The organism is Rhizobium sp. UFLA01-1127, assembly GCF_059803845.1.
Genome location: NZ_JAUQTZ010000029.1, coordinates 1 through 57,231, shown reverse-complemented (window position 1 = coordinate 57,231; position 57,231 = coordinate 1). Strand labels below are relative to the sequence as shown.

Annotated in this window: 48 protein-coding genes and 1 pseudogene; 29 read left to right on the top strand and 20 right to left on the bottom strand. The window is 59.5% G+C overall.

All coding sequences use genetic code 11. The annotated features are described in order from the left end of the window. Positions 1 to 197 precede the first annotated feature (197 nt). Genes Q4Q11_RS09950 through Q4Q11_RS09940 form a run of 3 tightly spaced genes read left to right on the top strand, consistent with a single transcriptional unit; the run spans position 198 to position 3,016 of the window. The gene (locus Q4Q11_RS09950) at positions 198 to 1,214 is read left to right on the top strand and encodes an ABC transporter substrate-binding protein (protein WP_498569396.1); all 1,017 of its coding nucleotides are present in this window, start codon (positions 198 to 200) and stop codon (positions 1,212 to 1,214) included. A 3-nt stretch (positions 1,215 to 1,217) separates the two neighbouring features. Continuing rightward, on the top strand, positions 1,218 to 2,255 hold the full coding sequence (locus Q4Q11_RS09945) for a FecCD family ABC transporter permease (RefSeq protein WP_498569395.1): 1,038 nt from the start codon (positions 1,218 to 1,220) through the stop codon (positions 2,253 to 2,255). After that, positions 2,252 to 3,016, top strand: coding sequence for an ABC transporter ATP-binding protein (locus tag Q4Q11_RS09940; RefSeq protein WP_498569394.1), 765 nt, complete (start codon positions 2,252 to 2,254; stop codon positions 3,014 to 3,016). Before Q4Q11_RS09945 ends, Q4Q11_RS09940 begins: the two co-directional genes overlap by 4 nt. An 8-nt stretch (positions 3,017 to 3,024) precedes the next feature. Here the strand turns inward: Q4Q11_RS09940 and Q4Q11_RS09935 are convergent, their stop codons facing one another. Beyond that, positions 3,025 to 4,353: a peptidoglycan L,D-endopeptidase MepK gene (locus tag Q4Q11_RS09935; protein ID WP_498569393.1), complete on the bottom strand. Its 1,329-nt coding sequence runs from the start codon at positions 4,351 to 4,353 to the stop codon at positions 3,025 to 3,027. A gap of 433 nt (positions 4,354 to 4,786) precedes the next feature. Here Q4Q11_RS09935 and Q4Q11_RS09930 point away from each other — a divergent pair, with 433 nt between their 5' ends. The 11 genes from Q4Q11_RS09930 to Q4Q11_RS09880 all read left to right on the top strand — a co-directional run bounded on the left by Q4Q11_RS09930 (position 4,787) and on the right by Q4Q11_RS09880 (position 19,594). Beyond that, on the top strand, positions 4,787 to 7,354 hold the full coding sequence (locus Q4Q11_RS09930) for a LuxR C-terminal-related transcriptional regulator (RefSeq protein ID WP_498569392.1): 2,568 nt from the start codon (positions 4,787 to 4,789) through the stop codon (positions 7,352 to 7,354). 112 nt (positions 7,355 to 7,466) lie between these two features. After that, positions 7,467 to 9,146 (top strand): hydantoinase B/oxoprolinase family protein, encoded by a 1,680-nt coding sequence (locus Q4Q11_RS09925; RefSeq protein WP_498569391.1) that lies wholly within the window; start codon positions 7,467 to 7,469, stop codon positions 9,144 to 9,146. Next, positions 9,143 to 11,206 carry a hydantoinase/oxoprolinase family protein gene (locus Q4Q11_RS09920; protein WP_498569390.1) on the top strand — a complete coding sequence of 688 codons (2,064 nt, stop codon included), beginning with the start codon at positions 9,143 to 9,145 and terminating at the stop codon, positions 11,204 to 11,206. Before Q4Q11_RS09925 ends, Q4Q11_RS09920 begins: the two co-directional genes overlap by 4 nt. 1 nt (position 11,207) lies before the next feature. Then, positions 11,208 to 12,305, top strand: coding sequence for an ABC transporter ATP-binding protein (locus Q4Q11_RS09915; protein WP_498569389.1), 1,098 nt, complete (start codon positions 11,208 to 11,210; stop codon positions 12,303 to 12,305). A 49-nt stretch (positions 12,306 to 12,354) separates the two neighbouring features. Continuing rightward, the gene (locus Q4Q11_RS09910) at positions 12,355 to 13,527 is read left to right on the top strand and encodes a substrate-binding domain-containing protein (RefSeq protein WP_112513060.1); all 1,173 of its coding nucleotides are present in this window, start codon (positions 12,355 to 12,357) and stop codon (positions 13,525 to 13,527) included. A 92-nt stretch (positions 13,528 to 13,619) separates the two neighbouring features. Further along, on the top strand, positions 13,620 to 14,474 hold the full coding sequence (locus Q4Q11_RS09905; protein WP_113216897.1) for an ABC transporter permease: 855 nt from the start codon (positions 13,620 to 13,622) through the stop codon (positions 14,472 to 14,474). Beyond that, a complete protein-coding gene (locus tag Q4Q11_RS09900; RefSeq protein ID WP_498569388.1) occupies positions 14,471 to 15,271 on the top strand; it encodes an ABC transporter permease in 801 nt (266 codons plus the stop codon). Before Q4Q11_RS09905 ends, Q4Q11_RS09900 begins: the two co-directional genes overlap by 4 nt. A gap of 73 nt (positions 15,272 to 15,344) precedes the next feature. Continuing rightward, a complete protein-coding gene (locus tag Q4Q11_RS09895) occupies positions 15,345 to 15,554 on the top strand; it encodes a hypothetical protein (RefSeq protein ID WP_498569387.1) in 210 nt (69 codons plus the stop codon). A gap of 330 nt (positions 15,555 to 15,884) precedes the next feature. Beyond that, complete coding sequence (locus tag Q4Q11_RS09890) at positions 15,885 to 16,307, top strand: TadE/TadG family type IV pilus assembly protein (RefSeq protein ID WP_112513056.1); 423 nt, start codon at positions 15,885 to 15,887, stop codon at positions 16,305 to 16,307. Next, positions 16,307 to 18,040, top strand: coding sequence for a pilus assembly protein TadG-related protein (locus Q4Q11_RS09885; RefSeq protein WP_498569386.1), 1,734 nt, complete (start codon positions 16,307 to 16,309; stop codon positions 18,038 to 18,040). Before Q4Q11_RS09890 ends, Q4Q11_RS09885 begins: the two co-directional genes overlap by 1 nt. A 189-nt stretch (positions 18,041 to 18,229) precedes the next feature. Next, entirely contained in the window at positions 18,230 to 19,594 is a 1,365-nt protein-coding gene (locus Q4Q11_RS09880) for an amidase (RefSeq protein WP_498569385.1), read from the top strand. A gap of 129 nt (positions 19,595 to 19,723) precedes the next feature. On the opposite strand, the gene Q4Q11_RS09875 is transcribed toward Q4Q11_RS09880, so the two are convergent. The 3 genes from Q4Q11_RS09875 to Q4Q11_RS09865 are packed head-to-tail and all read right to left on the bottom strand — an operon-like array spanning position 19,724 to position 24,223. Further along, the gene (locus Q4Q11_RS09875; protein WP_498569384.1) at positions 19,724 to 20,914 is read right to left on the bottom strand and encodes an aromatic amino acid transaminase; all 1,191 of its coding nucleotides are present in this window, start codon (positions 20,912 to 20,914) and stop codon (positions 19,724 to 19,726) included. Positions 20,915 to 20,930: 16 nt separating this feature from the next. Next, positions 20,931 to 22,142 carry a dihydrolipoamide acetyltransferase family protein gene (locus Q4Q11_RS09870; RefSeq protein ID WP_498569383.1) on the bottom strand — a complete coding sequence of 404 codons (1,212 nt, stop codon included), beginning with the start codon at positions 22,140 to 22,142 and terminating at the stop codon, positions 20,931 to 20,933. A 2-nt stretch (positions 22,143 to 22,144) separates the two neighbouring features. After that, positions 22,145 to 24,223 (bottom strand): transketolase C-terminal domain-containing protein, encoded by a 2,079-nt coding sequence (locus Q4Q11_RS09865; RefSeq protein ID WP_498569382.1) that lies wholly within the window; start codon positions 24,221 to 24,223, stop codon positions 22,145 to 22,147. A gap of 119 nt (positions 24,224 to 24,342) precedes the next feature. On the opposite strand from Q4Q11_RS09865, the gene Q4Q11_RS09860 reads away from it, so the two are divergent. Continuing rightward, a complete protein-coding gene (locus Q4Q11_RS09860; protein ID WP_113214457.1) occupies positions 24,343 to 24,822 on the top strand; it encodes an Lrp/AsnC family transcriptional regulator in 480 nt (159 codons plus the stop codon). Positions 24,823 to 24,841: 19 nt separating this feature from the next. Here the strand turns inward: Q4Q11_RS09860 and Q4Q11_RS09855 are convergent. After that, a pseudogene (locus tag Q4Q11_RS09855) lies at positions 24,842 to 25,162 on the bottom strand (autoinducer binding domain-containing protein); the annotation flags it as partial. Between the two features lie 49 nt (positions 25,163 to 25,211). Here Q4Q11_RS09855 and Q4Q11_RS09850 point away from each other — a divergent pair. Then, the gene (locus Q4Q11_RS09850; protein ID WP_498569381.1) at positions 25,212 to 26,372 is read left to right on the top strand and encodes a glycosyltransferase; all 1,161 of its coding nucleotides are present in this window, start codon (positions 25,212 to 25,214) and stop codon (positions 26,370 to 26,372) included. 47 nt (positions 26,373 to 26,419) lie between these two features. On the opposite strand, the gene Q4Q11_RS09845 is transcribed toward Q4Q11_RS09850, so the two are convergent. From Q4Q11_RS09845 to Q4Q11_RS09835, 3 genes are all read right to left on the bottom strand, one after another. Further along, positions 26,420 to 27,352, bottom strand: coding sequence for a glycoside hydrolase family 16 protein (locus Q4Q11_RS09845; RefSeq protein ID WP_498569380.1), 933 nt, complete (start codon positions 27,350 to 27,352; stop codon positions 26,420 to 26,422). Between the two features lie 44 nt (positions 27,353 to 27,396). Continuing rightward, complete coding sequence (locus tag Q4Q11_RS09840; RefSeq protein WP_498569379.1) at positions 27,397 to 28,476, bottom strand: glycosyltransferase family 4 protein; 1,080 nt, start codon at positions 28,474 to 28,476, stop codon at positions 27,397 to 27,399. A 173-nt stretch (positions 28,477 to 28,649) separates the two neighbouring features. Next, entirely contained in the window at positions 28,650 to 29,990 is a 1,341-nt protein-coding gene (locus tag Q4Q11_RS09835; RefSeq protein WP_498569378.1) for an FAD-dependent oxidoreductase, read from the bottom strand. 306 nt (positions 29,991 to 30,296) lie between these two features. Here Q4Q11_RS09835 and Q4Q11_RS09830 point away from each other — a divergent pair, with 306 nt between their 5' ends. Together Q4Q11_RS09830 and Q4Q11_RS09825 are read left to right on the top strand one after the other, a co-directional pair. After that, complete coding sequence (locus tag Q4Q11_RS09830; RefSeq protein ID WP_498569377.1) at positions 30,297 to 32,264, top strand: hydrolase; 1,968 nt, start codon at positions 30,297 to 30,299, stop codon at positions 32,262 to 32,264. Positions 32,265 to 32,394: 130 nt separating this feature from the next. Continuing rightward, complete coding sequence (locus Q4Q11_RS09825; RefSeq protein WP_112509667.1) at positions 32,395 to 33,834, top strand: lipopolysaccharide biosynthesis protein; 1,440 nt, start codon at positions 32,395 to 32,397, stop codon at positions 33,832 to 33,834. 38 nt (positions 33,835 to 33,872) lie between these two features. Here the strand turns inward: Q4Q11_RS09825 and Q4Q11_RS09820 are convergent, their stop codons facing one another. From Q4Q11_RS09820 to Q4Q11_RS09795, 6 genes are all read right to left on the bottom strand, one after another. After that, entirely contained in the window at positions 33,873 to 34,874 is a 1,002-nt protein-coding gene (locus tag Q4Q11_RS09820) for a glycosyltransferase family 2 protein (RefSeq protein ID WP_113214450.1), read from the bottom strand. Positions 34,875 to 34,970: 96 nt separating this feature from the next. Beyond that, on the bottom strand, positions 34,971 to 36,692 hold the full coding sequence (locus Q4Q11_RS09815) for a Wzz/FepE/Etk N-terminal domain-containing protein (protein WP_498569376.1): 1,722 nt from the start codon (positions 36,690 to 36,692) through the stop codon (positions 34,971 to 34,973). Next, positions 36,689 to 38,728, bottom strand: coding sequence for a glycosyltransferase (locus tag Q4Q11_RS09810; protein ID WP_498569375.1), 2,040 nt, complete (start codon positions 38,726 to 38,728; stop codon positions 36,689 to 36,691). The genes Q4Q11_RS09815 and Q4Q11_RS09810 overlap by 4 nt, the downstream gene beginning before the upstream one ends. Continuing rightward, complete coding sequence (locus tag Q4Q11_RS09805) at positions 38,725 to 40,128, bottom strand: hypothetical protein (RefSeq protein WP_498569374.1); 1,404 nt, start codon at positions 40,126 to 40,128, stop codon at positions 38,725 to 38,727. The genes Q4Q11_RS09810 and Q4Q11_RS09805 overlap by 4 nt, the downstream gene beginning before the upstream one ends. 140 nt (positions 40,129 to 40,268) lie before the next feature. Further along, positions 40,269 to 40,961, bottom strand: a complete 693-nt coding sequence (locus tag Q4Q11_RS09800) for a class I SAM-dependent methyltransferase (protein ID WP_112509677.1) — start codon at positions 40,959 to 40,961, stop codon at positions 40,269 to 40,271. A gap of 161 nt (positions 40,962 to 41,122) precedes the next feature. Continuing rightward, positions 41,123 to 41,737: a sugar transferase gene (locus tag Q4Q11_RS09795; protein ID WP_498569373.1), complete on the bottom strand. Its 615-nt coding sequence runs from the start codon at positions 41,735 to 41,737 to the stop codon at positions 41,123 to 41,125. Between the two features lie 395 nt (positions 41,738 to 42,132). On the opposite strand from Q4Q11_RS09795, the gene Q4Q11_RS09790 reads away from it, so the two are divergent. From Q4Q11_RS09790 to Q4Q11_RS09775, 4 genes are all read left to right on the top strand, one after another. Further along, positions 42,133 to 43,266 (top strand): IS630 family transposase, encoded by a 1,134-nt coding sequence (locus Q4Q11_RS09790; RefSeq protein ID WP_498569372.1) that lies wholly within the window; start codon positions 42,133 to 42,135, stop codon positions 43,264 to 43,266. Positions 43,267 to 43,367: 101 nt separating this feature from the next. Next, complete coding sequence (locus tag Q4Q11_RS09785; RefSeq protein ID WP_498569397.1) at positions 43,368 to 44,441, top strand: glycosyltransferase; 1,074 nt, start codon at positions 43,368 to 43,370, stop codon at positions 44,439 to 44,441. Between the two features lie 106 nt (positions 44,442 to 44,547). Then, entirely contained in the window at positions 44,548 to 45,864 is a 1,317-nt protein-coding gene (locus Q4Q11_RS09780; protein WP_498569371.1) for a polysaccharide biosynthesis/export family protein, read from the top strand. Between the two features lie 336 nt (positions 45,865 to 46,200). Beyond that, on the top strand, positions 46,201 to 46,518 hold the full coding sequence (locus tag Q4Q11_RS09775; RefSeq protein ID WP_498569370.1) for a hypothetical protein: 318 nt from the start codon (positions 46,201 to 46,203) through the stop codon (positions 46,516 to 46,518). A gap of 61 nt (positions 46,519 to 46,579) precedes the next feature. Here Q4Q11_RS09775 and Q4Q11_RS09770 read toward each other — a convergent pair whose 3' ends face one another. Beyond that, a complete protein-coding gene (locus tag Q4Q11_RS09770) occupies positions 46,580 to 47,413 on the bottom strand; it encodes an FkbM family methyltransferase (protein WP_498569369.1) in 834 nt (277 codons plus the stop codon). A gap of 300 nt (positions 47,414 to 47,713) precedes the next feature. On the opposite strand from Q4Q11_RS09770, the gene Q4Q11_RS09765 reads away from it, so the two are divergent. The 3 genes from Q4Q11_RS09765 to Q4Q11_RS09755 all read left to right on the top strand — a co-directional run bounded on the left by Q4Q11_RS09765 (position 47,714) and on the right by Q4Q11_RS09755 (position 49,168). After that, positions 47,714 to 48,418, top strand: coding sequence for an MgtC/SapB family protein (locus Q4Q11_RS09765; RefSeq protein ID WP_498569368.1), 705 nt, complete (start codon positions 47,714 to 47,716; stop codon positions 48,416 to 48,418). A 76-nt stretch (positions 48,419 to 48,494) separates the two neighbouring features. Continuing rightward, positions 48,495 to 49,007: a BON domain-containing protein gene (locus tag Q4Q11_RS09760; protein WP_498569367.1), complete on the top strand. Its 513-nt coding sequence runs from the start codon at positions 48,495 to 48,497 to the stop codon at positions 49,005 to 49,007. A 14-nt stretch (positions 49,008 to 49,021) separates the two neighbouring features. Then, positions 49,022 to 49,168: a hypothetical protein gene (locus Q4Q11_RS09755; protein ID WP_498569366.1), complete on the top strand. Its 147-nt coding sequence runs from the start codon at positions 49,022 to 49,024 to the stop codon at positions 49,166 to 49,168. 8 nt (positions 49,169 to 49,176) lie between these two features. Here Q4Q11_RS09755 and Q4Q11_RS09750 read toward each other — a convergent pair whose 3' ends face one another. Together Q4Q11_RS09750 and Q4Q11_RS09745 are read right to left on the bottom strand one after the other, a co-directional pair. Next, the gene (locus tag Q4Q11_RS09750) at positions 49,177 to 49,461 is read right to left on the bottom strand and encodes a hypothetical protein (RefSeq protein WP_498569365.1); all 285 of its coding nucleotides are present in this window, start codon (positions 49,459 to 49,461) and stop codon (positions 49,177 to 49,179) included. Between the two features lie 76 nt (positions 49,462 to 49,537). Continuing rightward, positions 49,538 to 49,861, bottom strand: coding sequence for a hypothetical protein (locus Q4Q11_RS09745; protein WP_112509694.1), 324 nt, complete (start codon positions 49,859 to 49,861; stop codon positions 49,538 to 49,540). A 272-nt stretch (positions 49,862 to 50,133) separates the two neighbouring features. Here Q4Q11_RS09745 and Q4Q11_RS09740 point away from each other — a divergent pair, with 272 nt between their 5' ends. After that, the gene (locus tag Q4Q11_RS09740) at positions 50,134 to 50,472 is read left to right on the top strand and encodes a hypothetical protein (RefSeq protein ID WP_498569364.1); all 339 of its coding nucleotides are present in this window, start codon (positions 50,134 to 50,136) and stop codon (positions 50,470 to 50,472) included. 90 nt (positions 50,473 to 50,562) lie between these two features. Here Q4Q11_RS09740 and Q4Q11_RS09735 read toward each other — a convergent pair whose 3' ends face one another. After that, positions 50,563 to 50,823, bottom strand: a complete 261-nt coding sequence (locus Q4Q11_RS09735; protein WP_112509698.1) for a DUF2934 domain-containing protein — start codon at positions 50,821 to 50,823, stop codon at positions 50,563 to 50,565. A gap of 139 nt (positions 50,824 to 50,962) precedes the next feature. Between Q4Q11_RS09735 and Q4Q11_RS09730 the strand changes: the two genes are divergently transcribed. Next, positions 50,963 to 51,424 (top strand): YbhB/YbcL family Raf kinase inhibitor-like protein, encoded by a 462-nt coding sequence (locus tag Q4Q11_RS09730; protein WP_112509700.1) that lies wholly within the window; start codon positions 50,963 to 50,965, stop codon positions 51,422 to 51,424. 346 nt (positions 51,425 to 51,770) lie between these two features. On the opposite strand, the gene Q4Q11_RS09725 is transcribed toward Q4Q11_RS09730, so the two are convergent. Both Q4Q11_RS09725 and Q4Q11_RS09720 read right to left on the bottom strand, forming a co-directional pair. Continuing rightward, positions 51,771 to 54,146, bottom strand: a complete 2,376-nt coding sequence (locus Q4Q11_RS09725) for a phosphoketolase family protein (RefSeq protein WP_498569363.1) — start codon at positions 54,144 to 54,146, stop codon at positions 51,771 to 51,773. Between the two features lie 19 nt (positions 54,147 to 54,165). Continuing rightward, positions 54,166 to 55,338, bottom strand: a complete 1,173-nt coding sequence (locus Q4Q11_RS09720; RefSeq protein WP_498569362.1) for an acetate/propionate family kinase — start codon at positions 55,336 to 55,338, stop codon at positions 54,166 to 54,168. A 20-nt stretch (positions 55,339 to 55,358) separates the two neighbouring features. On the opposite strand from Q4Q11_RS09720, the gene Q4Q11_RS09715 reads away from it, so the two are divergent. Continuing rightward, positions 55,359 to 55,805: a hypothetical protein gene (locus Q4Q11_RS09715; RefSeq protein ID WP_498569361.1), complete on the top strand. Its 447-nt coding sequence runs from the start codon at positions 55,359 to 55,361 to the stop codon at positions 55,803 to 55,805. Positions 55,806 to 55,974: 169 nt separating this feature from the next. Next, a complete protein-coding gene (locus tag Q4Q11_RS09710) occupies positions 55,975 to 56,802 on the top strand; it encodes a GGDEF domain-containing protein (RefSeq protein WP_498569360.1) in 828 nt (275 codons plus the stop codon). Positions 56,803 to 57,231: the final 429 nt, after the last annotated feature.

The following is a 57,231-nucleotide window of genomic DNA, read 5'->3' as shown; positions in this document are numbered from 1 at the left end:
AAGCCAGGAGACCTGCCGTCGATCACGATCCAATCAGCCGGGCGGGGATGCCCGGAAGGGACAGAGAATGATTGACCTGAGCCTTCGACACGACCCGACCTCTATCGGCCTTGATTGGGATCTTCGCAACCGGCGGCGGCCTTTGTCTGCGCAATCGCGCTGACCCGCCCAGTTTCCTTGTCCTGTCGAGATCTTTCATGCGCCATTTTTTGACGACCGTTACATTTGCACTTGGGCTGACCGGGTTTGCCGCGACAAGCTTCGCCGCAACACAGTATCCCCTTATCATCAACAATTGCGGCCAGAAGGTTGCCTTCCAGAAAGCGCCTGCAAAGATCGTTTCGATCGGGCAGGGCATGACCGAAATCCTCTTCTCACTCGGTCTTGCCGACAAGATCGCCGGGACGGCCGTGTGGGTCGGCCCGGTCCTGCCGCAATATGCTGAAGCCAACAGCAAGATCCCGCGGCTTGCCGACAACGATCCGAGCTTCGAATCGGTTGTCGGCAAGGAACCGGATCTCGTCGCCGCCGAATTCGAATGGCATGTCGGCGCACAGGGCTCGGTCGGCAACCGCCAGCAGTTTTCCGAACTCGGCATCAATACCTACGTCGCTCCGACCGATTGCGTCGCCAAGGTCAATACCGATGGGGGCGACGGCGTCCGCAAGGAGCTTTTCACGATGGACCTGGTCTATCAGGAAATAGACGAGCTTGCGCAGATCTTTGACGTCAGGGATCGTGGCGATGCATTGATTGCGGACCTGAAGAAGCGCGAGGCGCAGGCGGTCGCCTCGATTGCAGGTGCAAGGGCCAAGGATCTTCCGATCGTGTTCTGGTACTCCAGCAAGGAGGTCAGCGGCGATGCCTTCATCGCCGGCAAGAACAGCGCACCGGCCTATATTCTGAAGACGCTCGGCGCCAGGAATGTCGTCACGACCGAAGACGAATGGCCGCTGGTCGGATGGGAGACGATCGCCCAGGCCAATCCCGCCGTGATCGTCATCGCCAGCATGGATCGCCGCCGCTATGCGGCCGACGATCCGAAGGTCAAGCTCGATTTCCTTGAGAAAGATCCGGTCACGAGCCGGCTCGATGCCGTCAGGGACAAGCATTTCGTCATGATGGATGCGCAGTCGATGAACCCGACGATCCGCACCATCGACGGCATCGAAATACTGGCCAAGGGCATCAAGTCCTTCGGCCTGGCGCGATAAGATATGAGCCTCGCTGCAGAACGCCGGACGTGGAGGGCGCTTTTGGCGCTCGCCTTGGCTGCTGTCGTCATTCTGGCCTTCATGATCAGCCTTGCGGTGTCGATCGGCGAGATTTCGATCCCGCTGTCGACGACCGTGAAGGCTGTCTCGAACCGGCTGTTCGGGACGAGTTTCGAACTCAGTCTGATCCATCAAGGCATCGTTTGGGACTATCGGCTGAGCCGGGCGCTCGTCGCCGCGAGCACCGGCGCCTCGCTCGCCTTGAGTGGCGTGGTTTTGCAGGCATTGCTGCGCAATCCGCTTGCCGAACCCTATGTGCTGGGCATTTCGGCAGGCGCTTCGACCGGAGCGGTCTGCATCATGATCCTCGGGCTCGGCGACGGAGTCCTGGGCCTTTCCGGCGGCGCCTTTCTCGGCGCGGTCGCAGCCTTTCTGTTCGTCGGCCTGCTTGCCGCCGGCGTCGGCGGCACGAGCGAGCGCATCATTCTATGCGGCGTCGCCGGTTCGCAGCTCTTCAATGCGCTCACCTCCTATATCGTCACCACCTCGGCCAATGCCGAGCAGGCAAGAGGGGTCATGTTCTGGCTGCTCGGCTCCCTGAGCGGCGTGCGCTGGTCGGATGTCTATCTTTCCGGGCCGGTCGCCATCATCGGCTTTATCGTCTGCATGGCGCATGTCCGCGTGCTCGACGCCTTCATCTTCGGCACGGATGCGGCAGCCTCGCTCGGCATCGCCGTCAGACGCGCGCAGATCGTCCTGCTCGGCATGACGGCTTTCATGACCGCAGCCGTCGTCAGTATCGTCGGCTCGATCGGCTTTGTCGGGCTTGTCATCCCGCATGCCGCCCGTTTCGTGGTAGGCCCCAGCCACGATCGGCTGCTGCCGGCTGCTGCCTTGGCCGGCGCCATCTTCATGGTCGCTGCCGATATCATCTCGCGGGTCATCATTCCCCAGCAGATCCTGCCGATCGGCGTCGTCACCGCCCTGTTCGGGGCACCGGCCTTCGCCATCATTCTTTATCGCGCCCGGAGGACTGCATGAGCATCGCGGTCGACGCAGTGACGTTTGCTGCTGGCGATAGTCTGATCGTCAACGGCGTCAGCCTGGCGGTGGAAAAGGGCAAGGTTCTCGGCCTTCTCGGACCGAACGGTTCGGGCAAATCCAGCCTGCTGCGGTTGATCTGCCGCTTGCGGAAGGTGAAAAGCGGAGTGATCCGGCTCGGCGGCAGCGACATAGCCTCGATCTCGCGCGGTGACATTGCCCGCCGCATCGCGCTCGTCGAACAGCAGGCGACGACCGACACCCAGGTCACAGTAATGGACGTCGTGCGTCTCGGCCGCACGCCGCATCGCGGTGCCCTGTCGGCCTGGAGCGTGCACGACGATAAGGCGGTTTCGGAGGCACTTGCCCGCGTCGGCATGCATGGCCGCGCGGGGCAGCTATGGCAGACCTTATCGGGCGGAGAGCGGCAGCGGGTTCACATCGCAAGGGCGCTTGCCCAGACCCCGAGCGAGCTGCTGCTCGACGAGCCGACAAATCACCTCGATATCCAGCATCAGCTCGACATTCTCGGTCTTGTCTCCAGGCTCGACGTCACCTCGATCGTCGCATTGCACGATCTCAACCTGGCGGCCATGTTCTGCGACAGCCTTGCGGTGCTACAAAATGGCGAGGTCGTTGCGGCCGGGCCGCCGGAAGAGGTGCTGACGCAGGAGCTGATCAGACAGGTTTTCGCCGTGCGCGCGCATGTCCAGAAGTCTTCGGTGCACGGCCGCTGCAACATTCAATACATGACGGATTGAAATGCAATTCAGCCTTCGAAGCCGAACCGTTCGACATCGAAGTCATCACCATCGTACGCGTCTCCGGCCTGGGCCTCCGCCATGTCGTCATGCATCGGAATGGGTACGCTGACGAGGCTCGGAACCGTCATGCCGACCGTCATGCCCGGCGGCCGCAGAGCCCAGGCGACGATGGCATGGGTCGGCATGGCTGCGACACCCCTTGAGATTTCCTGCGCAGCGGAGGACGGGAGATCCGCCATCGGCTGCATCTTCGCCATGGCGCTGTCACCCGCATTTTTCGCGTGTTCTGCGACGACCAGTCTGCCGGCATCGTTGCATCCGACCACCAGGCTTGCCAGCACGGCAGAAGCGGGCCTTTCTGGAACGGCCGTCGGGATGACGGCGATGCTGCTGGTCGGCCGCCACGCCGGCAATGGAATGGCATAGGCTGCAAGGTCGGGGAAGGGCTGGGCCATATTTTCCTCGGCCACTTGTTTGCCGAGCTGAAGCTCCAGCCCGTTCAAGGTGCGGCTTCTCGGTGCCGGCAGCATGCTGGTAAGCAGAGTGCTGTCCGGCGTATCATCGCGAAGAGAGCTGGCCGATCCGGCATCATCATCGTCGTCCGCGACGGCTGCGATCTTGCTTGCCGCAAGAGACGGACGCTTCTTCGATTGCGCAACCGCCATTTCGTAGCCCGGCAGCGGTCTGCCGTCGGCCGGCATATGAAGCGTCTGCCCATTCGGGAAAAGCCGCGCAAGTTCCTGGCGCGACATCCTCGGCCATGCGCGGACCCTGCCGACATCCAGATGCACGAAGGGCGAGCCGGAAGTGGGATAGAAGCCGACGCCGCCGATCTGCATCTGCATGGCGATTGCGCGCAGGCTCGCAAGTTTCACGCCCGGAATATAGAAATCCATCGCCTTGCCGAGCGTGTGCTGGCTGTGCTTGGCGACGCCGGAGCTGCGCGAGCGGTTGCGCAGCATGCCGTTGGTCGAGGGAGAGCGATAGGCCGAGACGACATGAATGGTCTCGCGTGCGCCGCTGCGGCGATAGACTTCCCAGACGAGGTCGAGCAGTTCCGGATCGATCCTGGTCGGTTCGTTCTTTCTCCAGTCGCGTAGGAAACGATTGATCTGGGCGAGACCTCGCGGGTCATATTTGCCGCCGCGCTTGAAGACGATGGTCGCTCTTTCGCCGGTATGCGTGAAAAAGAGCTTGAGCGCCCGATCCTCGGCTGCGGCGGAGCCGGCAAAGGCGCCGAGGACCAGGATTGCGATCAATGCCACGCGGCAAGCGACGAAGGAGGAGATCATGGCGAAGCTTGCCGCCGGGATGGAGAAGATCGCTTGATGCATGAATACGACTTTCGCCCTTGCTAACGGGGAGGGAGATCAGAGGTGCCGCGCTTGCGGCATCGCTATACCTCGGATTATGGTCAACAAAATCCTAACGGACGGTTTATGGCGCGGGCTGTGCGATAGGGGCCGGTCCGGTGAAGGGTAGGCGCGACGATTTCGTGGCGGCTCCGAACCTGCGGTGAGGCTCTTGATCGTCCTTGCAATCTTAGCGAGGGCTCGGGTAGCCTATGGCACGATAAGAGCCCTTCAGGAAAAATAAAGATTTAACCGGCCTTGCAAACGTTTTCTCGCGGGTTGCAAACTGCCTGCCGAGACAGCATCATCCCGCGCCATGAGTGGACAGAATCGATTTGCTCCTCCGTATAACGGACGGCAAACCATCAAGCGTAGTGAACTGTTGCGGCAGCTCCGGCGTGCCGGGCTGCGCCGCTTGACGACCATCGTCGCACCGGCCGGCTATGGCAAGACCTCGGTTGCCGTCCAATGGTACGAGTTGCTGAAGGAGGACGGAATCAAGCTGTGCTGGGTGTCGCTCGACGCCGAGCATACGAACCAGGAAGCGTTCCTGCTCGTCTTGATCGATGCCCTGCAGACGCTTCTGGACGAGGACGGCGCCGATGCCGGCAATCTGCCGGCGGCAGCGCTGCTTTCCGTGCTTGGGACGCGCCTGCGCAAAATCGAGGGGCCGCTCGTCATCTTCCTCGACGACTATCATTTTGCCCAGACGGATGCGACCGAGGCGCTGATGGCGAAGATCCTCGCCGATCCATCGCTGGAGCATGTCAAGCTGATCCTGGTCAGCCGCAGTCCGCCGCGGTTTCCGCTTTCGGCATTGCGTCTTCGTGGAGAGTTCAAGCAGTTTGGCGTTGCCGAGCTCGGCTTTTCCGATGCCGAGGCGGGACAATTGTTTGCCGGCAAGGGCGCCCATCTGACCGATGAGCAGGTCGGCTCCTTCAATCGCCGTACGGAGGGCTGGGCCGTCGCGCTGCAGATGGTGAGCTTGCTGATATCGGAGTCGGAAGAAAGCGATGCCATTCTGGCTTCCTTCGATGGCGGCGACGTCGATATGGGCTCCTATCTCTCCGAGCAGGTGTTTGAACATCTGCCCGAAGACATTCGCCGGTTTCTGATCGATACCGCTGCGCTGCCGGCCTTCAATCATTCGCTGCTCGAGGTCGTTCTGGAAAGCGGGGAGCGTGCGGATTTATGTCAGCGGCTGGGCGAATATGCGCTTCCGGTCACCTTGCTTGCCGGACCCGGCAACTGGATGCGGTTCCATCCGGTTTTCAACGAATTCCTCAAGAAGACCGCGGGCCTCAGAGGTGTCGATCCCAAGCAGGCATTAAACCGTGCAGCACTCTGGTTCGAGGCTCGTGGCGATATAGATCGCGCGGTCCATCATGCCCTTTCGGCGGATGATGCCGATCTTGCGGCGCGCATCGTGGAGACCGCAGGAGGGTGGCGGCGCGTCTATGCCACCACACGCGGCGGCGCGACGCTTTTTCAGGCCTTGAGCGGGCGAGCCTCGGAGATCGACCTTAGCCGCTTCCCGCTTGCGACGCTCGGGCTCTCGATCTTCAATGCCAAGGCGGCGCAGCTTGCCGCGGCCAACCACTATCTCGCTATTGCCGAGCGTTCGGCGGCTACCGACCCGATCTTGGCAAAGGATCTGCGTGTCGTGCGTATTCTTTTGGCGCTATACACGGATCATTGGGCAAGTGCGGCCGATCTTTCCGCGCTCGAAGACGACCTGCGGCAGCCGGACGGGATGGAGCTCATTCACCGCGCGCTGGCGCTCAATATGCTTTCCTACAATTTCCTGATCCGCAGCGAACTCGACCGGGCGCTGCACTACGGTCATCTGGCTCTTCGCGCCTTTCGCGACGGGGGCGCCGATTTCGGCGCCATGCATCTCTACACCCACATCGGCCAGGCGTTCTTTCTCTCCGGCGATTGCGCAAGCGCTTTGGCGGCTTATGAGGAGCTGATCTGCGAAGCACAGACCAATATCGGCCCTGGCAGCGATCTTGATGCCGTCGGACAGGTGTTGAAGGCCGAGGTTCTGTCGATGCGCGGTGAGGCGGAGGCCGCAGCGGAGATACTCGGATGGGCATTGCCGCATCTCGAGCTTCACGACACCTGGTTCGATCTTCTTGCCGCCGGCTTCATGGCCGAACAGCGCGTCTTGCGGATGCGCGGCGACCTGCTTGCCGCCCACGCCGCCATGGATCGCATTCGCGCGGTGGCGCGGCGGCGCGGCTTCGATCGGCTGGCGCGTCTGATCGATGGCGAGCGCGCCATGCTGCTCATGGCATCGGGCGATCTCGATCAGGCCGTCCGTCATGCCGAGGCCAATGGTTTTGGTGCCTCCGCGATCCGTTCCGACCGCGCCAACCAGCTCTCCATTCATTTGCGCGGCACGACCCCGGCGATCTTCTGGACGCGTGCCTATCTGGCGCTCGGCGAGGGGTCGAAGGCGCGGGAGGTCTTCGATCAATTCAGAACGCGTCAGGCCGAGCGTCCGCACGTTCCGCGTACGATCGAGCTTGCGCTCATCGAGATGGGGATTTTGGTCGCCGAGGGCCGGACGGATCTTGCCGCCGCCCGTCTTTCCGATCTCGTGCTGACGATGCCTCTCGATGACTACCGTGCGTCGCTCCCTCTCGATCATGCGGCAGGGCTTGCGGAACTTCGCGCGCTCGCCAATCATCCAAGCGTGGCGAACATCATCCGCAAACGTCTTCAATTGCTGTTTGCGAGTACCGAAACGACACCGGAGGCTGCTGCGGACGCTGGCGGATCCACCTTTACCGGCCGGGAACGCATGGTACTGGAGTTGCTGAGTTCGGGGCTGTCCAACAAGGAAATCGGCCGGATGCTGGCGCTTTCCGACAACACGATCAAATTCCATCTGCGCAATATCTTTGCCAAGCTCAATGTCTCGACACGGACGGCGGCTGTAATGGCAGCGCGTCAAAAGGGCATTTTTAATCGCTAGCCTACCCGAACGGGTGGGTTTTGCCATTCCCACCCACCCATCGCAGAGGCTTTCGGCGAGAGAAAAAAGCCCTAATCTGCGCTCGTGCGAATATAATAATGAGGGTGGATTCGTGAGCATCGTCGATCCTGTGACCCAGGAGATCATCGAGGGCAAGGTGGCAGCGACCGTCGATGAGATGGGTGTCGTCATGGCGCGGACCTCCATGAGCCCGGTGATCTACGAGGTGCTCGATTTCGCCTGCGGGCTGTTGACGCGCGACGGGCAGCTGGTCGCCCAGATGAATGGCATCACCCTGTTCACCGGCACCTTCGGGACCCAGGTCAAGTCGCTGCTCGACCTTTACGGCGACGATCTGGAAGACGGCGACATTCTGCTGACGAACGACCCTTATTCCGGCGGCACGCATGCCTGCGATTTTGCCATCGTCAAGCCAATCTTCTTCGAGGGCCGGATTCTGGCCTATGCCATCAACGTCGCCCATTATCTCGATGTCGGCGGGTCCGTTCCCGGTTCGCTTGCGCCGAACGCCGTCTCGGTTTTCCAGGAAGGATTGAGGCTGCCGGGCGTTAAGGTAGCGCGCAGCGATCGCTTCTCGGGTGAAGTTCTGCGTATCATCCGTGAAAATGTCCGCCTGCCCGAGATTGCCATCGGCGATCTGACGGCACAGGTGGCGACCGTCCGCGTCGCTGCCCGCCGCATGAGCGAACTTGCCCGCAAATATGGCAGCCATGTCGTGGAAGCCGCATTCGATCACCTACTGTCGGTGAGCGAGAGACAGGCGCGAGCAGCCATTGCCGCTCTGCCCGACGGAACCTATGAGGCGACCGACATTGTCGACGGAGATGGCGTCACAACCGACCCTATCGCCGTCAGGGTGGCTGTCACGATCGCAGGCGATCGCCTGACAGCGGATTTCACCGGCTGCCCGCCAGCGGTGGCAGGCCCGATCAATTGCGCGGCGGGTGCGCTTCAATCGGCTGTACGCACCATCTTCAAAGCGCTGGTGGCGCCGCAGGCACCCTCCAACGAGGGCTGGTTTCGGCCGCTCACCGTCATCGCGCCGAAGGGTTCGATTTTCACCGCCGAGAAACCCTCTCCGACGGGCTGGTACTACGAGGGCTCCGTGCACGCCTCCGAACTCGTCTGGAAGGCTCTTGCCAAGCTCATGCCCGAGCGCTTTTCTGCCGGCTCCTATACGAGCCTTTGTGTCGTCTATATCGCCGGCAAGGATGCGGCCGGACAGCCGTTCATCCATATCGAGCCGCAGCATGGCGGTTGGGGTGCGAGCAGGGATGGTGACGGTGCCAATGCGTTGATCGCGCTGACCGATGGCGATACCTACAATTATTCCGTCGAGGTCATAGAGGCGCGCTTTCCTCTGCTTGTGCGCCGCTATGCGCTCAACGTCGAGGGAGGATCGGGCGCCGGCCGCCGCCGCGGCGGCTTCGGCGTCATCCGCGACTATGAGATCGTTGGAGACGGCGCATCGGCCTATTGCAGCTTCGGGCGAACCGATACGCCTCCCTGGGGGATCGAATGCGGCAGGTCCGGCAGCATCAACCTCCTGCAGGTGGAAGAGGGCGGCGGCAAGATCAGCAATTTCCGCCGCGAGCCGCATATCGCGCTGAACCGTGGCGATCTCGTGCGGATCATCACGGGCGGCGGCGGTGGCTGGGGTGACCCGCGTGCCCGCGAGCAGGAGCGGGTCCGCCGGGACGTTGAAGACGGTTACATCACCGAGGAGGTGGCGCGCAGCCTCTATGGATATGAAGAGAGGATGGCGGGATGATCAGACTGGCGACGGATGTGGGCGGTACCTTTACCGACCTCGTCGGTTATGATGAGCGCACCGGCGAGATCTTTACCGCCAAGAGCCTGACGACCGTTCACGATCAGTCCGAGGGCGTCCTGACCGCGATCGAACTTGCCGAGAAGAAGGATGGGCTTTCGACGCGCGATGTGATCTTTTTCGCGCATGGCGGAACGACCGTCATCAATGCCATTACCGAGCGCAAGGGCGTCCGCACGGCGCTCGTGACCACGGCCGGTTTTCGCGACGTGCTGGAAATCGGCCGCGGCAACCGCCCCGACCTCTACAATCTCCAGTTCAGAAGCCCCGAACCTTTTGTGCCGCGCAGCCTTCGTTTCGAAGTGCGCGAACGCATGGACGCCAAAGGCCGGGTGCTGGCACCCATCGAACTCGGCGACATCGAGCCTATCATCCGGGAGTGCCGTGCGCGCAAGGTAGATGCGGTTGCGGTCGTTTTCCTGCACAGCTACGTCAATCCCGAGCATGAGATCGCCTGCGCGAAGGCGCTTGCCGAAGCGATGCCGCATGTCACCGTTTGCGCCAGCCACGAGGTTTCCCGTCAATGGCGGGAATATGAGCGATCCAATACGGCCGTGCTCAACGCCTATGTGCAACCGATCATCAAGCGGTACTTCGCGCGGCTGGAACGCGCCCTGACCGAGCGCGATCTCACATGCCCCTATTATGCCATGCAATCGAACGGCGGCATCTCCACCTTCGATCAAGCGCAGATGAGCCCACTGACGCTCGTCGAATCCGGCCCCGCCGGTGGCGTGGCGGGTGCCGCGCGCATCGGCAGCGTCCTTGGCGAATCGGAAGTGCTTTCGCTCGATGTCGGCGGTACGACGGCAAAATGCTCCTTGATACATGACAGCCGCCCGACGCTCGACAGCGAATACAAGCTCGAACATACCCGCATCGCCCCCGGCTATCCTGTGCAGGTGCCGGTCGTCGACATCGTTGAGATCGGCGCGGGCGGCGGTTCCATCGCCCGCATCGACGAGCGCGGCGCGCTTTGCGTCGGACCGGAAAGCGCCGGTTCGACCCCAGGCCCAGCCTGCTACGGGCGCGGCGGGACCAGGCCGACGCTTTCCGATGCGCTGCTGACGCTCGGCGTTTTCGATCCGGCAAGCTTTGCCGGCGGGCAGATGCGGCTCGACAAGGGCAAGGCTGCCGCCGCCATTGCAAGCGTTGCCGAACCGCTTGGCCTTTCGGTTGAAGATGCCGCACTCGCCATCGTCGAGATTGCCCATGCGTCGATGATCAACGCGTTGAAGCTCGTCACCGTCCAGCGTGGCCATGATCCGCGCGACGCCGCCTTCGTCATCTCCGGCGGCGCCGGACCTGCGCTTGCCGCTCGCCTCGGCCGCGATCTCGGTGTGAAAGTGACCGTCGTTCCGCCGCATCCCGGCATCTTTTCCGCTTGGGGGATGCTGGCGGCGGAGCCGCGCGCCGATTTCCGCGGCACCTGGTTCTCGCCCCTCGCGCCGGAGGCGGTCAGCGGCCTGAAGCACCGTTTCGAGGAGCTGAAGCGCGATGCGGTTGCCTATTTCGCCAAGGGGGATGCTGCGGAGATCCGCTATACCTGCCGTGTCGAGGCTCGCTATCGCGGTCAGGAGCATGGCGTGTTCGCGCTGTTCGAGCTCGATGACGATGTCGAGAGTTTCGCCGAACGGTTCCATGCGGTGCATGAGCGCGCCTATACTTTCTGCCTTCGCAACTCGCCGATGGAGATCACCATGATCCACCTGGAGGCAGTGCTTCACGGCCCGGTCATCGCCATCCCGAAACTCGATGGCACCGGGCGCTCGCTGGATGCAGCCTTCAAGGCCCGTCGCGAGGTCTATTTCGGCGGGACGGCGGGTTGGGTATCCTGTCCGGTATACGAACGCGCAAAACTGCCTTCTTTGCAGAAGATCGCCGGTCCGTTGATCGTCGAAGAGGCGACCGCGACATCGCTGGTGGTTGCCGGACAGGAGCTTGAGGTGAGCGAAGAAGGCCTGCTGCTCATCCGCGAACGCGATGGGAGCCGCGTCTGATATGGCGATAGCGATCGGTCTCGACCATATCGTCAGAAGTTACGGGCCGATGCGTGCCGTTGACGACGTGACGCTCGACATCAGGGCAGGAGAGTTCTTCACGCTGCTCGGCTCGTCCGGTTGCGGCAAGAGTTCGCTGTTGAAGCTGATCGGAGGCTTCGACAAACCCACTTCGGGCCGCGTTCTTTTTGACGGAAAGGATATGGCCGATATTTCGGCCAATCGCCGTCCGGTCAACACAGTCTTCCAGTCGCTCGGGCTCTTCCCGCACATGAACGTCGCGCAGAATGTCGGCTACGGGCTGAAGCTGCGCGGGCTCTCCGGCGCTGCGCTGAAGATCAGCGTCGAGGGTGCTCTGGATCTGGTCGAGCTTTCCGGTTTTGCGGATCGCGACGTCAACCTTCTTTCAGGCGGCCAGCGGCAGCGCGTTGCTCTTGCCCGCGCGCTCGTCATGGAGCCGGGCATCCTCCTGCTCGACGAACCTCTGACCGGGCTTGACGAACGGCTGCGCCAGCAGATGCGCAACGAATTCGGTCGGCTGCACAAACGCACCGGCGCTACCTTCATTCTCGTCACCCACAATCAGGACGAGGCGCTCAGCCTCTCCGATCGCATGGCGGTGATGCACAAGGGGCGGATCGAGCAGACCGATGTGCCGGCACGCTTCTTCGAAGCGCCGGCCAATGCTTTCGTGGCCCGTTTTATCGGCATCGATACGCTCCTCAAGCCTGAAAGAATTTCGATTTCCGGCGACACGGCCGTCGTCACGATTGCCGGGCAGCAGATGAGCGCGAGTTTTTCGGGAGCCGCACCGTCCTCAGATGCTCTCGTCGCGATCCGTCCCGACCGAATCGAGCTTATCCCGGCTTCCGTTGAAGCGGCGGAAATAATTGAACTTAGGGTTGTCGAAAACATCTATCGCGGATTGAGCCATGACGTTACGCTCGCTTTCGCCGACAGCCAGCGTGTGGTGCTAACGACCAGCGCGGACGCAACTCCGCCCTTGCCGGGCGAAAGCGTGCGCGTGCGTCTGAAGCCGGGTGCTGCACTCTTGATTGATCGTTCCGGAATACCGGCCTTGGCTGCAGGCGATGAGTAGAACCCGAAATGGCTGAAACAAGCGAAAAATGAGGGAAGGGAATGACGCGATGAACAAGAATAACGATTTCGCCTCCTCCGCCTTGAGGAGCAATATGCAGCGCCGTGACATGCTCAAGCTGATGGGCGCGGGCGCGGCCGCGCTATCTCTCGGTGGGCTTGGCGCAACGAGCGTCATGGCCGATGAGGCGTCGGTTGCGTTCTGGGCGACTGCGACACTCGATATCGGCGACAAGTGGCAGGAATTTGCGCGCCAGAACGGCGTTGCTCCCGAATTCACCGACAACGGCAACGACGTCGGCCCTGTGGTCGCACGCCTTGCTGCCGGCAATGCCAACGATCTCTTCGACGTCGGCGGCTTTCAGGGCGGCGCCGAACGGGAGCTTGCCAAGCAAGGGCTGATCGCCGCCTGGGACGTTTCCAAAATCCCGAATTTTGCCGGCCTCTGGCAATGGGCCAAGGACATCCCGACTTTGACCTACGAGGGCAAGCAGTACGGCATTCCGACCGTCGTCAATGCCGACTCCATCATCTATCGCCCCGACAAGCTCGGCAAGGTCGACAGCTATGGGGTCATCTTCGATCCGAAGCTCAAGGGCCGGGTTGCGATGGAAGATGCCTGGATCAACAGCGCCATCTTTACCGCCATCTATCTGAAGGAAGCAGAGAACAAGCCGATCAAGGAACCGGGTAACCTGACGGAGTCCGAGCTCGGCCTGGTCATGGAATTCCTGATCAAGCACAAGAAGGACGGCCAGTTCCGTACCTTCTGGAACGGCTGGGAACAGGGCGTGCAGCTGGTGGCGAACGAAGAAGTCGATGCCATGACTGGCTGGGAGCCGATCGTCTATGAAGGACGCAAGCGCGGGCTTCAGGTGGAGTATGCCGCACCCGTCGAAGGTTACGAAGGCTGGGGCAACAACACCGTTCTGCTCAAGGGTGCCGCAGAGCGCGGCAAGGCCGACGCTGCCCACAAATTCGTCAATGCACTGCTTGCCGGCCTCTATGGCTGCGAGCTGGGCAAGGCGCGCGGCTATCTCGTGCCATCCGACAACAACCTTGCTTATGCCAAGGCCCATCCGGACGAATACAAAGCCGACGATGTCGCCAAGCTTGCCGACCATGTGAAGGCGAAGTTCTCCGGAAAGGTCTATTGGCAGAATTGCCGGCCGGACAATTTCCAACTCTACGAAGAATGGTGGCAAAAGCTGCGCAACGCCTGACGTGACGCGATGGACCGGGGCTGGCGCACCTGTCGAAGGACGGGCCGGCCCCCAGCCGATGGGATCAACGCCGAGAAAAGGAGGATCAGACCATGAAGACACCGGTTCTATTGCTGGCTGCTCCGCTTGCGGCGATCCTCGCGCTTGGCCTTGCGCCGCTCGTCCTGGTCGTGGTCTGGAGCTTTTGTGCCTGGGATCCTGCGACCTATTGGATCAAGCCGGAGTTCAGTGTTGCAGCCTATGGCGCCATCCTGGAGGCCGGGCGCTGGAGCGTGTTCCTGTCCACCCTCGGCAAGGCGTTTCTGACATCGGCCGTTTGCCTTGCGATCGCCTATCCCACCGCCTATGCGATGTATTTTCTGGCCGGGCGCCGGCTATCGGTTTTGCTCGCGGCCCTGCTGACCATCCCATTTTTCACCTCCTATCTCATCCGCTCCTTTTCCTGGCGGCTGCTGCTTGGCCGCACCGGCGTCATCAACACGCTTCTCCAGCAGGCCGGCATCACCGATGCGCCGCTCGACTGGCTGCTGTTCAGCGATTTTGCCGTCATCGTCGGACTAGTCGCCTCCTATCTGCCATTTGCGACCTTCCCCATCCTGCTCTCCATGCGCCGTGTCGATCCGATCGCGCTGGCGGCATCGCGCGATCTCGGCGCCGGGTTCTGGACGATGGTGCGCACCGTGCTGCTGCCGCTGACCTATTCCGGCGTCTTTGCCGGATTCCTGTTCGTCTTCGTCATGGTTGCCGGATCGTCGACGGAGGTGCAGATGCTCGGCGGCGCGGGCGCATCGATCGTGTCCGTGATGATCAACGACGTCATGCGGGTCGCCAATTTTCCGCTCGCTTTTGCGATTTCGACGCTCATGCTCGTCATCGTCTTCGGGCTGGTGCTGATCGGGGATGCCTTGTTCGGCCTCTCCTCGCTGTTCGAGGAGCGCGGCCAATGATCGTCAGGGAAGGAACGACCCCGCGCATCGTCATCTGGACGCTGACCGTCATCGGCCTCGTCGTGATCTATGCGCCGCCGCTCTATCTGCTCGGCGTCTCGTTCAATCCGGCGCTGCAGCCGGGACTGCCGCATTTTTCGGACATTACCCTGAAATGGTATCTCTCGCTCGGCTCGGAAAGCGCGCTCGTGGCGGCGCTCGGCCAATCGATCGCCATTGCGCTTGCAACGGCGGTCATCGCGACGCTGCTGTCGCTGGGCGCGGCGCTGGCCCATCGCGAGCTCCACCGAGGACGCAGCCTGTGGTTTTTGACCGTGCTGCTGCCGATGTTCGTGCCGGGTGTCATCCAGGGGTTGGCGCTTTCGACCGTCATCAGCCGCGTCGGCGTGAAAGCATCGGCCTTGACCGTCATTGCCGGCCATCTTCTATGGGCGATGCCCTTTGCCTTCATCGTCATCCTGACGAGCTTTGCCGCGGTGAAGCGGACTTACCTGATGGCGGCGGCCGATCTCGGTGCTGGCCGCTTCCGGCAATTCCTCGATATCACCCTGCCATTGATCCGGCCTGGCCTCATCAGTGCCTTCATCTTTTCGTTTCTCCTGTCACTCAACGAGTTCACACGCGCCTTCTATCTGTCCGGCCGCCAGAACACGTTGCCGGTGGTGCTGTTCGGCAAGATGAATTCCGGCGCCTCGCCGACGATCTATGCGATGTCGGGCGCAATCCTCCTTATTTCCAGCGTCTGCGTAGTGGCCGTGGCACTGCGTTCGCTGCTCATGCAACGCCGAGCGAGGTGATCGATATGCGAATAGGACTGACGAGCCGCAAATTCTGCCCGCCCTTGGACCTCCATCAACGGGAGTATAGAGGATGAAACAGGAATCGAAGCTGATGGCGTTGATCCGCGCCGGAAAGAGGCAGGAGGCGCTTGACATGGTCGAGCGGCTGAAAATGGCCGCGCAATCGCTGCCGACATCGATCAAGGTGGATCGTTCTGGTATCGTTACCTACTATAAGGGAAATTGCCGCTTTGTAAGAAACGTCCAGGGTGGCTGGGATCAGGTGCCGAAGAAGAAGTAGATGGTCGCCGTACGGAATTTGGCGTCCAGGTCCGTCGGCGCCTGCGCATTCCGGTTGAAAAGGAGAAGCCCCGAGAGGCAGCATCTCCGTCAGGCGCAAGAGAGGGTGCAATGTGCCAGAGTACGCAATTCCTGTTCAGCGAACTTCCGTAAGTCACGATTCACGATGGATATTGTTCAGTACAACAGTGGTTTCATCAAGTATTCAATATCTTTAATATGTAATAATATTAGAAGATATATTATTTAGAAATATAAAATTAATATCCGAAGCCTAAGGTCTCCCAACCCGTCATCGCGCAGATGACGGGCAATTGAAGGAGACAGGACCATGTATCGTGTTTCTCAATTCAACAGGGCGCGGGAGGGGGCTGCAGCGGTCGAATTCGCTTTGATCGCGCCGCTTTTCTTCCTTCTGCTTCTCACGCTGGTTGCCTTCGGCATCTATCTCACCGCCGCTCATTCGCTGCAGCAATTGACGGCCGATGCCGCCCGCACGGCGGTCGCCGGGATATCGGCGGATGAGCGAAGCCAGCTGGTGCAGAACTTCGTCACGAATTCGACGATCAACGATGCTTTCATCAACAAGAGCAAATTGACGATAACCGTCGCCACCGATCCGGCCAACGCCAATCAGTTCACGGTCAGCGCCAGCTATGACGCGTCGGATCTTCCGATCTGGAACCTCTACACTTTCGCAATGCCGGATCAAACCATCCGCCGCTATTCGACCATTCGCCTCGGAGGTCTCTGATGAAGGGACTTTTCGGTCGGCTTGCCTGTCTGCGGGACAGGCGGGGAAACGTCGCCGTCACCACCGCACTTGCGTCTCCTCTGATCCTCTATTGCCTCGGCCTCGGCATCGATTATGGCATGATGACCCTGCAGCAGCGGCGCTTGCAGCAGCTCAGCGACATAGGCGCGATCACGGCTGCCTCCGATATTGCGAATGCTCCGGGCGCACTTCTGTCCAATCTGCAGAGCAACGGAACGACAGCCGCCGTCGCGTCGGATAGCGGTTACCTGACGACCGGCGGACTGATCACGGTCTCGGCAGACAATCATGACCAATATGAAACCTTGGGCAGTCTGGTGCTGGGAACCTACACCGCCGACACGTCGATCGCGCCCGAAAATCGCTTTTCCACGGGGAGTTCCCCTTATGATTCCGTCAAGGTAACGCTGACGCAAAAGGCGGTGATGCCATTCGCCTCCGCCTTTGCCACTGCGCCGACCTTGAGCGCCACGGGTACCGCCTCCAGCCAGCGCGTGGCGGCATTCTCCGTCGGATCACGGCTGGCGAGCCTCAATGGCGGTATTCTCAACCAGCTCTTGGGCTCTCTTCTCGGCACGCAGATTTCCCTGAAGCTGGTGGATTACCAGTCGCTCGTCAGCGCCAACGTCAACCTCCTGAGCTTCCTCAATCTGCTGGCAACCGATCTCAAGCTCACGGGCGTCAGCTATAATCAGCTGCTTGCGACCGATGTCACCTACGACAAGATTCTCGGTGCGCTCGGCAAATCGTCCAATCTTTCTCCGGCAGTCGTCGCCATCATCAACAATCTGGGCTCGGCACTCGGCACCACAAGCCTTACCGTCAAGCTGCAGGACATTCTCAATCTGGGGCCGCTGGGTACGGATGTCGTCGGGACTGCGCCCAATCTGACCGCCACTACGAGCGTCATGAACCTGATCTCCGCGACCGCAATGGCTGCCAATCAGCAAAGGCAGATCGCGCTCGATCTCGGAACCTCGGTTCCCGGCGTCGCAACGGCGAAGATGACGCTTGCGATCGGCGAGATTGCCCAGCAGACACCGGCTGCTGCCGTGGGGGCACCGGGTACCATCGTCCGCACGCCGCAGGTTCGCGCGGCGATCGAAGTGGCGGTCACCGGCCTGTCGCTGCTCGCGGGATTGAAGATCAGAGTGCCGCTTTATATCGAGATTGCGCCCGCCGAAGCCAAGCTTGCCTCGATCACCTGCGTGGGCGGCAGCACGCCGAATGCCGTCGTCGGGATAGATGCCGTGCCGGGCGTTGCGGAGATCGATCTGGGAGATGTCGATACCTCGGCCTTCGTGAATTTCGGCTCCAAGCCGCGGGTCACGCCGGCGGCTATCATCGATTCCTTGCCCTTGAAAGTGGTCGCAAGCGCTCAGATCGACATCGCCAACATGAGCCCGACGCGGGTGAACTTTCAGCCGTCGGAAATTTCCGCCGGCACCGTCAAGACCGTATCGACAAGCACTATCCTGACATCGGCCGTCCAATCGCTCCTGAAAAATGCCAATATCAGCGTCCAGGTGCTCATCCTGACCATCGGTACGCCGAGCGCGGTTCTGGGAGCTGTCGCCAATACACTTTCCGCCGTGACGACACCCATCGATCAGCTTCTCTACAATCTGCTCGGTCTTCTCGGCGTCGGTGTCGGACAGGCCGACATCCAGGTGACCGACGCACGCTGCATGCAGCCCGTGCTGGTACAGTAGCGTTTGTACAATAGCGCTTGTACCGTTGCGCTTGGTCCAATGTCGATGACGTCGGCGCAAAAGGCCGGCGTGCCTTGTCCCCTGGCAGCACGCCGATTGCATTGCCGTCCGGAATACGACAATGGATGAGTACAATCATCCGGTGCGCCGCTGGATGCAGCTTGCCGGCTGAAGAGGAGAGCAGGGCCTATGGCACAGACACATCTCGGTAAATCCATCGCGCAGCTCTCGGTCCTGATTCAGTCCGGTCGCCTTGATCCGGTCGCGCTCGCCGAGGAGAGCCTCGATGCGATCCGGACGCATAAGGATCAGGCGATCTTCACGCGGCTTTTGGAGACGCGGGCCAAGGAGGAGGCCGCGGCCTCCTCGCGGCGGCTGCGCGAGGGGCGCTCGCGCGGGCTGCTGGATGGCATTCCCGTTGCCTGGAAGGACCTGTTTGCCATTGCCGGCCTGCCGACCACGGCCGGGTCTATCGTGCTTGCGGATGCAGAGCCTGCGCAAGATGACGCCGATGTCGTCACGGCGCTGAAGGCGGCCGGCATGGTTGCCATCGGCCGGGTCAATATGACCGAATTCGCCTTTTCCGGCCTCGGCCTCAATCCTCACTACGGCACGCCGCACAATCCGCTGGCCTTCGACGTCGCGCGGATTCCTGGCGGCTCGTCTTCCGGTTCCGCCGTGGCGGTTGCCGCAGGTCTCGTGCCAGTGTCGATCGGCACCGATACCGGCGGCTCCGTGCGCATACCTTCCGCCTTCAATGGCCTTGTCGGTTACAAGGCAAGCCACGGCCGCTACAGCATGGCTGGCGTCTTTCCATTGGCGGCCAGTCTCGACTCGCTTGGTCCCTTGTGCCGCAGCGTCCAGGATGCCATCTGGGTCGATGCCGCGTTGCGCGGGCGTTTTGCGCCGGAAGCCGAGCGCGCCGAACCCGCCGGGCTTTCCATCGTGGTGCCGACGAATGTCGTCATGGATCACGCAGAGGACGGTGTCGTTGCTGCCTTCGAGGTGGCGCTTGCTCGCTTAAGTGCCGCCGGCGTCAAGATACGCCGGGCCGTCTTTCCGGCTTTCGCGCGGCTCTTTGAGGTGATGGCCGAGCACGGGCCGCTGGCAACCGCCGAAGCCTTCGCGCTGCATCACCGCCGGCTGGCCGGGCCGGAGGCCGAAGCCATGGACCGGCGGGTCGTGGCGCGGCTGCGCCTTGGCGAGAAGATCAGTTTGGTCGGCTATCTGGAAACCCTCAAAGTGCGTGAGCAGCTGATCAAGCAGGCTGCCGGAATGCTTGGGCCGAACGAATTCATCGCTTATCCGACGGTTGCCCATGTCGCGCCGGCACTTGCGCCACTCGAGGCCGATGACGAACTGTTCGGGAAGGTCAACGGCAGGACGCTGCGCAATACGGCGATCGGCAATTTCTTCGATTGGTGCGGTGTGTCTCTTCCTTGCGGCGCGGGTGAAGCCGGCATGCCGGTCGGATTCCTGCTGTCGGCTCCGAAGAACCAAGACGAACGGCTGCTGGGGGCCGCGCTGGCGCTCGAGGAAATCGTCGCCGGATAAAGCAATTCCAGGAAAAGTTGCGCCAGCGGTTTTTCGTCCGGGATTGCGTGAAAACAAAGAGATAGAGTGGTTCAGAGATTCCGTGAAAAACTGAACCGCTCGAGGGGCCTTCAACCACTTGAGGCATATTTACGTCAGGTATGGGCCGACGCGTTCCGCCACGGATGCCACGTCCTCCATCCGCATGCCTGCGACGTTAATTCTTCCGGAGTCCGGCATGTAGATGCCACGCTCGGCCTGGAGCTGCCGGACATTTTCAGGAGAGATCGGCAGAACGGAAAACATGCCCTCCTGGGAGCCGATACCGGCAAGCTCGGGACGGAAGCGGGCAAAGGCTTCGGCGGCAGCCCGGCGGATCTCGGCCATGCGGATGCGCATTTCGCCGAGTTCATCGACCCAGGCCCGGCGACGGGAGGGATCCTGGAGGATTGCCGCGACAATGGCTGCCCCATGCGCCGGCGGCATGGAGTAGCTCGCGCGGGCGTGACTTGCCAGATTGCCGATACCTTTGTCGAGTGATGCCTGGATATCTCCGAGCAGGTAGACCGCGCCCGTGCGTTCCCGATAGAGCGAGAAGGATTTGGAGCAAGAGACGGCGACCATGACCTCACCGACCGCTTCGATGATCGTCATCATTCCGGCCGCGTCTTCAATGGGGCCGCGCCCGAGGCCCTGATAGGCGTTGTCAAAGAGCGGCAGCAATCCTTTGGCAGCGATGACGGCGGCAATGTCCTGCCAGGTCTGCGGCGAAAGTCCGGCGCCTGTCGGATTATGGCAGCTTGTTTGCAAAAGAACCGCATCGCCGGGCGCGGCATTCTGCAAACTCGTCAGCATCTCGTCGACAAGGACGATCTGCTTGCCGATGTCGAAGAAGCGATAGGTTCCCATCTGAAGACCGACGGCGGCAAAGATCGCCTGATGATTGACCCATGTCGGCGTGCCGATCCAGATCTTCCGCCGCTTGTCGCGGGCAAGCAGCTCCGCAGCCAGGCGCAGGGCGCCGGTGCCGCCCGGAGTCTGAATTCCGGAAATCAGCCTGCCGCCATGATGCTCTCCGAAGACTTCGAGCGCCAGCGTCCGCAGGAAGGCGGGATCACCCTCGGGGCCGATATAGGATTTGGACTCTTGCGTTTCCCAGAGATAGTGCTCCGCCGCCTTGACCACTCTCATGACCGGAGTGCGTCCCATTTCGTCGCGATAAACGCCAACCCCGAGATCGATCTTTCCAGATCGCGGATCGGCGGCGAACTTGGCGATCAATTCCAGCAGAGGGTCCGGCCTTTGTTCAGCCAGGCTGTCAAAAAACGCTGTCTTGCTCATTTGCTCCTCCCTGCACTCATTGAGGCCATTCCTCCAGAACCCGCTGGAATTCGGTCAACCAGGCATTCGTCTGGTGGCCGTCCAGTGAGCGGTGGTCGATCGTGAGCGACACATAGGCCATCGGGAGGATCTGGATCGTATCGACCCCACCCACCTCCCGCACCACGACGCGCTTCTCAAGCTTGCCGATGCCGAGAATGGCCGACTGCGGCTGGTTTATGATGATGGGTGAAGCAAGCAGCGAGCCGGAAACCCCGTGATTGGAGATCGTGAATGTCCCGCCCTTCAGCTCTTCGTTCCTGAGGGCATTGGATCGCGCCTTGTTCGTCAGATCCTGCAGCCGGGCGGCGATCGGCTCAAGCGAGAGGGTCTGCGCCTGACGGATGACCGGAGCGACCAGACCTTTGTCGGCCAATGCGATCCCGATGCCAATATTGATGTCCTCGAATATCTCGAGACTGTCTTCATGCCACCGGCTGTTGACCTCCGGTACGGCCTTCATGGCTGCGACGGACGCAGCCATGAAATAGGCCGTGTAGGACAAGTTTATGCCTTCGGCCTTCATACGGTCCTTGTGGCTTTTGCGGTGGCGTATGATCGCGGTGAAATCCGCCTCGAAGACTGCCGTGACCTGAGGTGCCGTCGCTAAGGATTGGGCCATGTGCCGTGCGACCGAAAGCCGCATGGCCGAATGGGGTATCGTCCTTGATCTGCCTTCAACCGGCGGTGCCGGCAAAGGCTCGGTGGATGGCACCCGCTGCGATGCGGGAGCGGATGGGTGTGATTTGCTCATCTCCAGGGCATGATCCATGTCGGCCCGCGTTACACGCCCACCCCTGCCGCTGCCTTTCAGGTTAGCCGGATCGAGCCCATATTCCTTGGCGGCCTTGCGGACGGCGGGCGAATAATAGCTGGAAACCGCGGCAGGCGCAGTCGAGGCTGGCTCTCTCTGCAAGGGGCTGGCAGGTGCTTCCATGGCAAGGCCCGCTTCGACGTTTAGTCGCCCCAGGATCGCCCCAGGTGCGGCGTCATCGCCATCCGACATGGCGATTTCGCTGAGGATGCCGTCGCAAGGTGCCGATATCTCCTGGGTCACCTTGTCGGTTTCCAGTTCGACAAGCGCATCGCCTTCCCGAACGTGGTCCCCGATTTGTTTCAGCCAGTTGCGGACAACCGCTCTCGTGCCTTCCTGTTCGATCGGCGCTGTAATTTCGATCGTGTTCGTCATCGCTAGAACTCCAGGATTTCAGCAATGCGCTTGGCGATCCGTTCGGTGGAGGGGACGGCCCAATCGAGGAGGATCGGGTTATGCGGGCTCGGAATATCTGGCATGGTAAGCCGTGAAACCGGCGCGTCGAGATCCGTGAAGGCCTTGTCTGCGATCACGGCTGAAATCTCGGCGCCGAAACCGGCTGCTTCGAGGTCTTCATGGACGATGAGGCAGCGATGCGTCTTGGCGACCGAAGCGAGCACGGCCTCCCGATCCCAGGGCATCAGCGTGCGAAGATCGATGATATCGGCGGAAAAGCCTTCGGCCGCTTCCTCGCATCGGTGCACCATGGCGCCCCAGGTGACGATGGTGATGTCGCTGCCGGTCCGCGTTAGTCTTGCCTTACCGAATGGCAGCGCGAAATCGTCGCCGGGATAGGGGCGCCGTGCCCAGGCATGATCGAGCATTGCCCTGTGCTCGAAGAAGATGACCGGGTCGTTGCCGCGCAATGAGGTGCGCAGCAGGCCGACGGCATCCTCGGCATTCGAGGGAACGGCAACCTTCCAGCCGGGCTGGTGCACGAAGGCTACTTCATTGGTCTGGCTGTGCCAGGGATCGCCGCATTTGAAGAAGCCGCCGGGTATGCGCACGACGATGGGAGCCGCAAACCGGTTGTTGGTGCGCCAGCGAATGGTGCCGCAATCGTTCAGCTGTTCGGTCGCCGGCTCGGCATATTTCCGGAACTGGATTTCAGGGACAGGAACGAGCCCTGCCAGCGCCATGCCGACGGCGCGGCCGATAATTCCCTCTTCGGACAATGACGTATCGAAAATGCGCTCATTGCCGAATTTTTCCTGCAGGCCGAGGGTCACGGCATGGACCCCGCCCTTGGGACCGATATCCTCGCCGAACATGACGACGCGTTCATTGATCGCCATCTCATGTTCGAGCGTCCTGCGGATCGCCGTGACCATGTTGATGCGGGGGCCTGACATCTCGGGCTCGTCCGTTGCCGCCGGCGGCACATATCCGGAGGGATGCTGGCCGCCCATCGCCTGCATGTCGCCGTCGAAGAACACATGGCGGGTAACGGTGGATGGGTCTGCAACCGGTCTGCCTTCGGCTCGCGCGCACGCGCTTTCTGCCGCCTCTCGTGCTTCGCTCTCGCAGGCGTCCCACTCCTCCATGGTCATCACGGCGGGGACGAGGAAGTCCTTGAGGCGCGGCAAGGGATCTCGTGCCCATTCGCGCCTCACGGTTTCCTCGCTCTTATAGGTCTGCGTGTCCTGAAAACTGTGGCCTTCGAGGCGCGGAACCGTCAGCCGTAAGAGAGCGGGTTTGCGCTCACGGCGGACGAATGAGACTGCGTCGTGCACAAGATTTGCCGCCTCGGCGGGGCTGCTGCCGTCGCCATCGAATATTGCAAGATTTCTCCAGCTTGCAAGATTGGCTGCGATATTGCCGCCGGGCGTCTGCGCCGTCGAGGGAACGGAGATGCCGAAGCCGTTATCCTCGATGTAGAAGAGCATCGGCAATGCTTGCGTCGTTGCGGCGGTCACCGCTGCCCAAAATCCGTTCGAGGCGACGGAGCCATCGCCTCCAAGGACGACGGCGATATCTCGCGTATACTCTTCGCGCCCCAATGTGGTGGCATAATATTTCATCGCCTGCGCCCAGCCGGCCGTCGGCGTATATTGGGCTCCCACGCCGCCGCACATGGGCAGGGCCGAGGCGCCGGAGCGGTTCGGATAGTTGAAGACGACACCGATGTCGCGCCCGTCGGAATAGCCGCCGGCGCGGCCCATGGCCGAGCCGAGAGCATCGGCCGGATCGACGTCGAGCGAGAGCAGCAGAGGCCGAGAGCGATAATAGCCGCAGGCCGCATCGTGCAAGCCTGTCAGCTGCGTGCCGAGAAGGATTTGCGCCATGTCGTGGCCGCGCGCCGAAAACTGATAGAGGACCTTCTTTTCCGGAACGAGGCGCTTTTCCTCCATCTCGTCGAGGGCTCGGGAGAGGTGGACGAGATAGGCAACCCGACGCCAGTCGATGCGATGGTCTGGCGAGTTTCGCTCATGGTTCTTCAAAGCTAGCTGGGCCATGTGATCCTCCTCCATATGGCCTCATAATTCTAATTCAGAACACCCGCGTTATTCCTTTCAATTTCGCATGGTTTTGCCTAATATTTGAAATGCTCATTTCACAAGCATTAGGTTTTTGAATGGAAGATTTCGATCTTGATCACGTCGACCGAGCGATCCTCCGGGTGCTGCAGGAGGAGGGGGATATCGCCCAAGCCGCGCTCGCCGAAAAGGTCGGTGCGTCGCCCGCCTCCTGCTGGCGAAGGATCAAGGCACTGGAGAGCGCCGGCGTGCTCGGCAGGACGGTTCGTCTCGTCGATCCCGACAAGATCGGCAAGGGCCTCAATGTCTTCTGCCAGGTCAAAATGAAGACCCACGATCCCGCGACGCGGCGCGATTTCGAACAGTTCATCGCGAGCTATCGCGAAGTGCTCGAATGCTATTCCATGTCGGGAGAATGGGATTATCTCATCCGCGCGGTTGTTGCCGATGTCAGGGAATATGAAGGGCTTTTAATGCGCGGTATCCTGACACACGAAGCGGTGTTGAGTTCGTCGTCGCACTTCTCGTTGAAATGCGTGAAATACACGACGGCATTGCCGACGAGTGTCGCGCGATAGGGGCCTCCGGCCGCACTCGAGTGGAGTGGTACTGGGCAGCCGGATCGGTCGAAAAATAGTCGCGGGCAATATAGGTTTCCACCCATTCCGCCGGACAGGTCAGCAGGAGAAGCGGGTTCCATTGTGAAAGCGCAGCCATCTGCCTGACATGAAAAGCGGCGTTGGCAAGACCGTACATGGAGCAGAACCTGAAAAGAAACTGCCGCAATTCGTCGGTCGCATTTGCCTGAGCGATCTCGGACAGGCAATGAGATTGGCATGATCCGTATTCGGCGCAGGCATTATTTCGTATAGATTTCTCTCGAGTTTGCGGCAATATTCCCTCATCTGCCTTTAACATTGATAGTATAGTCAGAGACGGACAGACAGGTCGAAGAGGGCGCGTGCAGATGAAAGCCGTATTGTCGACTGAGAAGGAACAGGCTCCGCCTGCATCGCCTAAGAAAATCCTCTACATCCAGCCGGGAACGAGTTCGTTTGCCGGCATCGAAAGAGTCGTCGACACCATATGCTCCGCTCTATCCGATAAGTATGCGGCCGATTTCGATATCGATGTCCTCTACACGTCCGAACACAAGAACCGGCCGGATGGAACACAGAGCTACAATACGATCGACAGGATCGTGCACAACAGACGGGAACTCATGTCCGTCTTGCGCGATGTCATCGGGGCAAGGGACTACGATCTGGTCGTTGTTCCTCAGATCGAGCCGACGGTGATCTGCATGATCGCCTGCATCGGCATCCGGCGGAATTTCGCCATGCACCTGCACGGCAATCCGCGGCTGGAGCCAAGCCATCTGAAAGCCAAGATACTGTTCTTCCTGATGAGGATCTATTTCATCAGGCAGCTGACCTATGTGTTCGGCACGTCGCCACGGCAGCTCGAGTCCTTCAAGGCGATGTTCAGAAGCAATGTCCGGCAATATTGGCTGCCCAATCCCGTTAGAAGGTTTGACCCCCTCCATAAGAAGCCCGAAGGGGAGGGCGGCTGCGTGACATTCGTGAACGTCGGTCGTTTCTCTTTCCAGAAAGGGCAGGATATTCTGCTCAAGGCATTTGCGGAGGCTTACAAGCTTCGCGCTAATATCAGGCTGAAGGTGGTGGGGTATGGGGCAGGCGAGGCGGAACTGCGCGAACAGATCGCGGATTTGAACCTCGAAGACGCGGTGAGCGTCGAACACCATCCCGACAATCCTTCGCCGGCGCTGGCGGCGAGCGATGTCTATGTGTCGACATCACGCTGGGAGGGCTGGTCGCTGGCGATATGCGAGGCCTTGCGGTTCGGCTTGCCGGTCATTTCGACCGATTGCGAATTTGGCCCGAGCGACATATTGGTCGACAGACGCCTCGGCCTTCTCGTCCCGATCGCCGGAGGCGAGGAACTCGTCAAGGCGATGCTTTATTATTGCGACAATCTCCACGACGAGCGCGCGCATGCCGAATTTCGTCAAAACTTCATAGACATCTACGATACCGAGCGGGTCGTGGACGTTCACGCCGATGCGTTGCGCATAGCCTCTATGGGACCCGCGCCGCTGATTGCCTGAAAGATGGTGTCCTTGAGCGACCCGGCACCGGCCGGGTTTTCAAGGGATCATCCATAGATCCGCATGTAGTCCACCCGCATGTAGGTCTGGCGATCCTGCGGCTGCAGAGGATCGGGAAAGGGCACGTCCGAGCGCAGCGCAAGCGTCAGCAACGGCCAAAAAACATCGCCCTGCGCATCCATTTCCGCCGAGCGTCCGAGCATCCAGTCGACAGGCTCGCCCGTCTTGGGATCGAGGATCTGCTTGCGTTCGAAATAGAAGCGGCAGCGCGCACCCTCGATAAGCAGGCCATAGCGGAAATAGCCCGTTGTAATATCCACATCCGTGGGAACGCCGACCCCTTCGTGATGCTCGCCCGGCTTGCCCCACTCATGCAGATAGGCGCCATAGAGATCATGCTCCCAGCCCTTCTGCTCGACCACGTCGAGCTCGATGCTCGTTGTGGGAAACAGAATGCTTCTGCCATTCATCAGCCAGAAGGCCGGAAAGCTCAAGGGATGAGCCGGAAACCACATCCGCGCCTCGAAGTAGCCTTGTCGCCAGCCCTTCAGGATCGTGCCGTCCGGCCTGGCCGTCTGAATGTTGCCCGATATCCATTGATATTCAGGCAGATTGTTGCCGTAGTAATTCGGAACCTGCATGGGGCGCCCGATATATTGCGCCGAGATCTGCAGTGCCTTGCCGTTGCTGGCGGACGGGTCGTCCACGATCGCGTAAGGATCGAACCCTTCCTCGCCGCCGAAGCGGCTGAAGGCCGATCTGCCGTAAAAGCCGCTGTCGAAGGTTGTCGCCTTGGCTCCTGCATGCCAGATCGCCTGATCAAGCGCTGTAAAGTTTTCCTCGAAGACGATCGCGCGGCCTGCTGTCGGATCCGGTGATGCTTGCGCCGCCGGATGGCGGTTTGCAAGCAGGAAACCGCCGGCTGCTGCAAGCGATGCGGTGCCTATCAGCACCTTGCGCCGGGATGTCAGGCTTCGCATCGCTGCTTCTCCTCGATCGAATGGATCGCTCCCGTCAGTTCGAGCTACGCGGCGGCCGCGTTCTTCGAGCCGGCTGCAAGAGCGCTGCCATAAATATCCAGCGTTTCATGGGCGACGCGGTTGATCGTCAAACGGTCGATATGCACTTGGCTCTTGTCTTTCCACTCCTGCAGTCGATGAGGTTCTTCAAGCAGGTTACAGAGCGCGGCGGCCAAGGCGGGCGGATCGTGCGGCGGCACCAATATTCCGGCTGCCCCATATTCCAATAGCTGCGGGATCCCGTCCACATTGCTGCCGATGACGGCGCATCCCGCCTCGCGGGCCTCGGAGAGAACCAGCGGCGCGGGATCGGCATGCGACGGCAATACGAAAATATCCGCAGCCGCCATCCAGGGGAATGGATCCTGCTTGGCTCCCAGGAAGGCGATGGCCGAAGCGCACTCCATCTTCGCGACCATTTCCATGTAGCTGTCATGGAACGGCCCCTCTCCGACGATGAAAAGTCTGGCTTCGGGGTGCTTTGCACGAGCCAGGCGAAAGGCCTCGAAGAGATCGGGCAGGCCTTTTCTTGGATGCAGGCCGCCGACGAAAAGGATGCTGGGAGACGGCAGGTCGGCGGGTGTCCTGCTACGGCTTTCGGAGCGAACGGAGCCGATCGTGCCGTTGAGGACCACACAGAGCTTTGATGGCGGTATCCCGCGCTTGAGCATGGAAGCCCGCACCGCCTCGCTGACTGCAATGACGCGGTTCCCGAGGCCCATCAAGATCGCGCTCTTCTCGAATTCATTATGAACGGTGGTAATGAGCGGAGTGCCCGACAGTCGGCAAATCGGCCACGCCAGAACTGCACTGGTCATCATATGGGCGTGGACGATATCGGGCTGCCAGGCATGGACATGCTTTCGCAAGGCAAAGGACGACTTCAACAGATTGACCGGCTTTCGCTGATGGTCGATCATCGCTGTCGCGACATTGTTCTCATGCAGCAGCGGATCGAAATCACCGCCACCGCTTGCAATGCAGACGTCATGGCCCAATTGCGCCTGTGCGCACGCCAGATCGACCGCCGCATGGACGTGTCCATTCAGCCTGTTCGTGTGGTTCAATATATGCAAAATCCGCATAAAATGCACCTTATATAAGTGTGATAAATATAAACACGATATATCGAGGATGCTGGCGCAGTATGCTTTAGCTCTTTCGGCATGGCAATCATAAAAGTCTCCGCAATTCCGCTGTGAAACTCATTGATTGCGCGACAAATTTCCAATTTATATTCAGTTGATTTTAGGAATACTTATGTTTCCGACTTCGTCCTCAGCGCTGCTTCTGCCTCCACTGTCGAGGCGCGCGCGGTGGGCTGATAGTTGAAAGCGCCCTGGCGCCCCAAGGATTCAAGGCCGAAAGCCTGGAGTTGTTGCATTGCTTGCGCAGCATGGCCGGCAGCGCCCTTGCTATAGATCGGATATGCTTCCCCGAGTATGTCGCTGCCTTCCAATTTGAGATCGCCCTGGAAAAGCCCGTTGGCACGAGCGTGATCCCTGAAGTCGTTTTCGGCGCGTTCAATCGAGCAGCCGATCTGGTCGCCGATGACCTCGACTGTGAAATAATCGCGGTCATCGACTTTGCCGTAGAAATCGGAATACATCGTGAGGCGTTTCCAGGCGCCCTGATGCGAAAAATTGTAGATGATCGATTGCGAGAAGCCGCGTTCGCCGGAAAAGCTGAAATAGAGGGAGATGAGCGTGATCGTCTCAAGCTTCCGGCCTGAATCGAGGCCGCACAGCTTTTCCGCTACGTGGATGGGGATGGTCGAGATAACACGATGCGAAGCCACGACCCTGTCCTGCAATTGCAGGTGAAGCTGGTCGTGAACCTTGCGGATCGTTCGCATGTCCGCCGCTAACTGAAATTCCGCGCCGCGCCGCTCCAATCGTTCGACCGCAGCCCGGTAAAGGAACTGAAAGCCTTCCTTCGGACGCGCCATTTGCCGATTGGCCGGCCCAGGTTGGGTGCGCCTCAGTGCCCGCGCTATCAGATTTCTCAAGGACGCGTGTTCGCTGATCCAGAGCATCCGCTTACGGGCAAGATCGATGTCTATTGCCTCGGTCGCGGCTCCATAGAAGCGCTTCATATAGGATTCCAGGCCGGAGCGATGCAGCAGGCGGCTCCCGATCCAATAGCGGGCGAATTCTTTCGCATTGCGCATCTTTCGCTGGAAGAGACGCGCGAAAATGACCGAGGAGAAAATTCGCAGCACTTCCGTGACGCCGGCGCTGAAAATGTCGTCGCGCACCGAAATCGGATAAGCAGTGATCATTCCCTGAGGGTTCAGTCGCGCCCATGTCGGTTCGATGGGAACATAGAGAGGCAGCAATTCCGGAAAATGGGCAAGCAGCGGCGAATCGTCCTGAAATATGAGGCTGCCGATATCGAACGTATATCCTGCGTGCGACCAGTCGATGTGATTGCCGCCGACATGGTCGTACGCATCGACGATCAGGACGCGGTGATAGCCCTGCTTCTGGAGCACTGAGGCGGAGACCAGTCCGGAGATGCCCGCCCCCAGGACGATGGCATCAAATCTCTCCACCTCGGCGATGACATCGTTGGCGGCATAATGACCCGCATCATTCATGGAACGGTCCCCTGCTGCGGCTTCTTATAAGGAGATTAAAATTTTTGCTTACTGAAAGTTTCAGTCGAAAACTGTCGAAAATTCACTTCGTTTATGGTGTATCACAAATCTGTGTAAGGGCTATATGGAACAAAAATTCGAGTGAATTCTCAATCTATATTTTAATTTTACTTGATATCGCGGCGCTTGTGTAGTTACATCAAGAATGGATCGGCCTGTCTTCTGGATGAGTGCCGGGTTTGATTGTGAATAAATTGTGCCCGTGTAGATTATTACTATTTCGTTGAACGCCGGGGAGGTTATCTCGTGCTACGGCCAAGCCTCGACGATCTCTACAGGAATATTGGCGAAATCGACCTGATTTCCACCGATGTATTCGACACGCTGCTGTTGCGCCGCGGGAAGTCGCAGCGCTCGCGTATTGCCGCAGGCGAGGCGCGGTTTGCCCGTCTCCTGAAAGAACGGGGACTGCTCTTCGAGGTTGGCGAACTCGTCAAATGCCGCCTTCTTGCGCAGAAGTTCGCCTATCGGGCACTCAACATGGGCGACGGTATCGGGGAGGTGAGGCTGAGTGATATCATCGGCTGGCAGCTCAATTTGCTTGGCTTGCCGGACGATCTCGTAAGCGAGCGCATTGCCATAGAACTCTCCGTCGAGAAGACGGCTCTTCGCGCCAACGCCTGGCTCGCCGCGCTGTTGAGGCAGTTCCGGCAGGCCGGAGCGCGTATCGTCGCCGTCAGCGATACCGCGCTTTCAGCTGCCGAGCTCGGCGAGCTGATCCATCATTTCCATGGCCCAGGCCTGATCGACGGCATCTATTCAAGCGCCGACGCCCAGGCGAGCAAGCGTTATGGCGGATTGTTCAGCGCCGTCCTCAAGAATGAATCCGTCGCTCCGTCCCGCGTCCTGCACATAGGCGATGACGAAACGGCGGATTTTCGGATGCCGGCCTCGATGGGGTTGCGGACGCTTCACCTGCCGAAGAGCCAGCTGGAACGTTACGCTTCGCGCCTGGATGGAGCGCGGACCGAGGCGTTCAGTAAACTCGGAAAGCAGCTCAGGCGAGGCGGCCGACCGCACTCCGCGTTGAGCGACAAAGTCCTGTTCGGCCGCGACGTCTTCGGGCCGATCGTCGCGGAGTTCTGTCTTTATATCTGGCTCTACGCCGCGCAGGCCGGGCTTGGTCACGACACGACGCTGCTTTTCTGCGCGCGGGGCGGCATCGGCATCCGGGAGGCGTTCGAGCGCATGTTGCGGACGCTCGGCCTGCCGCTCGATGTCAAGCGGGAGAATATTCTGATTTCGAGGCTGGTCGCGGCGCGCTCTGCGGTCATGGTCAGAAGTCCTGCCGTGCTCGACGAGCTTGGACGTGAATTCCAGGGCGGAAGTTTCGCGGATGTCGCCCGCGCCCTGGGCGGGCGCAGCTATGAATTGCCTGACACCTGGCGCCATATATTCGATCCCGCGCGGTTCTTTGCGCTTCTCGAGACGGATGCCGGCGGTGCCGTCCTTGAAGATATTCGCAGGCAGAACGAACTGTTCACCCGCCATCTGGAACAGGTATCGGCAGGGGCGCAGCGCATCGTTCTTTGCGATACCGGCCTTTATGGCAGCACGCAGCGCTTGTTGGCGGCCGGCTTTCCGCAGCAGCGCTTCGAGACGATCCAGTTTGCCCGTTGCAACTACAAGGGCCTGAGCGAGGATCATTTCCCCAGGGTCGCCGGCCTCGTGGTCGAGCAGAACCTTTACGACCCGTTCAAGACGGAAACGGTCATTCTGCGATACTGGCAGATCATCGAGAGCTTGTTCGAGCCGGCTCTGCCTTCCGTTCGTCATTTCAGCGAGACCATCGACGGTGCCGTCATCGCCAATTCGGGTGATATTCGGTTCGGCGCCATAAACCCCGCGGTCGAAAACCCGCTTCTGTCGGGAGCGCTGCAATATATCGAACATGTCGAGAGCGGAGCCCAAGTCCTGCGGGATGCCGATCGTGCATGGCTGCGCCTTAAACAGGCGATCATCAATCCGAGCCCGAGTGATGTTATCGCGCTCGGGGTCGGCGCACGTTCCGTGGATTTCGGTCGGTCCGACGTTGTGCAGGTGCTCAATCATCCGCAGAAAGTCGCTCTGGCCGCGAAGCTGATGTCGGTGAAATCCCATCTTTGGCGCGAGGGCGCCATTGCCCGGGACTTTCCCCGCTTCAAGCCGCCGCTGCTCGCCGCGCTGGAAATGGCGCATGTGTTGCGAGGGGTTTCGGCTCGGCTGTATCGCTGAACAACGGAGTTTGCCAAGGACATGTACATGAGTGACGCGACGCTTGGCGATCATGGCTTCTGTGGAGGCGCTGGCGGCCCTGGCCTGAAAGCCGGACCGGATCCAAGACAAACGGAGCACTAGGGTCGGCATGCTTGCGTTCAAAGCCTTCAAGGGAGCCGGCTGGCTCGTCGTTTCACGCTTCGTCGGCCGTCTCGTCGATTTCTGTACGCTCCTGCTCTTCGCCCGTATTTTGACGCCTGCCGATTTCGGTCTGGCGGCGCTGGCAATGTCGCTTGTCGTGGTCGTGGATACGGTGCTGGAAGTGCCGGTGACGCAGGCGATGGTCCGGCTCGATGTGATCGACAAAAGCCACCTGGACACGGGCTTTACGCTGAGTGTCGTGAGAAGCGGGCTGATTGCGCTCATCGTTCTGGCTGCCGCATGGCCCTTCTCGCTGATCAACCATAATCCGCAACTCACGCCGCTGGTTGCCGTTCTGGCGATCGGGCCGATTGCCAGGGGTTTCTATAGTCCGGCGATGGTGCATTTCGCCCGCCAGCTCGGTTTTCGCCAAACGTTCCTGCTGGAGTTCAGCGGAAAGCTGTGCGCCTTCGCCATTGCGATGATCACGGTCTTTTCCGGAGGAAGCTACTGGGCAATTGCAGCAAATTTCGTGACGAATTCGGTGGCAGCTGTAGTGGTTTCCTACCTGCTTGCACCCTACCGCCCATCATTCTCGCTGCGGCGCCTTTCCGATTTTGCCGGCTTCGTCGGCTGGTTCAGTTCCGCACAATTAATTTCGGCATTGAATTGGCAGTTCGATCGCTTTCTCATCGGTGCGACCACCGACAGCACCATGCTCGGGCGCTATGCCGTTGCCAGCGACGTATCGGTGGTTCCGACGCAAAGTCTCATCGGTCCAGCCTTGCAACCGGTCATGGCTGCATTCTCGCTTATAACTTCGGATCAGCAGCGAATGCGTCTTGCCTTTCTCAAAGCCGCTCGGTTCGCGATGCTTATTTCCGTGCCTGCTTGTGTCGGGATATTTCTGACGGCAGATCTGGTGACGGATCTGCTTCTCGGCGGAAAATGGAAGGATGCTGCTCCTCTGCTCAGCCTTTTATCCCTGTCCGTGATCCCGATACCTTATTTTCAGACCTTGTATTCGGTTAGTCTTGCGCTTGATCGTCCGCGTGTTCTCTTCAGGCTGAACGGCATCGATCTATGTCTGCGGATCGTGCTGATCTCGATCGGCTTCTATCTCTTTTCGATCACCGGCGTCAGCGCCGCAAGAGTGGTCCTTTCAACCATCATGTTTGCATTCTATCTCCACGAGGTGCGGCGGCAACTGGAGCTTGGAATGTGGACGCAGCTGAAGAATCTCTGGAAAATCGGCTTTGCCGCCATTGTCATGGTCTTATGGGTCGTCATGCTGCGCCATGAGCTTGGCGGTCGATCCTTGAACCATGTTTTCGAGCTCGCCTTCGTCGCGGGAACCGGTGCGGCAGCCTATGTCGGTACGTTGCTCGCGCTTGGCATGCGCCTGATCGCCGGCCAAGGGCGGTTCGAGTTGGCCGACCGCCGTTGATCCTGCGACCGTCCTGCGCGTCAAGGATGGCGTATTCGTTACATCAGCGCCTGTATCAGCCCGACGGTCGAACGGTTGCCGCCGTTCAGCCGGTAAGCGAGCCCGCGGCGGGCGTTCCGGTTCGGCAATACCATCGTAAGCAGGCAAAATGCTGCAATCGTCCCCTTGGTCTTCAAGGAGTAATGCTGCCGCCAGAGTTTTCGAAGCAGCGAAAGAAGGAACTTGATCGAAGGGCGTTTGCCTTCCGCAATCGCCAGATAGAAATTGCGTTCGAGATAGTAATAGGCCTCATCCGGCTGAATGAGCGCATCCGCGCGTCCGGTCGGCTTCAGAATTCGGCGCAGGTGCTCCATCCTCATGACAAATCGGCGCAATTCCTCGCGCAACGAGGCGGGATCGACGGGTCGCCCCAGTCCCGAAAAATTGCGGCCGTGGATGCGGTAGCGCCCGAGCCTTTGCGGCAGGCTGACTATATCGCCCATGAAAGGGGCAACGAAGAGCAGCAGTCCGTCAATTGCCGGATCGTAGTCCATTTCTATCAGATATTCGCAGACATCACGGCGGAAGACGTTTCCGGACGTCGGAGGGCTGGTGTAAACGCCCGTATGCAGCACGCTGTCTGCAATGACGTGGCGGTCTCTAAATCCTTCTACGGTCGTTCCGGCGCCAAGGACGTTCCCGCCATGATCGATCCGCGTCAGCGAGAATTGAAGTTTGGCAACGCCATCGTCCAATTCCGGCAGGATCGTCGCAAGGGAGCCCGGCGCCAGCTCGTCATCCGCATCGAGAAACAGCACGAAAGGTGCTTGCGTCCGCTCCAGGCCGTAAAGGCCGGCTGCCCTCTGGCCGCTGTTTTCAATGCGATAGGCCGTGACGCCCTCGCGTTGGATGACGTCCCATGACGCGTCGGTGGAACCATCGTCTATGACGACGAGTTCGCATTCGTCGCAACCTTGCGAAACGACGCTGCGGATCGCGTTCGCCACATAGGCTTCATAGTTCCAGCAAGTGATGACGACAGCAATCCTGGGAGCTTTCATTTCATCCTACCTGCCTCTCTCTCGCCCGGATTTATCCCACTGAAACGCGCATCTTGAAGCGGGTTCCATCTGACCTCCAGCTTCGTTTGACGCACGTCACGCCTTTGCCAGATCGATGACCGTGCCGATGACATTGGCGCCGGCGCGCCGCAATTGCAGCAGCGCATCGTTCACCTGATCCGTCGTCGTCCTGCCGGCGCACGCGATCACCACCACCGCATCGGCGTGAACCGACAATGCCACCGCATCCGACGAGGTGCTGACGGGAGGCAGTGCCAGGAGCACGTCTCCTCTGGCTCTCGCCGCTTCCACGATCCGTCCTGCTCTCTTGTCGCGGAAATCGACATAAAGATTTGTCAGCACATTGGTGGAGTGGATCGCAAACCGCGCAACGCCTTGTTCGTCTTTGCGTCCGTTGCCGAGGATCACCTGCTCGGGCCGCATATCGTCGACGAGAGCATCCGCCAACGATGTCATCAACAGGCTGTCCGTTTCGCGATTGCTCTGATTGTCCTGGCTTGCCTCGTCATAAAAGAGGGTGACATGCCGCCCGCTTCGATTGAGGAATTGCGCGAGGTTGACGCTCGTCTTCGGGATTCCCTGGCCCGGCTCCCATCCGGTAATCGCGATGATGAGTCCTCGCTCGTTTCGGATGTTCGAGCATGCGATCTCGATGGATGTCCTGAGATTGCGAATGGCCAGGGCATAGGCGCTGCCAGGCTGATTGACGGCAAGGGAGGTTCTTCTGCTATAGGAGCCGCGTAAGGTGCTCGCCCGGCCGGCCGGATCCGGAAGGCTTCCGAGGCAGGATATCCCCGTATCACGCGCCAGATCCTTCGCATTGCGGACCTTGCGATCGAAGGCGATGTTGAGGACGATGATCGAAAAACCGAAAAGCACGCCGAGAATGCCGCCCAAAACGGTAATCAAGGTTGCGCGAGGTCCCGACGGACTTAGCGGCACCAGTGCAGCGCCGATAATTCTCGCGTCGCCGTCGGGCGTCGGAATAGCGGGCAAGGCGCCCTGTTTCATAGCGTCGGTCGCGGCGGCGACCTGAGCCGCCAGCGCGTCAAGCCGCCATTGAAGCACCTCGGTTCCCGCCCGGGCCATCTCGTCCTTGAAGCTGACGGCCTGCAGGATATAGGCGGAGACGGTCGCGTTTGCGATGCGCGCGGCAAGCGTCGGATCGGAGGAAGAATAACTGATTTCGATGACGTAGGACTGGCCGACGCGGCGGGCATCCAGATGCTGCGTGAAATTCGAAAACGCTGCCTGGTGTGCATCGACGGCGGGCGCATTCGTCCGAGCCGCGCCGGTCGGGGTACCGGGACGAGGCGCCTTTTCCGTGTCCGGCCAGCCTATGGCAGACCATACATAATTTACCGCGCGCATCGCATTGCCGAGGACAAAGCCGCTTATGCTCGGCGGTTGCGGCCCAAGCTCCGGTTTGTCTCCGAGATTAAGGCTGCTGAAGACGGCCGAGAGCAGACGTTCGGAACGGATGATCTGAAGTTCGCCGTCTGCCCGGTTGAGGTCGAAGTTCTGGGCGTCCTGGCTTGAAGTCAGCGTCAGGTGGCGGGGTTCCAGCAGGACGGTTGCCGTTGCCGTATAGGTGCGTGGCAACGAATGGGCGTAGGCTGCCGCCAGGCCGACACCGACCGCCGTGCAGAGGATGAGTTTCATCTTGTGCTGCAGAGCGAGCATGCTCAACGATCGCAGGAGCGCGACCGGGCCTTCGCTGGTCTTGTCGGCAGGAAGTTCGTCCAGCCGCCAAAGCCGAGACGAGCGTTCCAGTAGAGACGGGGCGTTTTGCGTCATCTAGTCCTCACCTCCGACTTGAGTTGCCTCGCATTGCTTCTCGCCTGCAATCCTGCCGCCCGCTCGGGCTGGAGGCGTCCGCAAAGGAGATCTTTGATTGCGATCAGATTGCCTCTTGCGCGTCCCCATCTGTCTATGAATGGCTCCGGCCAGACGGCCCGCGAGAAGTTCATGGCCATGTTGCAGAAGATGTGATTGGCGACCATCGGTCCGGTCATCGTCCCCTTGCGCAGCATATAGATGGGATTGATCACCTGCGAATAGCCGAAGCGGTCCCCGCTGACGCGGCCGCTCTTGACACCCATGTGTACCCCGAAAGCTTCCGCGCATTTGACGAAGCGGCCGCCCCGCTTGGCGAGGGCTGCAGCAAAGTCGCGATCCTCCAGCCAGCCATAAAGGACGAGACGCTCGTCAAAACGCGTCTCGCCGATGGCCTCGGCCCGGAAAGCCATGTTGCATCCATAAGGGCTGTAGGGTTCGATCCAGGTCCAGTCGCTTGTCGGAGCGGCTTCGACAAGGCGCAATGCCTCCTCGAAGCCGATTCCCGCGCCGCCGGCCCCATCGGCAAGCACGCGGCCGGTGAAGCCGGCGATCTGATTGTCATCGCGGAACGCTCTTGCCGCCGCGGCCAGCCAATTCGCGTCCGCCAGGAAATCATCGTCGAAAAAGGCGATGATCTCGCAGTCCTCGGGGATGTTCAGCAGCGCGGTATTTCGTTGCGTCGTCAGGCCGCCGGGGCCGGTCACCACCGTCACTTCGGGATGACCGATGAGATTGCCGGCATCCGCAACGTCGATGCAGGAAACGATGACGGTTTTCGGCTTCAGCGTCTGCGTGGCGAGCAGGTGACGCACCGTAGCGCTTGCGGTCGCCGGCCGTCCTCGCGTAGCAACGATGACCGCGACATGCGGGGTGCTTACCCCGGAGGGCTTGTAGGTTTTCGGCCGCGCGATAGGCTGCGCAAGCAGCTCCATATAACCGGCTGCCGTCTGCGACCAGGAGAAATTCTTGATCTGGTCGTATCCTCGCCCCATGAGGTCGATACGCATCCCCGGAGATTCCTTCAGGGTGCGGATTTGCCGAACCCAGGCGGCCGGGTCGGTCGGCGAGGCAAGCAGGGCGGCATCGCCGCAGACTTCCGGTATGCTTGCGCAATAGGAGGCGACGACAGGGCAGCCGCGCGCCATCGCCTCTACGATCGGCAGGCCGAAGCCTTCCGTCAGCGATGGAAAGGCAAGGCACAGCGCTCTTTCGAGCAGGTAAGCCAGGTCATGGTCCGAGACACGCCCTATCATATGGACGTTCGATCTTTCCTTGAGTGCGCCGGGGACGAAAATTCCTGCATCGCCGCCGGCAATCACGATATCGATGCCCATTTCATCAAGCCCCGGAGCGGCATCGACAAGCAAGGCAAGGTTCTTGTGCCGCGCCTTGGATCCGAGTGCCAGGATGAACTGGCGGTCGCATCGCCCGAAGGTCTCCGTGACGAAGCTCGGCGCAATCTGCGCAAGCGCCGGATCCCAGCTAAAGGCGTGTTCGTGACCGTTGGGAAGAACGGCGATGTCTTCGATCCGGATCGGCAGATGCCTGGTGATCTGGCGCGCCGCAGCATGCGATACGGTTACGATACGGGCCGAACGCTTCACGAGAAGCGGCTGCAGCGTTTGATAGACTATCCGGAAAGCCCGGCTATAGCTGTCCGGAGTTGTAAAGACATTGGCATCGTGGATGCATACGATCTGATCGGCTTTGGTTGCGGGTGCCGTGTTGCAAAGGTTGAGGAGTCGGCCATGCCATTGGGCCGGCAAGGTGATCTGTTCCCACGGATGGCCGGATAGGGCTCCAGATTGCATCAGCGGCATGTGGCTGAGCCCCGGATCCGAGGTCCCAGGAGGGGCAATGATCGCCGCCCGGTCGTCGGTGGCAGCAAGTGCCGTATTGAGCGCGCGCACCACATTCGACGCGTAGCGCTGCACGCCCGTTGGGTTCTGACCGAGGAAGCGGCCGTTGACCGCAAAAAGGGCGCCAGCGCTCATATGGTTACTGCTCCTATCGGGCGGCCAGTGCGGATATGGTGCCTGCTGCGCTCCGGCAGCGCCGATGCCAATCCGGCGAGCATGCAGAAGAACAGACCCTGATCGATGACGGGACTGACCAGCATGTCGCCGACCAGAAGGCCGAAGCAGCCGTTGCAGGCGGCCAGACGCGCATCCGCGCCAAGGCTGCCCGGAATTCCGCGCTTCCTGATCAGCGCTCCGAAGGCGAACAGCAGATAGAAAATCGTGCCGGCGATGCCGACATTTGCAAGAAGCGCGAGGGCAAAGCTGGAGGTGCGAGCGGTACCAAGGCCGACACCTACGCCCATGGTATCGAAGACGTTCTGGATCGCGGCCATATTCCAGGAACCGCGCTCGATGGCGGAGTCGGACGTGGATTTGCCGAGCGCTATGATGTTGATGTAATTATATACGACCTTCGACATATCAGGGTCTATCGCGATCAGCAGCGCCGCCGCGGTCGCAATCGTCGGTACGAACACGATCGCCAGGGTGCTGGTGCGGCGGGCGTTCTTATGACCTCCGACGGCAATGGCGGTCATATAGAGGATCAAACCCATTGCGGGTGCACCGACCAGCCCGGTTGAAGATGTGGACATCACAACCAAGACAAGGGATGTGATGGCGACAAAGCCGGTGAGGTAGGGACGGCGACCACAGAGCCAAAGCGTGCCGGTGAAGGCAAACACACCGAGAGTTGAGCGCGCAAAGGAAGAGGCTTCGGTAAATGATCCAACGATGCGTTTGACGCCCGCAACCTGATCGTCGGTGTGCAGCACATACTGCGCATTCCGCATGAAAGCGAGCATGCCTTGCGTGCCAGTGGAGTAGGTGGCGACATCAAGCAATGCAAAGGCGGTATTGGCAACGGCATAGGCAAGAAGCCCCGCTAGAACCGCGTTGAAGCCGCGCCAATTCGAAGCAACTGCAACCGTCAAGGCATAGCAAAGAAGGTTGCCGACCATGTAGACACTTTGCGTGAGATTGCTCGAAACCGGAACAAGCGGAACCGTCGATCGGCTGTCGTCAAAGATCGTCGTTCCGAGCGGTACGATCTGCGTGATGCCCGACAGAAGCCGCGGTGCAAAATATGCGCTCAATACGCCATAGACAACAAGGAGAGCAAACCAGAAGCCGGGCTCACCAAATTGCAACGCGTGCAGAAATTCGCGCGTCGCGCGCTCCCGCGTCATGACACCCAATAGAAGGAAGCCCAGCATGACATGGCCGGGCTGAATATTTGCGGCCCCGACAAACATTGCCGCTGCCGATCCGAATACCGCTGCCACCGCCAGAGCTATGACGGTCGCACCATTGCCGAGGAACAGGCAAAAAAGCCCGCATAGAATGGCAGCGATCCCGATCGGCTCGATACTCATGGCAGAGCCTCGCGGTGGCCGGATCGCGGCCTTATATGGCTGCGGTCGGGAGGAAGCCAAGATGAAGGATCGCGGGAGCGAGGCGGCAAACTCGCCGCATCGCTGGCCCCCGCATGTATTTGGGCTGATGCCATGGGTGACTACTCTGCAAGAACGAGAAGCGAGTAGCCGCCGAGGATTCGCACCGCCAAATCCGGATGAATGGAATAAAGCAGCCTGCGCGGCAGCCGCATCAATGTGCTGCTGAGGGCCTGGTTGGGTAGTTCCAGGCGGCTTGCGGTGTAGGTGTAGTCGATGACGGAGTAGCCGCAGTCCCGCAGGGTAGCGAGCGCCGTGTCCTTGAAGAAATAATGCAGATGCCCGACATTGTTGCGCAAATTCGCAATCGGCCAAGCGCGCAGAACCGACTGCACCGAAAGGTCGAGCGGGATATGGAAGATCTTGTAGCGCCCGCAAGAGCGCAGCCCCTTTATGAAGGAAATATAGTCTTCGACGTGCTCTATCACATCCGCAATGACGACGACGTCAAACGAACTGTTCTTTTCCTCAAGTATGTTGCTCAGTTGAAAGGAAACGCGACTGGTTTCCTTCGTCTTTGCTCTTTGATAGGCGTGGGGAGAAACCTCATAGCCTGTAAAATGCGCCGTTGGAAAGGAGCGCGACAGATTGAGGAGGATTTCGCCCGTGCCGCAGCCGACTTCGCAAAGGCTGCTGAAGTTCAGCCGATTTTTGCGAATGATCGCTTCGATCTGACGGGCCTTCCACGGAGAATCCTCCTCGTGCCACGTCGGGTTCAGTTCAGCATACTGGTCGGTGAGATAGATATCGTGCAAAGCTAACCGTTCCCTGCCAAGAGTTCATACCTGCAGTTTATATACCTGCCGTCGGATGCCGCGGAGGTTCCGGGGATCAATATTGGGTCATTCCGATCGCCGCGGCTTACGAAATGGAAAGCCTGCGCAGTCTGTAGTGAAATGCATTCGAGGCAGCTTGATCAGTAGCTGCCTCGCGAGGACAAGACCGCCGGAATGGTCTTGGCCATGATCACGATGTCGCCCCACAGGCTCTGTTCGGCAACGTAGCGCACATCGAGCGCGACGCGCGTATCGTAGCTGGTGTCGCTGCGTCCGCTGACCTGCCAAAGGCCTGTCAGACCGGGTCGGACACGGATATAGTCGGCAAAATGCGCGCCGTAGAGCTCGGCTTCGCCGGTGACGATCGGACGCGGCCCGACAAGGCTCATTTCTCCCCGGATCACGTTCAAAAGCTGGGGAATTTCATCGACGCTGTTCTTGCGCAGCAGCTTGCCGAATTGGGTTACGCGGGGGTCGTCCTTCAGTTTCCGCGTCGCGTTCCACTCCGCCCTGAGGGAAGGATTGGCATCGAGATGCCGAGCCAGAACCTCATCCCCATTTTTGACCATCGTTCTGAATTTGAGGCAGGGAAACAGGACCCCGTTCCTGCCGACGCGCCGATGCGAATGAAAGATCGGCCGCCCCTGCGTTACAAGGAGAATTGCCACCACCATGACAATCATCGGCGCCAATACAACCAGTGCCCCTCCAGCCAAGACGGCATCAATGCAACGCTTGGTGGTATTGGAAGGCATGCTTTTTGCGTTTGTCCGTCGGAAGGACGTGCCGCCGTGTCGACGCGCCCGCAGATGGCCCAGTGAATCGAGCTCACTCCTAACGTTTATTTCCCTCATCAGCTTGCTCCGCATTCGGAAGAAACAAAGAAATGTCGTCAGCGATGTTTAGAAAGGCGCTGTCCCACGCCGAATTCGAATGTAGTTTCAGGTTAACAAATAATAAATAAATTGACAATGTCTTTGTTGCTCTGCAATATATGTGCGTTATTTATGACAAATCCGAGTTATTACACAACTTATTTATGCATATCTAAGTCTAGATAATGGTCCGTGTTGGAACATATATTTAGTGGATCGGATGCTAATCGGAACATAAGTTCGTATCATTTAGTAAGTACTTGTTGGCAGGGAGCTTGGCGATGGCAAATGCGACCGGACGGCCCACGGAGCCTTTGGTTTTGAGTAAGGAAGAACGGGATTATCTGGAGCTACAAGTGCATCGGCGTCGGACGGCAACGCGCTCTATGGCGGAGCGATGTCAGATCATCCTTCGCTGTGCTGATGGCATGACCAGCAAGGCCGTGGCGGCGGAGCTCGGAGTCCACGAAAACACCGTCGGCAAGTGGCGCCGGCGCTTCTTGAAAAGCCGCATAGACGGGCTTCTCGACGAGGAGCGCCCCGGAAGGCCGCGTAGGATCGATGATGAACAGATTGCGGCGGTGATCGCCCGCACGCTGCAGTCCACGCCCGAAGACGCCACGCATTGGTCGATCCGTTCGATGGCTGCGACGACAGGATTTTCGCATACGACAATTCGACGCATCTGGGCCGCGTTCGGTCTCCAACCCCATCGCATGCAGACGTTCAAGCCGTCGAGCGATCCGCTTTTTCTCGATAAAGTCTGCGATATTGTTGGACTTTACATGTCTCCGCCGATCCGCGCATTAGCGTTGAGCGTCAACGAGCGGGGTCTTCCTCGCGAGTTCGAGGAGGGGCGATCCGTCGCACCGTCGAATCCGTCCGCGGCTGAAGGCCAGCCCCATTCCTCTCCCTGGCAGGGTACGGTCTCGCTCGTCGGTGCCCTTGATATCGTCTGCGGTTTTGTTTCCGATAGATACCAGAAGCAGCACGGCGCCGCGGAATTTCTGGATTTTCTGAAACAGAGCGATGCGAGCGTTCCCCCTGAACTCGATATTCATATCATCTTGGACAATCGCGACGTACAAAAGAGCCCATTGGTTCAGGCCTGGTTGGGGCATCGCCCCCGCTATCACATACATTTTACTCCGTCACCGGTTTTCTGGCTGCGCCAGGTCGAGAGCTGGTTCGGCGAAATGAGCCGCAGGCAGGCGCAGCCTGGCGCCCGCGTCTCGGCAAGTCAGCTGGAAGCCGATATGCGGACTTTCATCGAGCGCCATAATGAGAACATCAAGCCATATAAATGGCTGAGTTCCGACAATGTTCATCCCTCCTGGCGTACGTTCCGGCAGAAAGATGCGGGAGATCCCGGATCGCGGATCCTGGGTGCATCGGGAAACCGGGGATAAATCGGCATAACTCCAGACTATACATTCAATACAGTCGAATAACTGTCTTGTTCATGGGGTACTTCATGCGTGTCGCAATCATACATTATTGGTTGGTTGGAATGCGTGGAGGGGAAAAGGTTCTCGAGGCCCTCTGCAGGATGTATCCGGGCGCGGACATCTTCACGCATGTCTACGATCCCTTGGTTGTCTCCGACGTCATAAAAAAGCATAGGGTATATACGACCTTCATAGATCGGCTTCCCTATGCGAAGCGAATGTATAAGAAATATCTTCCTTTGATGCCCATGGCGCTCGAGCAGGTGAACCTGAACGAATACGATCTCGTCATCAGCAGTGAATCAGGACCGGCCAAGGGGATAATACCCAATTCGACGGCGCTGCATGTGTGTTATTGCCATTCGCCGATGAGGTACATCTGGAACATGTATAATAGTTATTACGACAGTTCCGGTCTCATGACGCGCCTGATGATGCCGCCGCTTGCCCATTATCTAAGAACATGGGATGTCGCGACCGCCAATCGCGTGGATGACTTTGCTGCAAATTCGATCACGGTTGCCCGGCGTATCAAGAGCTACTACCGGCGGGATGCCGAAGTCATTCACCCGCCGGTCGATACGTCCGCATTTCACCCGGTGCCCCAGGCGGAAGTCAGCGATCATTATCTCATGGTCGGCGAACTCGTCGGCTACAAGCGACCCGACCTTGCAGTGGAGGCGTTCAATCGAATGAAGATGAAGCTTGTCGTCATCGGCGGCGGCGAGATGCTCGAACGATTGCGGAAAATGGCGGGGCCGACGGTGACGATAATGGGGCCGCAGCCGTTTCGTGTCCTGCAGGAGCAATATGCACGCTGCAAGGCGCTGATTTTTCCGGGTGAAGAGGACTTCGGGATCGTGCCTGTTGAGGCGATGGCGAGCGGCCGGCCCGTTATTGCCTTCAATCGCGGCGGCGCGACCGAAACGGTTGTTGCCGAAAAGACGGGAGTGTTCTTCGATACACAGACGGTAGACGCCCTGATCGAGGCAGTCGAGCATCTCGAGCGCATGGATCTGCGTCCGGGCGATGCCGTCGCGCGTGCGGCGGAATTCAGAACCGAAATCTTCATGAGAAAGTTTGCATCGTTCGTCAACAGATCGACCGGTGAGCAGCCCAAAGTCGTTCACGGCTAGGGTGTTGCCGCAAAGGCGGCATCAGCGAGGCACCTCTATCGTCGAGCAGGAGTGGTAGGCCATGGAGCCGAACAGGTCAGTGTGCAGTGGAATGGGCCGGGACAATATGGCTCAGAAAAATCATCGGCGTTCCGGGTATCGGCTGCTTGCCCTGGGCACGATCATCCTGGCTTCCGTGCTGGGCATGTCGAGCGTCTATGCGGATGATTATGTTCTCGGCCCTCAGGACAAGCTGCGCATACGCGTATACGAATGGCGGCCGATGACCGGCTCCGCAGTGGAGTGGGAGCCGTTGACCGGCGAGTTTGTCATCTCTGCTTCCGGTAACCTGTCGCTTCCCATCATAGGGATCGTGCCGGCGGCAGGAATGACTTCGGAGCAAGTGGCCGAAAGCATCGGCGAACGGCTGAAGACGCAGGTCGGCATGCAAAAGCGTCCCAATGCATCGGTGGAAGTGGCGCAATACCGGCCGTTCTTCCTGACCGGACTGGTGGCGAAGCCGGGGCGTTACGACTATAGCCCCGGCCTTACGGTCGTCCAGGCACTCAGCATGGCCGGAGGCACGTTCGGGGTCACCGATCCGACGCTTGTCGGCCTGCAGCGGGAGGCTCTGGTCGCCCGGGGCGACCTTCGTTCTTTGGATGTCGAGCGGCTCAGCCTTCTGGCGCGGCAGGCGCGTCTGGATGCGGTCATCGACAACAGGCCCTCGATCAGCTTCCCGTCGGAGATCATGCAGCGCGCAGACGATCCGCTCATCTCCCGAATGATGCATGAGGAGCAGGATTTGTTCGATACGCGCGAGCGCTCGCTGCGCACCGAGATCGACGCGCTGAACCAGGCAAAGCTGCTTGCCAGCAATCAGATCGAGGCACTCACCTCCAAGGCCACCTCGCTCGCCAAGCAGATAGAGCTCGCCAACAAGGATGTCGGTACGGTCAACAAGCTGATTTCGCAGGGACTGACCGTGTCGTCGCGTGAGCTCAACGCCAACCAGAACCTGGCGCAGCTAGAAAGCCAGAACCTTGACGTGGCACTCGCCAATCTCAAGGCGCGACAGGACATTGCAAAGGCGGATGGCGATATTGCCGATGTCAGCAATCGCTATCGTACGCAGGCACTGACAGAAGCTGCGGATGTGCGCGATCGTCTCGCGGCCAACAGGGAAAAGGCAGCGACGACACAGGCCTTGCTCGACAATATTCAAGCGCGCGCTCCGGCTGCTGCGGCAAGTGTGGCAAGCGAGGATCCGCGACGGACGCTCAAGACGACGATCGATCGCGTGGTCGACGGTACGCTGCACAGCATGGCCGCAAGCGACAATGATCCGGTCGCGCCGGGGGATGTCATTCGCGTGGAAGATGCGAAGCCGCAAGCGCTGACACAGACGACGGACAGCGGCAGAGGCCCGGCTTTGTCTCCTTGACCGGGAGATGGTTTCCTGCGGATTCGGGCAATTCCACGAGCCACCCAGGCAGGAGATGCTTTACGGAGGGTTTTCGCATCAAGCGCGTATCGCGCGTAGCGGTTGTTCGCCTAAAAGTAGCGACATAGATCCAAATGACAGTCTTTCTTGGAAAATTGGGCGTATAACTGCATAAGTCAGGAATATTCGACTTGTCCCCGAGGCGCAGATCACGGATACTATTGCTCGGTATTGTTCTTGATTGAAGATGAACTACTCGGAGCTAGGCGTTTGATGGCTTGGGGTCTCATTGTCTCATTCGTCGTCGGGGCCTTATGCGCCTTGAGGGTACCAATTTTGCTTTTTACGATAATCGTCCTGATTGTGATGGCCGGTTACGCATTCGCCAATATCGGCTCCGGGAGCTCTGCGCTCGACATCGCCCTATGGTCCTTCATTCTGGCTGCCGTGCTCGAGGCAGGTTATATTTTTCCCCGCCTGCTGCTTTACATCATCTACGTGAAAGTGCTGGGGCGGGATATCGGCAGGTCGACATCCAAGAACGGTTCGGATCTCTTTGCGGGCAACCTGTTTCAAGCCCATTCGGACGGAAGACTTTCCCCGAAGGCCGAGCGCGCAAGCGTAGACAAAGCTCGCCCGGGAATACAGGACTGATACGAAGATCGGTCGGATCGTCCCGCGCGTTCGTTTCCGCGTAGCGCAAATCGGGTGTCAATCAGGATTCAGGCGCTATAATTTTATCCTGTTCTTCGCTTCTGAGCTTCCGAGAAACATACCAGCCATCCCACTGCGAAAACTGCGGAAACACCCGCTTGTATCCCTTGTTCTCCAGAAGCGTTTGGATTGCCGCTTCGGTCTTGGGATTGTTCTCCACGGAAATGAGCTGAAATTCCCGGCTGAAGCTATAGGCGGAAAGTATATCCAGCTCGCTCCCTTCCGTATCTATCGAAAGGTAGTCGATGACGGCTGGTGCGTCATAGGTATCGAGCAGATCGTCCAGCGATATGGTTTCGACCCTGATCTGTCTTCCCTTACTGCGAACGCCGGAAAAATGGTCTCCTTGGGAAAAATCGGCAATGGAGCTCAATTCCGGGTCGGTCTCATCCGTGGCAATGAAATTGACCGTCGCGCCGGAACTCGACGACACGCATCGATGCTCGATGGAGGCGGACCTGTTGGCGGCCAGGTCCGAATGCCAGATCGGATTGGGCTCGGCGAGGATGCCATGCCAGCCGAACTTCTTTTCGAGGAGCCAGCTGTTGCTGTTCTTCAAGCCATTGGTCGAGCCGAATTCCACGAAAAATCCGTCTCTTTTCTCCGCCAGCTCAAAACATACCCAGAGATCCTGCATGATCTGGGCGTGCGACCAGCTTCGCCTGGCCAGGCAGTAGCCGATGAATCTGGCGTTTTCGTCCAGTATGATGTCGGATATTTCAGCCCTGTTAAGGCGAATGGCGTTGAAGATAATTCTCTGTAAGCTTCTATTCTTATGAAATCTGCCAAATGCAGACGATAGTCCAGACAATATGAATTTCTTGGCGTCAAACATCTTGGCTATCCAGATATTTCGATAGTTCAAATTAGCGCATCATTCACGCCTTACCAATCGATATTTGCAGTGTCGGGCGTCCGCACTTCTTCCTCCTCAATCTTCGGTCGTGAGGCCTGCTGGCACGATCTTCACCGGCTTGGCAAATGCTCCGTTTGATCCGACCGCCAAACCGGCGAAACCCTTTCAACCGCAAAACATCGGGCATGGAACGAAACGCCGCCGGCATTGTTCTCACATGAGAAAATTGCCGCGATGAGCTTCCCGCGGGAGGATGCCTTGCCGATTACGGTAGACAGCATGACCCTGGATCCGAACTGGCTCGATATTGCTGTGCGTCTGCTACTGGTGGTCACCGCCGGCGCCATGATCGGCATCAATCGCGAGGTGGGCGGACATGCGGCCGGGTTCCGGACGACGATTCTGGTGGGACTTGCCGCCTGCTTGTCAATGATCCAGGCCAATCTCCTGCTGTCCACCTTGGGTAAGGCACAGCAATCATTTGCCTCGATGGATGTGCTGCGCTTTCCGCTCGGCGTGCTGACCGGGGTGGGTTTCATCGGCGGTGGCGCCATCCTTAAACGTGGTGATCTGGTCACCGGCGTAACGACAGCGGCGACCCTATGGATCATGACGGCCATTGGCCTGTGCATCGGCGGCGGCCAGCTGATCGTGGGTTCGCTCGGCGCCGTTATCGCCTTTGTCGTGCTATCCCCTTTCAAACAGTTCGACCGGCTGATGTCGCACCGGCAAAAGGCTCGTTTCGTGATCGAACTTCCCGGTGACGCCGATATCGCCACTGGCATGCAGACAGCGCTTGAGCCGCATGGATATGTCTTTTCATTTATCGGCAAGGTAGCCGCCCCCGACGAGACTATGTCGCATATCACTTACGATGTGCGCTGGAAGCACGCTGGTCGCGATGGCGGCGGTGCGCAGCTGCTCGCCTCCCTGCAGGAACACCACAAGATCGTTTCCTTCGAGATGCTGACGGTGGGCTCGTAGCCATCGACATCAAGACCGGAACATTCGCCGGCGGCAGCGGTTTGTCTCATATCAAATATGAGACAGGGAGAAAACGATGATTGAGACCAAGAACAGCAAAGCGGCACGAGATTCTCCGGATCGCGGCGATATCCGCACCCTTCAAGCCCTCGATCAGGCCGCCGGCGGTTCAGGAGATATCGCGCCGGAGAATGGAACTGACGATGCGCGCTGCGAAGATTCGTCCGAATGCGACGTGCAGCGCCAGCAGATGGCCGAGGAGATCCATTTCAGGATATCCCATCCGCGAACAGTCTCTCGACCGGGCGGAGCTGGTAGAGAGGGGATGGCCGCGGATCACGGTGAAGGCGATCAAGCCCCGAAGCAGGAGAGAACGGACGCGGAAATTCGCGCAGAGATCGAAGGCTGGTTGAAGGCCGATCAGCTGCTTGATGAGGCGAATATTTTCGTCAGTGTCAGTCGTGGACGCGTCATTATCGAAGGCTCCGTCGAAAATCACGAAGCCAAGCAGCGTGCCGAGGCAATTTCCCGGCAGGCGCGCGGCATTATCGGGCATGACAGCAATCTTGCTGTCCGCAAGTCGCCATAGACCGGGCCTGCGAGATGCGAACGCTGTTGCTCGTCATCTTCGGTCTGATGATCGCCTCCATCCTGGGGATTGTCGTGATCAAGCCGTTTACGTCGAGTAATGGTCGAGACCCCGGCGCCGTCACGCACGGCCCCATTCAGCAGCCGGAGCCGAAGCCCTAGCGATAGTCTCATTTGCTCGGCTGCTGATTGTTGGGTTGTTCCGGCGGCGTCTCGCCCGGTTTGATGATCGGGGTATTGCCGACATCCGGAGCAGGCTTTTCCATCTTGCTGTCGCCGACGGCCGGGGGCTTGAGGACGCCGCCGCAATCCGACAGCTTTTTGCCGGGATCGTCCGGTGCGGGGGCTGCTTGCCCATTGTCAGTCGGCTTGTTCTCCGTCTGCCGATTTGTGTCGGTCGCCTTGCAGCGGTCGCTACCCGGCTGTTGCTGTGCCGATGCGAGGTTCGACGCCATGACTGCCGCTATGGCCGCTGTCAGCAAGACGCGACCGCATTTGGCCAGTATCTCGCCACTCGAATGACCCCGCCGATCAGACCTGGGTCGAAATGATGGTGTCGATGCCGATGGAACCTTCGACGACACCGCGTTCGCGATATTCCTTGCCATTGTCCACCTCGATGACTGTATAGAGTTTCTCGTTGCGGAAGACGCTTGCCATTCTGGTCGTCTTGTCCTCCGCGGGGGCGGCGCCGATGTCCATGAAATCCAGCTCCGTTTCGGCCGCGACGATGCGTGCGTCGCCCGCGGTTCGAGCAGCAACGAGGATTTCGCCACGAGATCTGGCGTCCAGCCAGTTGGGATCATCTTCGGCCGCGACCGGAACCAAACGGTAGAGCTTCAAAGCCTCGTCCATCTTTCCACCTCCTTGAACGTTGGAAAGGCACAGATCGGATGGGTAGGAAGCTCGACTGCCGTTTCGTTGGCTATGGAGAGAAAGCGGAAAAATCTCCATATTCTTCAGCGCCATCGCGTCCGCTTGGCACGATCTGTTACCTCATGGGCTAACGTGCCGTGGCGCGCAATGTTCCGATTCAAGCCGATTGGACGGAGAATGCGACGAAATGGAACTATCTCCAGCTATTCCGGTTAGGCCAACACCAGGGTTAAAACGAACGGAGGCCTAAAATGGCATCCCCGGAACCAAAGAAGCCACTTTCGGCGACAGAGGCTCGCCAGGGAGTACGTGGCACCCATCTATCCACGCTCCTCATCATTGCGCTGGTTCTGGCCGCAATCGTATGGGCCGGTGTTGAAATGTGGAGCCGCCATATCGAACCGGATAAATCTCAAAGCCCGGGGCCGGCTATCAGCTCCTCCTCCGGGCAGCCGCAGGGCGGCACGATCGACAATATCCCGCCTGCCGGCCAATCTGCGCAGCCCGCACCGACCGATCGCACGGACAACAATCAGCATGGCATAAAGAGTACGCCGGCCCAGCCGAGCCGCGACGGAACGCAGAATTAGGCGATCTCCCTGGCAAAAGGCATGATCGATGATCGTACAGTGGGTCGGGTGCGCGCGGGCGAGTGGCACAGCGGTGCCTGCTTGCGGTCCTTATCCGACGCGGCGGCCGTCGGGGACCTGGTTCTTCTCGGTGTCTCGTGCATCATCCTCGGATCGGGGCGTTTCGGCGGCCTTCGGTCGAAACCTTGCAAGTATCTCCTCGCCGTCGGCGGATGCCCGGGTTCGTTCCATGATCTCGCGCTCCTTGGCCGCCTGTTCCCAATGATGCTGGCTGCATCCCCAAGGCCGGCCGGCGGCCTCCCAAATGGCATAGGCCCGCCTGCTGATCCACTCGAACCGCTCATCCGTCATTTTTTCCTCCTTCGTGGCCGTTTCGAACCGCGGGTGAGGGGCAAGGTTCCCGCGCGGAACAATAATGGCACTGACGGGTTGCACCATATGTTCCGAACTTCACAAACTCATGAATCCATGACAGTAAAAGGAGGATCGAATGGCTTTGACGTTGATCAGCAAAGCCTTTGCTGAAAACGAGCCGATACCGGACAGATACGCGCTGGATGGCGAGAATATGTTCCCGCCGCTCGCCTGGGGCGGCGCTCCCGAAAAGACCCAAAGTTTCGCTTTTATCATCGAGGATCCGGACGCGCCGAGCGGCACGTTTTGCCATTGCGGCATCGCCAATATTCCCGCGCAATGGGGCGGCCTGGCCGAAGGCGTAGATACAATGCAGGAGCAGGCACTGCGCTTTTATAAGAACGATTTCGGCAACGCGCGCTATGACGGTCCGAAGCCACCGAGCGGAGATCCTCCTCATCGCTATATTTTTCGGTTGGCCGCCCTCGACGTACCGAGGGTCACGCTTCCTGAAGCCATCGGAGCCGAAGCGATGTGGCAGAAGGTGAAGAAACACATGCTGGCGGAGGCGAGCCTCACCGGCACCTATCAATCGTAGGTTGAGATCTGCAAGCGGACGCGATCGGCGCATCTCGACGCCGACCGCGTCGATACGAGTTGAATGGGTGCCGAAATCCGGCGTCCCTGGGATTGCTGCAATGAGCAGGAAAGACCGAGGTGACATGGACAAGGACAAGCCGCGCATGTTCTCAGCCCAGGATGTTCGTCAAGGCGAGCGGCGGTGCAGCGCTTGATCTTCATCGGCGGGCTTGTGGCAGCAGTGCTCGTGATCCTGCTGGTGCGGTTTGCCGGATAGACGAGAGGTCGCAGCAAGGACTACGAGCATAGCTGTTTCAGCACAATACACGCCTGATGTTTCGGCCGATATGGAGCCCGGGCCACGTCTATCGCTTCCATCGCCAATCCCCGACTTCGGGCATGTCCTCACCGTAACGCCGGACATAGTCGTGATGCTTGATAAGCTTCGCCTTTAACTCGTGTCTGACGTCGGGAACCTTTTCCGCCAGGCCCGGCACGCGGTCGATCGCTTCAAGCGCGAGATGATAGCGGTCGAGTTCGTTCAGCACGGTCATGTCGAAGGGGGTTGTCGTCGTACCCTCCTCGATGAACCCGCGTACATGAATGTTGTCGTGGTTGGTTCGTCTGTAGGTCAGCCGGTGGATCAGATAGGGATAGCCGTGATAGGCGAAGATCACCGGCTTGTCCTTGGTGAAGATCTGATCGAAGGTTTGATGATCGAGACCGTGCGGATGCTGGTTCGGGTCCTGCAGAGCCAGAAGATCGACCACGTTGACCGTCCGGATCTTGAGATCTGGGATTGCCTCATGCAGCAGCATGACGGCGGCAAGTGTCTCCATGGTCGGAACGTCGCCGGCGCAGGCCATGACGACATCGGGGGCGATCGTATTGTCTTCGTAGCTTGCCCAATCCCAGACGCCGACGCCCGCCTTACAATGGGCGATCGCCTCGTCCATCGTGAGCCACTGCGATTCCGGCTGCTTGCCGGCAACGATGACGTTGATCCGGTCATAGGTTCTGAGGCAATGATCGCCGACCCATAACAGCGTGTTGGCGTCCGGCGGCAGATAGATGCGCACGATATCGGCCTTCTTGTTGGCGACGAGATCGACGAAGCCGGGATCCTGATGGGAGAAGCCGTTGTGATCCTGCCGCCAGACATGCGATGTCAAGAGATAGTTCAGCGACGAGATCGGCTTGCGCCATGGCAGTTCGCGCGAGACCTTCAGCCATTTGGCGTGCTGGTTGAACATGGAATCGATGATGTGGATAAAGGCCTCGTAGCACGAGAAAAGCCCGTGCCTGCCGGTAAGCAGATAGCCTTCCAGCCAGCCCTGGCACAGATGCTCGCTCAAGACCTCCATGACCCGGCCATCCCGAGCCAGGTGGACATCGTAATCTTCGATCGCCTCCATCCAGACCCGATCCGTGACATCGAAGACGCTGCCGAGCCGGTTCGATTCCGTCTCGTCGGGACCGAAGATGCGGAAATTCTGCTTGACATCATTGAGCTTCAGCGTGTCGCGCAGATACTGACCAAGGATTTCGGTGGATTGCACCTGCTTGCTGCCGCGTTCGCCGATCTCGATGGCGTAATTCTCGATGGACGGAACGGAAAGCTCCTTGCGAAGCAGGCCGCCATTGGCATGGGGATTGGCGCCCATGCGCCGTTTGCCCTGGGGCGCAAGCGCCTGCAGTTCGGTCTTCAAGCGTCCTTCACGATCGAAGAGATCGTCCGGATCATAGCTGCGCATCCAGTCTTCCAGAATCTTGCGATGATCCTCGTTGCCGCGGCAATTGGCAACGGGCACCTGATGCGCTCGCCAGAAGCCTTCGACCTTCTTGCCATCGACTTGCCTCGGGCCTGTCCAGCCTTTCGGACTGCGCAGCACGATCATCGGCCAGCGGGGCATGGCTTCGACTGATGTTTTTTCACGAGCGTTCCGCTGTATGCCGCGGATGCGATCGAACACCTGGTCGAAAGTGGCGGCCATCCTCTGATGCATGAGCGCCGGTTCATGCCCTTCGACGAAGAAGGCCTCGTAGCCGTAGCCAGAAAACAGGTTGCGCAGATCCTCATCGCTTGCCCGGCCGAGGATCGTCGGATTGGCGATCTTGTAGCCGTTGAGATGGAGGATCGGCAGCACTGCGCCGTCGCGCGCCGGATTGAGGAACTTGTTGGAATGCCAGCCTGCTGCGAGCGGTCCGGTTTCGGCCTCGCCGTCGCCAACGACGCAGGCTACGATAAGATCGGGATTGTCGAAGGCGGCTCCAAAGGCATGTACGAGCGCATAGCCGAGCTCACCGCCTTCGTGGATGGATCCGGGCGTCTCAGGCGCTGCATGGCTTGGAATGCCGCCGGGGAAGGAAAACTGCTTGAACAGTCTTTGCATCCCTTCCGCCGTCTCGGAGATATCCGGATAGATTTCGCTATAGGTGCCCTCGAGATAGGTGTTGGCAACCATGCCGGGGCCGCCATGGCCCGGGCCGCATACATAGATGACGTCGAGATCGCGCGCCTTGATGAGGCGGTTGAGATGCGCGTAGATGAAGTTCAGTCCCGGCGTCGTGCCCCAGTGGCCGAGCAATCTCGGTTTGATGTGCTCGGGCTTCAGCGGTTCGCGCAGCAGCGGATTGTCCATCAGATAGATCTGGCCGACCGAAAGATAATTGGCGGCCTTCCAGTAGCGGTCGATCAGAGCGAGTTCTTCGGGCGAAAGCGGTGTGGCGACTGCATTCATTTCCGTCTCCTCGTTTTCGTCACATGATGAGTGCCGTCGCCTCCTCGGCGATCACCTGCTCCTCATCGGTCGGAATGACAAATAGCTTGGCATGGCTGGATGCCGCGTTGATCGAGGTCAAATTGCGGTTGTTCGCGTCCCCGTCGATTTCAATGCCCAGCCATTGCAGCCTTTGTGCAACGCGGGCTCTGATCTGCGGCTGGTTTTCGCCGATGCCGGCCGTGAAGACGATGGCATCAAGGCCTCCGAGCGTCGTGCATAATCGGCCGACTTCGCCCGATATGCGCAGGCAGAACAGATCTATGGCCTCTGCCGCTTCCGGACTGTCGTCACCGAGCAGGACTCGAGTGTCGCCGCTGATGCCGGAAACACCGAGCAGGCCGCATTCGTGATAGAGAAAATCCTCCATCTCGTCAGGCTGCCGCATGCCGCTCCTCATGAGATAGAGCAGCGCTCCGGGGTCGAGCCAGCCGGGGCGTGTCGCCATGGGAATCCCGTCCAATGCCGAAAAACCCATGCTTGTATCCCGGCTGATGCCATCCTCCATGGCGCATAGGCTGGCGCCGCTGCCGAGGTGGCATGCGATCACCTTACCCCCGGCGGCTATCGGGTCGATCTGCCGAAGCCGGGAGGCGACGTATTTGTAGGAAAGGCCGTGAAAGCCGTAGCGGCGCACGCCATCGTCGTGCATCCTGCGTGGGATGGCCAGTCGCCGCACGAGGTCGGATTGCGACGAATGGAATGCCGTGTCGAACGAAGCGACCTGCCGGACATCCGGCCTGAGCGTTGCGATCGATCGGATGACCCGCAAGGCTTGGGGCTGGTGCAAAGGGGCGAGCGGAATGAGCGCCTCGATCTGCCCGATCCTGGCATCATCCAGCGGGATGGCCTTGGGGAACGTCATGCCGCCATGGACGACGCGGTGGGCCACTGCGCTTAGTCCGCCTGGAAGGTGAGCGAGCATATGATCCAGGGTTTCGCCTACGATGGAAACGAAATTCGTGTCGTTGTCGCCCTTGACCGGCTTCTCGTAGTGAGCCTGCCTGACGGAATAGCGAAGCGTCAGCGGCGTTTGATCGAAATCGATCTTCCCGCGACCGACATTGCTCGCCCGGGCGCCCTTCAACTCGAATATCCCGATCTTCAGGGTCGAGGATCCGGCATTGAATGTCAGCAGGACATCGTCGGTCATGTCAGCCTCGGACGAAGGGGGTGGACTACCAGAAGCTAGTGCATTCGCCTGCAAGGGCAACCGTAAAAGCAGCTTGCGTGGCTCTTTGCCGCTATGGCACGTTGTCACCAAGATCGGCAGCGAAAGAGAGCGCGGTTGTCGGCAGCGACCGGCGCTTGAAGAGGATCGTCGTCGGCGCAGCCAATGTTTTGCTTGATCCTATTGCCTTGACAGAGGATGTTACCGATCAGTCCGGCGCAATCTACGAAGACTACCTTGACACAGTATTCTCACGCTTCCGCCGCGGAAGCGGATTGGTTTGTGGCATTCGTCAGCGGGCATATTTGGCGTTTGATCGATGTGCTGCCGACGATTTTCGTCGGGAGGTTCGATCTCGAAACAGGGCTCTTCCAACGGCGACAGTCACAGCGCCGTTATTTTTGGAAACCAGAATGCAAACAATACATGCGATCCTTTCTCCGAAATAGAGTGCCGGGACGGCGACAGTCTTCGATCAGCTGGTGAGGGCCTTCAATGCCTTGCGATGGAAATGACATATTCCGCTCACGGACAATCGGTTCCCGCGAATTCATGCATTTACGGGAATTGTTCGATCGTTCGTTCAAGGCTGCTCGTATCGGAGTATGGGAATGCAGCTTGCCCGACCAGACGCTTAGCTGGACGGATACGGTCTATGAACTCTTCGATCTTGCGCCGCAAACGCCGCTCACGCGGGAAGAGATCCTGAAATTCTACACTCCGGAGACTCGCCGCCGGCTTGATGAGGTCCGTGAGAGAGCAATCCATACGGGCGAAGGTTTCAGCTTGGATGCGCAGATAATAACCGCAAGCGGAAACCGCCGGTGGATAAGAATAACCGCCTGCGTCGAGGTCGTGAACGGGACCGCGACAAGAATATTCGGCATGAAACAGGACATCACCGCCGAAAAGACCATGGTCGAGCAGCTCCGCCAATTGGCCGAGCATGACATTCTGACCGGGCTGACGTCCCGGACCCGCTTCGAAACTTTCTTCAACGAAGTATGCGCAACACAAGGACCGACGGCCAGGGCTCTGCTCCTGGTGGATCTCGACGGTTTCAAGTCCGTCAATGACACGCTTGGGCACCAGGCGGGCGATGACTGCCTCAAAGCCGCCGGACGCAGGCTTTCGCAGGCCGTCCCTAAAGCCAGCATGATCGCTCGGATCGGTGGCGACGAGTTTGCCGTGATCCACGAATGTCCCTCGACCGACTACCTTGCAAGAATCGCCGGCCGTGTCGTCAGGGGATTGAACTGGACCGTCTCCACGCCATTGAAGACCATCCGCATTGCAACCTCCGTCGGCGCGGCCATAATCGTCCCAGGCCATTCGGCCAAAGACATATTTGCGAAAGCGGATCGCGGCCTCTACGAAGTGAAGTCATCGGGGAAAAACGGTTTCCGGATCGTATCGCCCGCATGGTCCGCATTCGAAGGCGCTTGAGCCTGCACGACGGTAAGGTTGCCTTTGCCGGCGCGCATGACAAGCGACGACAGCGTCTTGTCATGAAAACTTCCCACCATGCCAGGCTGCTTGCACCTGCCTGAGAAATCCCAGGCGATGCTGCCAAAGCATTCGCAAGAACCGTTCGCTTTACTTCGGCTCTGAACTTCATGTCTCGGCGCACCTTCGCGATCATACCGGCGGCAATTCCATGTCAGGAATGATCCCGAACGATTGCCGGCCACATAGCCGGCTTTTGTGCAGATTGCGTGGAGGTTCCGTACAGGTCGGGTGAAGAGAGGCGGCAGCGAAGGATAAAATATGTGCCTCCCTCAAGTCCAATGCATGGACAGATATGATGTCGCGGCACAGCAGATCCGCCGATCTGGCGACTGGCCTTCGTGAACTCTCGAGCAAATGTCCACGTAA

Bases quoted from the DNA above. Each gene is read 5' to 3' on its own strand.
- Q4Q11_RS09945 (WP_498569395.1), top strand. From the start codon at position 1,218: ATGAGCCTCGCTGCAGAACGCCGGACGTGGAGGGCGCTTTTGGCGCTC.
- Q4Q11_RS09895 (WP_498569387.1), top strand. From the start codon at position 15,345: ATGAAACAGGAATCGAAGCTGATGGCGTTGATCCGCGCCGGAAAGAGG.
- Q4Q11_RS09720 (WP_498569362.1), bottom strand. From the start codon at position 55,338: ATGACCGACGATGTCCTGCTGACATTCAATGCCGGATCCTCGACCCTG.
- Q4Q11_RS09810 (WP_498569375.1), bottom strand. From the start codon at position 38,728: ATGAGCGCTGGCGCCCTTTTTGCGGTCAACGGCCGCTTCCTCGGTCAG.
- Q4Q11_RS09885 (WP_498569386.1), top strand. From the start codon at position 16,307: ATGAAGGGACTTTTCGGTCGGCTTGCCTGTCTGCGGGACAGGCGGGGA.
- Q4Q11_RS09870 (WP_498569383.1), bottom strand. From the start codon at position 22,142: ATGACGAACACGATCGAAATTACAGCGCCGATCGAACAGGAAGGCACG.
- Q4Q11_RS09820 (WP_113214450.1), bottom strand. From the start codon at position 34,874: ATGAAAGCTCCCAGGATTGCTGTCGTCATCACTTGCTGGAACTATGAA.
- Q4Q11_RS09765 (WP_498569368.1), top strand. From the start codon at position 47,714: ATGACCCTGGATCCGAACTGGCTCGATATTGCTGTGCGTCTGCTACTG.
- Q4Q11_RS09725 (WP_498569363.1), bottom strand. From the start codon at position 54,146: ATGAATGCAGTCGCCACACCGCTTTCGCCCGAAGAACTCGCTCTGATC.
- Q4Q11_RS09760 (WP_498569367.1), top strand. From the start codon at position 48,495: ATGATTGAGACCAAGAACAGCAAAGCGGCACGAGATTCTCCGGATCGC.
- Q4Q11_RS09750 (WP_498569365.1), bottom strand. From the start codon at position 49,461: ATGGCGTCGAACCTCGCATCGGCACAGCAACAGCCGGGTAGCGACCGC.
- Q4Q11_RS09805 (WP_498569374.1), bottom strand. From the start codon at position 40,128: ATGAGTATCGAGCCGATCGGGATCGCTGCCATTCTATGCGGGCTTTTT.
- Q4Q11_RS09840 (WP_498569379.1), bottom strand. From the start codon at position 28,476: ATGCGGATTTTGCATATATTGAACCACACGAACAGGCTGAATGGACAC.
- Q4Q11_RS09910 (WP_112513060.1), top strand. From the start codon at position 12,355: ATGAACAAGAATAACGATTTCGCCTCCTCCGCCTTGAGGAGCAATATG.
- Q4Q11_RS09950 (WP_498569396.1), top strand. From the start codon at position 198: ATGCGCCATTTTTTGACGACCGTTACATTTGCACTTGGGCTGACCGGG.
- Q4Q11_RS09730 (WP_112509700.1), top strand. From the start codon at position 50,963: ATGGCTTTGACGTTGATCAGCAAAGCCTTTGCTGAAAACGAGCCGATA.
- Q4Q11_RS09785 (WP_498569397.1), top strand. From the start codon at position 43,368: ATGCGTGGAGGGGAAAAGGTTCTCGAGGCCCTCTGCAGGATGTATCCG.
- Q4Q11_RS09890 (WP_112513056.1), top strand. From the start codon at position 15,885: ATGTATCGTGTTTCTCAATTCAACAGGGCGCGGGAGGGGGCTGCAGCG.
- Q4Q11_RS09860 (WP_113214457.1), top strand. From the start codon at position 24,343: ATGGAAGATTTCGATCTTGATCACGTCGACCGAGCGATCCTCCGGGTG.
- Q4Q11_RS09740 (WP_498569364.1), top strand. From the start codon at position 50,134: ATGGCATCCCCGGAACCAAAGAAGCCACTTTCGGCGACAGAGGCTCGC.
- Q4Q11_RS09745 (WP_112509694.1), bottom strand. From the start codon at position 49,861: ATGGACGAGGCTTTGAAGCTCTACCGTTTGGTTCCGGTCGCGGCCGAA.
- Q4Q11_RS09770 (WP_498569369.1), bottom strand. From the start codon at position 47,413: ATGTTTGACGCCAAGAAATTCATATTGTCTGGACTATCGTCTGCATTT.
- Q4Q11_RS09920 (WP_498569390.1), top strand. From the start codon at position 9,143: ATGATCAGACTGGCGACGGATGTGGGCGGTACCTTTACCGACCTCGTC.
- Q4Q11_RS09780 (WP_498569371.1), top strand. From the start codon at position 44,548: ATGGCTCAGAAAAATCATCGGCGTTCCGGGTATCGGCTGCTTGCCCTG.
- Q4Q11_RS09825 (WP_112509667.1), top strand. From the start codon at position 32,395: ATGCTTGCGTTCAAAGCCTTCAAGGGAGCCGGCTGGCTCGTCGTTTCA.
- Q4Q11_RS09875 (WP_498569384.1), bottom strand. From the start codon at position 20,914: ATGAGCAAGACAGCGTTTTTTGACAGCCTGGCTGAACAAAGGCCGGAC.
- Q4Q11_RS09880 (WP_498569385.1), top strand. From the start codon at position 18,230: ATGGCACAGACACATCTCGGTAAATCCATCGCGCAGCTCTCGGTCCTG.
- Q4Q11_RS09915 (WP_498569389.1), top strand. From the start codon at position 11,208: ATGGCGATAGCGATCGGTCTCGACCATATCGTCAGAAGTTACGGGCCG.
- Q4Q11_RS09835 (WP_498569378.1), bottom strand. From the start codon at position 29,990: ATGAATGATGCGGGTCATTATGCCGCCAACGATGTCATCGCCGAGGTG.
- Q4Q11_RS09940 (WP_498569394.1), top strand. From the start codon at position 2,252: ATGAGCATCGCGGTCGACGCAGTGACGTTTGCTGCTGGCGATAGTCTG.
- Q4Q11_RS09900 (WP_498569388.1), top strand. From the start codon at position 14,471: ATGATCGTCAGGGAAGGAACGACCCCGCGCATCGTCATCTGGACGCTG.
- Q4Q11_RS09850 (WP_498569381.1), top strand. From the start codon at position 25,212: ATGAAAGCCGTATTGTCGACTGAGAAGGAACAGGCTCCGCCTGCATCG.
- Q4Q11_RS09905 (WP_113216897.1), top strand. From the start codon at position 13,620: ATGAAGACACCGGTTCTATTGCTGGCTGCTCCGCTTGCGGCGATCCTC.
- Q4Q11_RS09755 (WP_498569366.1), top strand. From the start codon at position 49,022: ATGCGAACGCTGTTGCTCGTCATCTTCGGTCTGATGATCGCCTCCATC.
- Q4Q11_RS09735 (WP_112509698.1), bottom strand. From the start codon at position 50,823: ATGACGGATGAGCGGTTCGAGTGGATCAGCAGGCGGGCCTATGCCATT.
- Q4Q11_RS09845 (WP_498569380.1), bottom strand. From the start codon at position 27,352: ATGCGAAGCCTGACATCCCGGCGCAAGGTGCTGATAGGCACCGCATCG.
- Q4Q11_RS09815 (WP_498569376.1), bottom strand. From the start codon at position 36,692: ATGACGCAAAACGCCCCGTCTCTACTGGAACGCTCGTCTCGGCTTTGG.
- Q4Q11_RS09865 (WP_498569382.1), bottom strand. From the start codon at position 24,223: ATGGCCCAGCTAGCTTTGAAGAACCATGAGCGAAACTCGCCAGACCAT.
- Q4Q11_RS09795 (WP_498569373.1), bottom strand. From the start codon at position 41,737: ATGCCTTCCAATACCACCAAGCGTTGCATTGATGCCGTCTTGGCTGGA.
- Q4Q11_RS09935 (WP_498569393.1), bottom strand. From the start codon at position 4,353: ATGCATCAAGCGATCTTCTCCATCCCGGCGGCAAGCTTCGCCATGATC.